The organism is Marinactinospora rubrisoli, from assembly GCF_042664915.1.
Lineage (GTDB): Bacteria > Actinomycetota > Actinomycetes > Streptosporangiales > Streptosporangiaceae > Marinitenerispora > Marinitenerispora rubrisoli.
The window spans coordinates 1-57,671 of the sequence record NZ_JBHTBH010000009.1; the positions used below are offsets into that span (position 1 = coordinate 1).

At 72.8% G+C, this 57,671-nt stretch carries 42 protein-coding genes and 1 tRNA gene (1 of these 43 running past the window's edge); 18 read left to right on the top strand and 25 right to left on the bottom strand.

All coding sequences use genetic code 11. The features are described 5' to 3' along the window. Positions 1-89: 89 nt before the first annotated feature. The 12 genes from ACFQRF_RS18575 to ACFQRF_RS18630 all read right to left on the bottom strand — a co-directional run bounded on the left by ACFQRF_RS18575 (position 90) and on the right by ACFQRF_RS18630 (position 14,826). Positions 90-1,388: a condensation domain-containing protein gene (locus ACFQRF_RS18575; RefSeq protein ID WP_379872395.1), complete on the bottom strand. Its 1,299-nt coding sequence runs from the start codon at positions 1,386-1,388 to the stop codon at positions 90-92. Between the two features lie 21 nt (positions 1,389-1,409). Beyond that, positions 1,410-2,468 (bottom strand): glycosyltransferase family protein, encoded by a 1,059-nt coding sequence (locus ACFQRF_RS18580; protein WP_379872396.1) that lies wholly within the window; start codon positions 2,466-2,468, stop codon positions 1,410-1,412. Beyond that, positions 2,465-3,478 carry a phosphotransferase family protein gene (locus tag ACFQRF_RS18585; protein ID WP_379872397.1) on the bottom strand — a complete coding sequence of 338 codons (1,014 nt, stop codon included), beginning with the start codon at positions 3,476-3,478 and terminating at the stop codon, positions 2,465-2,467. The genes ACFQRF_RS18580 and ACFQRF_RS18585 overlap by 4 nt, the downstream gene beginning before the upstream one ends. Then, complete coding sequence (locus tag ACFQRF_RS18590) at positions 3,475-4,491, bottom strand: Gfo/Idh/MocA family protein (RefSeq protein ID WP_379872398.1); 1,017 nt, start codon at positions 4,489-4,491, stop codon at positions 3,475-3,477. Before ACFQRF_RS18590 ends, ACFQRF_RS18585 begins: the two co-directional genes overlap by 4 nt. After that, complete coding sequence (locus tag ACFQRF_RS18595; protein ID WP_379872399.1) at positions 4,481-5,773, bottom strand: ATP-grasp domain-containing protein; 1,293 nt, start codon at positions 5,771-5,773, stop codon at positions 4,481-4,483. Before ACFQRF_RS18595 ends, ACFQRF_RS18590 begins: the two co-directional genes overlap by 11 nt. Then, positions 5,773-6,033, bottom strand: coding sequence for an acyl carrier protein (locus ACFQRF_RS18600; protein WP_379872400.1), 261 nt, complete (start codon positions 6,031-6,033; stop codon positions 5,773-5,775). Before ACFQRF_RS18600 ends, ACFQRF_RS18595 begins: the two co-directional genes overlap by 1 nt. A gap of 3 nt (positions 6,034-6,036) precedes the next feature. Next, positions 6,037-7,212 carry a radical SAM protein gene (locus ACFQRF_RS18605; RefSeq protein ID WP_379872401.1) on the bottom strand — a complete coding sequence of 392 codons (1,176 nt, stop codon included), beginning with the start codon at positions 7,210-7,212 and terminating at the stop codon, positions 6,037-6,039. A 38-nt stretch (positions 7,213-7,250) separates the two neighbouring features. Continuing rightward, positions 7,251-8,555, bottom strand: a complete 1,305-nt coding sequence (locus ACFQRF_RS18610; protein WP_379872402.1) for an MFS transporter — start codon at positions 8,553-8,555, stop codon at positions 7,251-7,253. Between the two features lie 631 nt (positions 8,556-9,186). Then, positions 9,187-10,491: a threonine--tRNA ligase gene (thrS, locus tag ACFQRF_RS18615; protein WP_379872403.1), complete on the bottom strand. Its 1,305-nt coding sequence runs from the start codon at positions 10,489-10,491 to the stop codon at positions 9,187-9,189. Positions 10,492-10,603: 112 nt separating this feature from the next. Beyond that, the gene (locus ACFQRF_RS18620; protein WP_379872404.1) at positions 10,604-11,257 is read right to left on the bottom strand and encodes a response regulator; all 654 of its coding nucleotides are present in this window, start codon (positions 11,255-11,257) and stop codon (positions 10,604-10,606) included. Beyond that, positions 11,254-12,678: a sensor histidine kinase gene (locus ACFQRF_RS18625; RefSeq protein WP_379872405.1), complete on the bottom strand. Its 1,425-nt coding sequence runs from the start codon at positions 12,676-12,678 to the stop codon at positions 11,254-11,256. Before ACFQRF_RS18625 ends, ACFQRF_RS18620 begins: the two co-directional genes overlap by 4 nt. A 201-nt stretch (positions 12,679-12,879) precedes the next feature. After that, entirely contained in the window at positions 12,880-14,826 is a 1,947-nt protein-coding gene (locus tag ACFQRF_RS18630) for a serine hydrolase domain-containing protein (RefSeq protein ID WP_379872406.1), read from the bottom strand. A 573-nt stretch (positions 14,827-15,399) separates the two neighbouring features. Here ACFQRF_RS18630 and ACFQRF_RS18635 point away from each other — a divergent pair. Then, entirely contained in the window at positions 15,400-15,735 is a 336-nt protein-coding gene (locus ACFQRF_RS18635) for an ArsR/SmtB family transcription factor (protein ID WP_379872407.1), read from the top strand. Positions 15,736-15,852: 117 nt separating this feature from the next. Here the strand turns inward: ACFQRF_RS18635 and ACFQRF_RS18640 are convergent, their stop codons facing one another. Then, positions 15,853-16,284 carry a VOC family protein gene (locus ACFQRF_RS18640; protein ID WP_379872408.1) on the bottom strand — a complete coding sequence of 144 codons (432 nt, stop codon included), beginning with the start codon at positions 16,282-16,284 and terminating at the stop codon, positions 15,853-15,855. 96 nt (positions 16,285-16,380) lie between these two features. On the opposite strand from ACFQRF_RS18640, the gene ACFQRF_RS18645 reads away from it, so the two are divergent. The 4 genes from ACFQRF_RS18645 (at position 16,381) to ACFQRF_RS18660 (ending at position 20,448) form a co-directional block, all read left to right on the top strand. Next, complete coding sequence (locus ACFQRF_RS18645; RefSeq protein ID WP_379872409.1) at positions 16,381-17,103, top strand: GntR family transcriptional regulator; 723 nt, start codon at positions 16,381-16,383, stop codon at positions 17,101-17,103. 536 nt (positions 17,104-17,639) lie between these two features. After that, positions 17,640-17,712, top strand: a tRNA-His gene (locus ACFQRF_RS18650). Positions 17,713-18,407: 695 nt separating this feature from the next. Next, positions 18,408-19,754 (top strand): GPP34 family phosphoprotein, encoded by a 1,347-nt coding sequence (locus tag ACFQRF_RS18655; RefSeq protein WP_379872410.1) that lies wholly within the window; start codon positions 18,408-18,410, stop codon positions 19,752-19,754. A 322-nt stretch (positions 19,755-20,076) separates the two neighbouring features. Continuing rightward, positions 20,077-20,448 carry a hypothetical protein gene (locus ACFQRF_RS18660; RefSeq protein ID WP_379872411.1) on the top strand — a complete coding sequence of 124 codons (372 nt, stop codon included), beginning with the start codon at positions 20,077-20,079 and terminating at the stop codon, positions 20,446-20,448. Between the two features lie 454 nt (positions 20,449-20,902). On the opposite strand, the gene ACFQRF_RS18665 is transcribed toward ACFQRF_RS18660, so the two are convergent. After that, positions 20,903-21,313, bottom strand: coding sequence for a hypothetical protein (locus tag ACFQRF_RS18665; protein ID WP_379872412.1), 411 nt, complete (start codon positions 21,311-21,313; stop codon positions 20,903-20,905). 241 nt (positions 21,314-21,554) lie between these two features. Here ACFQRF_RS18665 and ACFQRF_RS18670 point away from each other — a divergent pair, with 241 nt between their 5' ends. After that, positions 21,555-22,793 carry a hypothetical protein gene (locus tag ACFQRF_RS18670; RefSeq protein WP_379872413.1) on the top strand — a complete coding sequence of 413 codons (1,239 nt, stop codon included), beginning with the start codon at positions 21,555-21,557 and terminating at the stop codon, positions 22,791-22,793. Positions 22,794-23,147: 354 nt separating this feature from the next. After that, a complete protein-coding gene (locus tag ACFQRF_RS18675; RefSeq protein WP_379872414.1) occupies positions 23,148-25,076 on the top strand; it encodes a S9 family peptidase in 1,929 nt (642 codons plus the stop codon). Positions 25,077-25,134: 58 nt separating this feature from the next. On the opposite strand, the gene ACFQRF_RS18680 is transcribed toward ACFQRF_RS18675, so the two are convergent. Further along, the gene (locus ACFQRF_RS18680; protein ID WP_379872415.1) at positions 25,135-26,166 is read right to left on the bottom strand and encodes a DUF2332 domain-containing protein; all 1,032 of its coding nucleotides are present in this window, start codon (positions 26,164-26,166) and stop codon (positions 25,135-25,137) included. 181 nt (positions 26,167-26,347) lie between these two features. Between ACFQRF_RS18680 and ACFQRF_RS18685 the strand changes: the two genes are divergently transcribed. Then, positions 26,348-27,610, top strand: coding sequence for a MalY/PatB family protein (locus tag ACFQRF_RS18685; RefSeq protein ID WP_379872416.1), 1,263 nt, complete (start codon positions 26,348-26,350; stop codon positions 27,608-27,610). A gap of 57 nt (positions 27,611-27,667) precedes the next feature. Here ACFQRF_RS18685 and ACFQRF_RS18690 read toward each other — a convergent pair whose 3' ends face one another. Next, positions 27,668-28,336, bottom strand: a complete 669-nt coding sequence (locus ACFQRF_RS18690; protein ID WP_379872417.1) for an IclR family transcriptional regulator — start codon at positions 28,334-28,336, stop codon at positions 27,668-27,670. Between the two features lie 308 nt (positions 28,337-28,644). Here ACFQRF_RS18690 and ACFQRF_RS18695 point away from each other — a divergent pair, with 308 nt between their 5' ends. The 5 genes from ACFQRF_RS18695 to ACFQRF_RS18715 all read left to right on the top strand — a co-directional run bounded on the left by ACFQRF_RS18695 (position 28,645) and on the right by ACFQRF_RS18715 (position 33,711). Then, the gene (locus ACFQRF_RS18695; RefSeq protein WP_379872418.1) at positions 28,645-29,997 is read left to right on the top strand and encodes an RraA family protein; all 1,353 of its coding nucleotides are present in this window, start codon (positions 28,645-28,647) and stop codon (positions 29,995-29,997) included. A gap of 109 nt (positions 29,998-30,106) precedes the next feature. Then, the gene (locus ACFQRF_RS18700) at positions 30,107-31,453 is read left to right on the top strand and encodes a TRAP transporter large permease subunit (RefSeq protein ID WP_379872419.1); all 1,347 of its coding nucleotides are present in this window, start codon (positions 30,107-30,109) and stop codon (positions 31,451-31,453) included. Between the two features lie 2 nt (positions 31,454-31,455). After that, positions 31,456-31,707 carry a hypothetical protein gene (locus tag ACFQRF_RS18705; protein ID WP_379872420.1) on the top strand — a complete coding sequence of 84 codons (252 nt, stop codon included), beginning with the start codon at positions 31,456-31,458 and terminating at the stop codon, positions 31,705-31,707. Between the two features lie 191 nt (positions 31,708-31,898). Further along, on the top strand, positions 31,899-32,684 hold the full coding sequence (locus ACFQRF_RS18710; protein WP_379872421.1) for a sugar phosphate isomerase/epimerase family protein: 786 nt from the start codon (positions 31,899-31,901) through the stop codon (positions 32,682-32,684). A gap of 130 nt (positions 32,685-32,814) precedes the next feature. After that, positions 32,815-33,711 (top strand): aldo/keto reductase, encoded by an 897-nt coding sequence (locus tag ACFQRF_RS18715; protein ID WP_379872422.1) that lies wholly within the window; start codon positions 32,815-32,817, stop codon positions 33,709-33,711. 195 nt (positions 33,712-33,906) lie between these two features. On the opposite strand, the gene alr is transcribed toward ACFQRF_RS18715, so the two are convergent. Together alr and ACFQRF_RS18725 are read right to left on the bottom strand one after the other, a co-directional pair. Then, entirely contained in the window at positions 33,907-36,126 is a 2,220-nt protein-coding gene (gene alr, locus ACFQRF_RS18720; protein WP_379872423.1) for an alanine racemase, read from the bottom strand. Further along, positions 36,123-36,773, bottom strand: coding sequence for a M15 family metallopeptidase (locus ACFQRF_RS18725; protein ID WP_379872424.1), 651 nt, complete (start codon positions 36,771-36,773; stop codon positions 36,123-36,125). The genes alr and ACFQRF_RS18725 overlap by 4 nt, the downstream gene beginning before the upstream one ends. A 700-nt stretch (positions 36,774-37,473) precedes the next feature. Between ACFQRF_RS18725 and ACFQRF_RS18730 the strand changes: the two genes are divergently transcribed. Continuing rightward, a complete protein-coding gene (locus ACFQRF_RS18730) occupies positions 37,474-38,184 on the top strand; it encodes a response regulator (protein WP_379872425.1) in 711 nt (236 codons plus the stop codon). Positions 38,185-38,272: 88 nt separating this feature from the next. On the opposite strand, the gene ACFQRF_RS18735 is transcribed toward ACFQRF_RS18730, so the two are convergent. Both ACFQRF_RS18735 and ACFQRF_RS18740 read right to left on the bottom strand, forming a co-directional pair. Beyond that, a complete protein-coding gene (locus tag ACFQRF_RS18735; RefSeq protein ID WP_379872426.1) occupies positions 38,273-39,709 on the bottom strand; it encodes a pyridoxal phosphate-dependent aminotransferase in 1,437 nt (478 codons plus the stop codon). Between the two features lie 347 nt (positions 39,710-40,056). Further along, complete coding sequence (locus ACFQRF_RS18740; protein WP_379872427.1) at positions 40,057-41,100, bottom strand: NAD(P)-dependent alcohol dehydrogenase; 1,044 nt, start codon at positions 41,098-41,100, stop codon at positions 40,057-40,059. 198 nt (positions 41,101-41,298) lie between these two features. Here ACFQRF_RS18740 and ACFQRF_RS18745 point away from each other — a divergent pair, with 198 nt between their 5' ends. Continuing rightward, positions 41,299-42,180: an MmyB family transcriptional regulator gene (locus ACFQRF_RS18745; RefSeq protein ID WP_379872428.1), complete on the top strand. Its 882-nt coding sequence runs from the start codon at positions 41,299-41,301 to the stop codon at positions 42,178-42,180. A 10-nt stretch (positions 42,181-42,190) separates the two neighbouring features. Here the strand turns inward: ACFQRF_RS18745 and ACFQRF_RS18750 are convergent, their stop codons facing one another. Both ACFQRF_RS18750 and ACFQRF_RS18755 read right to left on the bottom strand, forming a co-directional pair. After that, positions 42,191-43,081, bottom strand: a complete 891-nt coding sequence (locus ACFQRF_RS18750; protein ID WP_379872429.1) for a helix-turn-helix transcriptional regulator — start codon at positions 43,079-43,081, stop codon at positions 42,191-42,193. Between the two features lie 155 nt (positions 43,082-43,236). Next, positions 43,237-43,974: a class I SAM-dependent methyltransferase gene (locus tag ACFQRF_RS18755; RefSeq protein WP_379872430.1), complete on the bottom strand. Its 738-nt coding sequence runs from the start codon at positions 43,972-43,974 to the stop codon at positions 43,237-43,239. 199 nt (positions 43,975-44,173) lie between these two features. On the opposite strand from ACFQRF_RS18755, the gene ACFQRF_RS18760 reads away from it, so the two are divergent. From ACFQRF_RS18760 to ACFQRF_RS18770, 3 genes are all read left to right on the top strand, one after another. Continuing rightward, positions 44,174-46,162: a phosphopantetheine-binding protein gene (locus tag ACFQRF_RS18760; protein WP_379872431.1), complete on the top strand. Its 1,989-nt coding sequence runs from the start codon at positions 44,174-44,176 to the stop codon at positions 46,160-46,162. Continuing rightward, positions 46,159-47,244 carry a saccharopine dehydrogenase NADP-binding domain-containing protein gene (locus ACFQRF_RS18765; protein ID WP_379872432.1) on the top strand — a complete coding sequence of 362 codons (1,086 nt, stop codon included), beginning with the start codon at positions 46,159-46,161 and terminating at the stop codon, positions 47,242-47,244. The genes ACFQRF_RS18760 and ACFQRF_RS18765 overlap by 4 nt, the downstream gene beginning before the upstream one ends. A 69-nt stretch (positions 47,245-47,313) precedes the next feature. Further along, positions 47,314-48,246: an NAD(P)/FAD-dependent oxidoreductase gene (locus ACFQRF_RS18770; RefSeq protein WP_379872648.1), complete on the top strand. Its 933-nt coding sequence runs from the start codon at positions 47,314-47,316 to the stop codon at positions 48,244-48,246. A gap of 109 nt (positions 48,247-48,355) precedes the next feature. On the opposite strand, the gene ACFQRF_RS18775 is transcribed toward ACFQRF_RS18770, so the two are convergent. The 3 genes from ACFQRF_RS18775 to ACFQRF_RS18785 all read right to left on the bottom strand — a co-directional run. Further along, entirely contained in the window at positions 48,356-49,522 is a 1,167-nt protein-coding gene (locus ACFQRF_RS18775) for a class I SAM-dependent methyltransferase (protein WP_379872433.1), read from the bottom strand. Further along, positions 49,519-50,913, bottom strand: coding sequence for a class I SAM-dependent methyltransferase (locus tag ACFQRF_RS18780; RefSeq protein WP_379872434.1), 1,395 nt, complete (start codon positions 50,911-50,913; stop codon positions 49,519-49,521). Before ACFQRF_RS18780 ends, ACFQRF_RS18775 begins: the two co-directional genes overlap by 4 nt. A gap of 130 nt (positions 50,914-51,043) precedes the next feature. Beyond that, positions 51,044-57,671 carry the 3' portion of a beta-ketoacyl synthase N-terminal-like domain-containing protein gene (locus ACFQRF_RS18785; protein WP_379872435.1) on the bottom strand. Its footprint extends 773 nt past the window's final position, so the window shows 6,628 of its 7,401 coding nt (coding positions 774-7,401); its start codon lies off the right edge, out of view — the gene reads right to left on this strand; it ends in the stop codon at positions 51,044-51,046.

Genomic DNA, 57,671 nt, shown 5'->3' on the forward strand with positions numbered 1-57,671 from the left:
GCGGCCGGGCCGGCCGCCGGGCCGCGCGGCACGGCCGGTCCCCGCGCCCGGCGCGCGCCGACGCATCCGGGGCCGTCCCCGGCCCCGGCCTAGCGTCCATCGGCGGCCGCCAGAGGCCGCCCGGCACGCGTGGCGGAGCCGATCCGCTCGCCCATCGCCCGGCACACCTCGCGAGTGAGCGGCGCGGTCCAGCCCCGGCCGTCGGCGCAGAGGTGCGCCGCGAGCGCCCCGGTGGAGGTGGCGCGCGCCCGGATGCTCAGGAAGCTGGCGAGCCCGGTGTCGCGGTGGCCGGAGGCGTCGGTGACCCGGCCGGTCACGGGGCCGAACGCGAGCGCGGCCGGCCGCTGCACCGGGATGTACTCGAAGAACGGGATGATGCTGTCCGGGTGGTGGAAGAACGGGTTCATCAGCCGCACCTCCTTGGTGGTGACCAGGCAGTGCCGCCGGGCGGCGAGCACGTTGTCGCGGACCGCGCGCACGTAGTCCGCCGACAGGCCCGCGGCCGGGCGCGGCACCGGGATGTAGACGGGCACCATGCAGGGCCCGAGCATGCCCCGCCACTCGGGCCGGTCGCGCCTCTCGAACAGGGTGAGGAAGACGAGATCGTCACCGCCGGCCACGTACGGGTCCATGGCGCAGGCGAGCGCGGCCAGCAGCACGACGAACAGGGTCCCGCGGTCGGTCCGCGCGAGCCGCCCGGCCCGGGCCACCAGGTCCGGGGAGAGGAGTTCGTCCCGGAAGGCGAACGGCTCTCCCGGCGGTCCGAGCCGGACCGAGGCGAACCGGGCGGCGCCGACCGAGGACGCCCACCAGTCCCGGGCTGCGTCCCGGCCGGCCGCCGACTGCCGCGCCTCGTCCGCCGCGTACTCCCGGTATTGGGCCCGAGGCGGCGGGACGTCGGTGCCGTCGAGTTCGGCCCGGTACAGGGCGGCGAGTTCGCCCAGCACGCCCCACAGCGTCGTCGGGTCGCCGATGAGGTGGTGGAGGTGCAGCGAGAGCACGTGCTCCTCCGGCCCCCTGCGCGCCAGCCGGACCCGGACGGGCGACGTCTCCTGCCGGACCGGCGCATATAGCCACCCCTCGGCCGCCAGGACGTCGGCCTCGTCGACGACCTCCACCTCGGCCGGGCCCTCGCCGGCGGCCCGGACGGCCTGGAAGGGCTCGGGCCCCTCGTCCATCACCACCCGGGTGCGCAGCAGGTCGTGGCGCCGGAGGAGTTCGCGGAACGCCCGCTGCAGGACCGGAACGCGCAGCGGCCCCGAGAGTTCGACCACCGCGCTGACCGTGTAGTACTCCCCCAGCCCGGTGCCCGGCCGGCGCCGCTCGGACTTCACCGAGTAGAGCTGCCAGAACGAAACGGGCGAGACCGTTTCCGTCTCCGTCGGCATTGCGTGTTCTCCTCGTTCTCCTCAGCACGTCTCTGTCAGGATCGTGGAGTAGTCGGGGACGTCCGCCGTGGCGCGCAGGAGCCGGCGGTGTGCCTCGTGGAGCACCTCGACGGCGAAGCCGGTCTCCCGCCAGCGCGCGAGCGTGACGCCGAACCCCAGCCGCTCCCACAGCTCGGCGTTGCGGCGCTCGTGGTCGCCGAAGGGCTCCAGGAACACCATCGGCGTCGCCGACCACAGTGAGTCGAGCAGCGTGCCGCCACCGGGCTTGCTCACCATGGCGATCGCGGACCGGGCCAGGTCGAACGACCCGTGGTGCCCGGCGCCGCGCGTGTAGTGGGTGGGCTCGCCGGGCCGGACGCGGCCGAACGGCGGATAGCCGTCGTCCAGCCACGGATGCCAGGCGGGGTCGACCATGTGGTAGCGGACTCCGGCCTCGTCGGTCACGTCCCGGGCCTCGTAGGCGACGACGTCCAGCGCGAATCCGCGGGCGCTCAGCTCGCGGGCCCGTTCCCGGTAGGTGCCCATGCCCCAGCCGCCGCCGTGCACGAGCAGCCGCTGCCCACGCCCGGCCCAGGGGACGGCGGGCTCGCGGCCGACCGGGATGCTGCACGGGATGGTGCCCCGCTCGGCGTCGGCGAGGCGGACCGTGGTCACGTCGAGGCCGGTGACCTCCGTCCGGAGGAAGGACGGCGAGGTCACGGAGTCCACGTGGCAGAGGTGCACCCGGGGCGGCGGCCCGCTCTCGGCCACGTACCTGGCCACGAGCGGGAGCCAGAAGCCGGAGAAGACGACCAGGGTGCCGACGCGCCGTTCCCGCCACGAGGCGAACAGCTTCTCGACCGCCTCCTCCGCCGCGACCTCGGCCGGGTTCGTCGCGATCCGCTGACCGGTGAGCGCGACGCGGAAGTCCCGGTGGAAGGCCCACTTCATCTTCTCGGTGGTGACCCGCTTGTGGTCCGGGAGCAGCCGCTCCAGGACGGTGACGCCGGCCTCGCCGCCGCGCTCGCGGATCCGGTCGGCGAGCAGCAGGCCCGGCACGTGCACTCCCAGCGCGACGCCGGAGGTGAGGATCTCGATCACCGGCCGTCCTCCGTTCCGATTCCGGCGAGCGCGTCCAGGCTCGCGGTCAGTTCCCGCCGGACGAGGCGCGCCACGTGCTCGTGCTCCGGGCCGCCGGCGCGGCGGGGCACGGCCTCGACCAGCATGATCAGGTACAGGTAGCACCGGTACAGCGCCAGGCGGCGTCGGGTCCGCGCGTCCAGGACGACGGTGCCGCCCGCGCCGCGGTAGCCGCGGAGGAAGGCGGGATCGTCCTCGACGTCGCCGAACAGGGCCACGGAGACCATCTCGGCGAGGGGGTCGCCCCAGAAGCAGCGCTCGCCGTCGACCAGCCCGCTGATCACCGGTCCCCGGTCCGTGGTGTCGACGAGGATGTTGCCGGGCCACAGGTCGAAGTGGACGAGCACGGGGGTGCCGACCTCGTCGAGCAGGTCGGCCTGGCCGTGCACGAGTTCGGCGACGCGGTCCGCGGGCACCGGCAGGGCCGCGGCGAACGCCCGCGCGTCGGCGAGCACCGCGTCGATCATGGCGAGGAAGGCGGTCCGCCAGTCGGCCGCCAGTCCCAGGTGCGGATAGCCGAAGCCGGGACCGGTGATCCGGTGGAGGGCCGCGGCCAGCCGGCCCAGCTCCGCGCGCAGCCGGATCCGTTCGCCGGGGCCGATGCCGGGGTGGCGGGCGTGCCAGCTCTCCCCCGGGCATCGCGTCATCAGCAGGAAGTCGCGGTCGATCACGCCGCGCCCGAAGTCGGCGTGCAGCACGTCGGGGACGGGGACCCGGCCGGCGGCGGTCCGGTAGAACAGCTCCTCGGTGCGGGTCAGCCCGTGCTCGTAGCTCATCATCGGCGCCTGTGGGTCCGGCGCCACCTTGAGGACGAGGTCGGGGCCCTCGGTGAGGCGCAGGATGTGGACGCTGTTGAAGGTCCCCTCGGCGGCCTGGGCGTAGGAGGACAGCCGCGCGGGGTCGACGCCGGAGGCGTCGAGGACGCGTTCCAGTACCGCTCGGTCCAGGGCGGTGCCGTCGCCCGGCCTCACCGCACCGCCGCCTCTCGGCCGTCCCGCGCGGCGCCGCGGTGGATCGCCGCCATGACCGCGATCCGCGGCGCCGCGGCGGCGAGTTCGCGGCCCTCGCCGCCGTCGCCCGTGGTGAGGAGGTCGCGGATGCTCGCGAACTGGCGGTCGTAGTAGGCCGCCGGTGCGAACGAGCGGATCCGCGTGCCCGCACCGGGACGCCGGATCGCCAGGTTCACCGGCAGTGGCCCGGCGATGGGCCGCAGGAAGCCGCGCACCCGCACGGTGGCGGTGGCGAAGACGAACTCGTGGTCGGCCACGTGCCGGTCGCCGAACCGGCAGTCCAGGTCGGCATGGCGGCCGTCCGCCCACCGCAGGCCGGCGTGGAGGGCGAGGTCCACGCCGATGCCGTCGCCGGTGGCCGCCGCCTCGCGCACGGTGCGCCCTTCGCCCGAGACTCCGTCCAGGCCCGCCGTCGCCTGGACGGCCTGCAGCCAGTAGCCCGCGCAGTCGTAGAAGATGCCGCCGCCGAGTTCCGGCCGGGTTCGGTAGGTGCCCGGTGCCGGCGTCGTGAAGGCGATCTCGGTGCGGATCGACCGCAGCGGCCCGTACCGGCGATCGGCGATCATCTCGCGGACGGCGGCCTGCCAGGGGTGTCCCGCCGAGGGCAGCGCTTCGGCGACGCGGACGCCGTGCTCGGCGGCGGCCTCGCGGATCCGCCCGAGTTCGCCGGGGGTGAGGCAGAGCGGCTTCTCCACCACGACGTGCTTGCCCGCCCGCGCGGCCCGCTCCGCCCATCCGGCGTGTGCACTGTTGTGCAGGGAGATGTACACGGTGTTGATCCGCGGGTCGGCGATCAGGTCCGCGTAGTGGTCGTGCACCACGGGGATGCCGTTGCGGGCCGCGAAGGCGAGCGCGCGGTCGTGGTCGCTCGCCGCCACCGCGCGCACGGTCACGTCGTCGTGCCGGGCGGCGGGGTGCAGCACCACGCGTTCGGCGATCCGGGTGGCGCCGACGAGCCCGATGTCAAGCCGCATCGGCGCCTCCGCCCCGCGGCGTCATCCCCGCCGCCTCGGCCGCCGCGAGCACCCGTCCGTGGGTCGCGGCGACCTCGTCCGGCGGGCAGAACAGGGCGCAGTGCACCCGGCCGCCCGGGGAGGCGAGCGCGCTGCCGCCCAGGATGAGGGCGCCCGGGCGCCGGCCGCACTCGTACAGTGCGCCCGCGCGGCGCAGGCCGTCGACGATGTCGGCGACGCCGCGTCCCGGCGGCACTTTGAGGTCGGCCTGCGACAGGTGGCAGCGCAGGCCGTGCTCGGCGGCCCGCGCGTCGAGGGTGAGCGCCACCAGGCCGAGGGAGCGGCGCGCGTTGATCTCCAGGATCGGGATCACCGTGCCGTCCGTCAGCAGCATCGAGTCCACCCCGGCGGGCCCCCAGTAGCCGGCGCGGGTCAGCGCCCCGGCCACGGCGGCCAGCGCGTCGGGGTAGCCGCCGCGCCGCAGGAAGGCGGTGAAGTCGTCCGGGGCCGGGCCCACCACGTGGTTGCGGTACCCGCGGTTGGTCATCACCTGGACCCCGGTCCACTCCCATGTGCCGTCGCGGGCGACGTGCAGGTTGGCGGAGAAGTCCCGCCGCCCGTCGAACCGGCGCTGCACGAGGAGTTCGACGCGCCGGCCGCGGTCGGCCTGGCGGTCGAGGGTGCGGATCACCGCGGCGAGGACGCGGGGGGAGGTCACCTCGAGCGTGCCCTTCCCCGACACCCCGAAGGGGTCCTTCACCACCACTTCGTGGTCGAGTTCGGCCACCGCCGAGGCGAGTTCCTCGGTGGAGCGCACGATCCGGCCCGCGCCCGGCAGGCCGAGTTCGCGCACGAGCGCGTTCGACCAGGTCTTGGAGTTCACCTCGGCGACGGCGGCCGTCCGGGGCAGCTCGCCGCCGCGGCCCAGCCGGTCGGTGAGCAGTTCGGTGTCGTGCCGCACCGCCCAGGGTTCGAGGGTGTCGTACCCCGCGAACAGTCGCGGGGTATCGGGGGCCGCCGCCAGTCGCCGCTCCACGGTTTCGCCGTCGGCGTCTCCGGTTCGGTGGTGCTCGAACCCGATGCCGAGGGCGGCCAGCCCGTCGCGGATCCCGTCCGCGATCGGATGGCGGGTGACCAGGAGGTCGCCCGGGGAACAGAACGCCGCGAGCAGCTCGTCCATGGTGTCCACGGACCGCGCGGCGCCGGGGTCGCGCAGGGCGGCCCCGGGCAGTTCCGCGAGGTCCGGCGGGCGCCACGAACGTTCGGCGTCGAACGTCCCGAAGTGGACGCGCCCGCCCGCCATCAGCCGGCCGCCGCCGTCCGGAGTCCGGCCACGAAGCCGGTGAACTGGCGGACCGAACGCAGGTCGTCGAGCTCCAGGTTCTCGTAGTCGAGTTCCACGTCGAAGGCGTCCTCGATCCCGAGGAGGAACGAGATCATCTGCAGCGAATCCAGACCGTACTCGTCCACGAGGTCGCTGTCGGTGCCGATGTCGTCCGCGGTGAGGCCGTTCGCCAGCACTTTCGCGAGCACGGTGCGGATGCGGTACTCGATGTCGTCCATGTCTCACACTCCGTTGAGGTAGAGGAGGATGCACTTGGAACAGACCGGCATCATGCCGGTGTCGGCGAGAAGCGATCTGACCTTGCGGAACGAGGGGCTGTGCCACAGCTCGGCCACGCCGGTCTCGTAGAGGTTGCCCACCACGAACTCCGGGAAGAACTTGCACGAGCTGACGTTGCCGTCGGCGTGCACCTCCAGCCGGTTCGACACCGCCAGGCAGGTGCTGCGCCGCTGCGCCGGGCGGGACGTGCCGAGGATGAAGTCCTCGACCTCCTCCGCCTCAAGCTGGGGCTGGTAGCGGACGCGGACGTTCCAGCGCCGTTCCGCCAGCCGGCGCATGGACTCGCGCAGCTGGGGGAGCTGCTCGGGGGGCAGCCGGTAGGTGTAGGAATGCCAGGTCGGCTTCCGGGTGCCGGTGTCGGGCTGCAGCCAGGAGAAGGACTCCTCGTAGACGCGGTCCATGGACGCGGCCACCTCGGGGCTGATGTACCACGGGAACTGGAAGTAGACCGAGTTGACGCCCAGTTCCTCGGCCCACTCCATGAAGTCGTACATCGTGCCGACCGTGGCGTGGGAGACCATGCAGGAGAGCGAGACCTCGCCGAGGAATTTGCCCTCCCGTTTGAGGTCGAGCATCAGCTTGATGTTCTCCATGGTCCGCCGGAAGGTGCCCTTGCCGCGCAGCGCCTCGTGCTCCGCTTCGAGGCCGTCGAGGCTGACCAGGAGGTTGAGGTTCTCCCCGATGCGCAGCAGGTGGTCGAGGTTCCGCTTGAACAGCAACCCGTTGGTGCACATGTTGACGGTGCGCGGGTACTGCTCCAGCAGGTCGACGACCTCGCCGAACCGGCGGTACATGAGCGGCTCCCCGCCCCACATGAAGAGCTTGGACCGCCGCCCGGCGGTGGAGCGCAGCACCTCCTCGACGATCCCGATGTCGAGTTCGGTCCGGGCCTGCTCCGGGCTGAAGTCGCGGAAGAAGCCCTGGTCGTTCCACTGGAAGCAGTGGGTGCAGCGGAGGTTGCACTTGTAGGTGAGCTGGAGGCTGACCTCCTGGGGCAGCGGTGCCGCGTAGCCGGGGTCGGACTGCCGTTTGGCACGGGCCTTCGACCGGATGGACACCGTGTGCTTGATGTCGGCGAACTCTTTGGCGTTGAGTTTCCTCGTGGTGGTCGGATGCATGACGTCCTTTCCGGGTGGTGGTCGGGTCACCGTCGTTCTCACGCGCCCGCGGCCGGAGCCGTGGGCGTTGCGGCCGGGGGCGGTCCGGGTTCCGTGGCGGCCGGCAGGCCGTCGTCGATGCCGTCGCCGATCGCGCGCAGCAGCAGGACGCCGGTGCTCGCGCAGATCCCGCCGGCCATGAGCACGGCCACGAGCCCCACGGCCGTTCCCAGCCAGTCGCTCGCCAGGCCGGCCGCGACCCCGCCGGTCAGCGCCCCCAGGGGGATGGCCGTCGAGGGGACGGTCCGGGCGGTGGCGTGCACGGTGCTCTGCCACTCGGGCGGGGTCAGGACCTGCCGCAGGCTGGTGCTCAGCACGCCCCAGACCGGCAGCCAGATCGCGGAGCAGATCCGGATCACCGCGAAGACGGCGACCGGCGCACCGGCCAGGCACAGCGGTACGGCGATCCAGGCGGCCCCCTCCAGCCCGGACAGCAGCAGGGTGCGGCGGACGCCGAGCCTGCGGGCGATGCGGTGCGCGTACATCGCCCCGGCCAGGCCGCCGAGGGCACCGGCCGCCAGCAGCAGGCCGACCGCCGTGCTGGACATCCCGAGCACCCGGTAGGCGAACAGCAGGAGCACCGCGTCGACGGCCCCCATCCCGAAACCGCGCAGCGCGGAGGCGGAGACGATCCGGCGCAGCGCGTCGTGGCGCCACACGAAGCCGAGCCCCCGCCGGACCCGCGCGATGGCGGGTTCGGGGTGCCGCTCGGGCGACGGCTCGACCGCCCGCACTCGGGTGCGCCCGGCGGCCGACAGCAGGAAGGGTGCGGCGGTGCAGGCGGCCGACGCGGCCGGGCCGACGAGGTCGACGACGGCTCCGGCGACGGCCGGACCGGCCAGCTTGGACAGGCTGTCGGAACTCTGCAACCGGGAGTTCGCCGGGAACAGGCGGTCCGCGGGGACCAGCGACGGCAGGTAGGACTGGGCGCCGATGTCCACGAACACCATCGCCGCCCCGGCGAGCGCCGTCGCGACGAGGAGCTGGGGGAAGGACGGTTCGCCGAGGACGACCGCCGCCGTCACGCCCGCGAACGCGCAGAAGCGCACCAGCTCTCCGGCGATCATGACCCGGCGGACCCGCATCCGCGCCAGGACCGCGCCGGCGAACATGCCGAATACGGGGAAGGCGAGCCAGCCCGTGGCGGTCAGCAGCCCGACCTGGGCGCTGGACGCGTCGAGCAGGAGGATCGCGATGGTGGGGATGGCGAAACCGGTGAGCCGGTCGCCCGTGAAACTCATCGTCTGGCTGAACCAAAACCACTGGAAATCGCGTGTCAGCCGCGCCGTTCCACGCGAGGCCATCCGCCGAATGGTGGTTACCTTCCTTTCCCGAAAGCACCTCGGGAAGCTCCCGGGAAATTAGAACAGGCACCCACAAGAAATCGCAAGAGTGAGGAACCGAACATTCGGCTTGAAATTTCCCGAGAAGATCAAAAGACCGTCTGATCTCGTGGTTAATGCGGGCGTAACACGGATGCGCCATCATGAAACACAACGTTACACATACGAAACATGCCGTTAACATAGCAGCGGAATCCCGTGTCCTCTCCCGGCGGGACGGACCCGGCGGCGATCACGCTCGTGAAATGCGGAATCGCTTTACCGCCCGAGGTCCGGAAGCCGGGCACCCCGCGGTATTACGCCGCCGGCCTTTCGGCACGCGAATACGCGAGCCGGGTAAATGATCAGGTTGTTCACCGGCACGATTTCCGCGCGATGCCGATCACCGAAAACAGTGGGAAACCTGCCGGTGCGCTCCTGGAATACCCGCACGGCACCGCCCGCCGCACCAGCCGCGGGAAGGCCCGCCGGTACGGGCACCGGCGGTGTCCTCCCGCGGCGGTGCCACGCTGCCGGCCCCATGGCCGCCGCGACCGCCCGCGCCGCCACGCCCCGGCTCGTCCCGCGCTGATTCACCGCTTCGCCGCGCGGGTCACCCGGCGTCGGCGGGCCACAGGGCGGGGCTGTGCGCGGCGACGAGGGAGCGGATCCGCAAGAGGAGGGCGTCGGCCGGCCGCGGGTCGAGGCGGCGTCCATCCCGGAGCCGCAGGGCGGCGCGGCCGTCGGCGGCCTCCCTGGCACCGACCACCGCCTGGTAGGGGACGAGGCGGGCCTCCCGGACGCGGGCGGCCAGGCCGCCGCGCTCGGGGCCCGCGACCTCGGCGCGCAGCCCGAGGCCGCGGGCACGTTCCGCGATCGCCTCGGCGTCGCCCGCCTGCTCCCCGGACACCGGGAGGACCACCACCTGGACCGGGGCCAGCCAGGCGGGGAAGGCCCCGCCGTGCCGTTCGATCAGGTGGGCGACGGCCCGCTCCACGCTGCCGATGACGCTGCGGTGCACCATGACCGGCCGGTGCCGGCCGCCGTCCGCCCCGACGTAGTGCAGGCCGAACCGCTCGGGCTGGTGGAAGTCGACCTGGACGGTGGACAGGGTGGACTCCCGCCCGGCGCCGTCGGCGATCTGCACGTCGATCTTGGGGCCGTAGAAGGCGGCCTCCCCCTCGGCCGCCTCGTACTGCAGGCCGGAGCCGTCCAGGACCTCGGTCAGCAGGTCGGTGGCGCGCCGCCACAGCTCCGGGGCGGCGACGTACTTGCCGCCGGGGCCGGGCAGGGAGAGCCGGTAGCGGGCCGGGACGATGCCCATGGCGTGGTGGGCGCGGCGGATCATGTCCAGGGCTCCCCTCGCCTCGTCGGCGACCTGGTCGACGGTGCAGAAGATGTGCGCGTCGTTCAGCTGGATGGCGCGCACCCGGGTCAGCCCGCCCAGCACTCCCGACAGCTCAGAGCGGTACATGCCGCCCAGTTCCGCCATGCGCAGCGGCAGTTCCCGGTAGCTGTGAGAGCGGGACCGGTAGATGATCGCGTGGTGCGGGCACAGGCTCGGCCGCAGCACCAGCTGCTCGGCACCGACGTCCATCGGAGGGAACATGTCGTCGCGGTAGTGCGACCAGTGCCCGGAGATCTGGTACAGGTCGCGTTTGCCGAGCACCGGCGAGTAGACGTGCCGGTACCCCGCCCGCCGCTCCTGGTCGCGGACGTACTCCTCCAGGGCGTGCCGCACGGTCGCCCCGTCGGGCAGCCAGTACGGCAGGCCGGCGCCGATGAGCGGGTCGGTGTCGAACAGTTCCAGCTCGCGGCCGAGCCGGCGGTGGTCGTGCATGGTGGTCTCCTCACGGACGCCGGGAGGGCGACCGCAGGACGAAGCCCCGGGGCACCCGCCCCGGGGCTTCGAACTCACGACATGGGTCAGCGCGCCGGGACACTCTCCGGCGTCGTCGTCATGGCAGCGCGCTTCACGCCGCTCACGGTAGCAGACGCGGGCGGGCGGCTCCGGCCCGCCGCCCGCCGCCTCAGTAGGACGCCACCCCGTTCTGGTACGCCCACACCACCGTCTGCAGCCGGTCGCGGGTCCCGATCTTGCTCATGGCGCGCCCGAGGTGCGACTTGACCGTGCTCGTCTCGATGAAGAGCCGCTGCGCGATCTCGGCGTTGGACAGTCCCTCGGCGAGCAGCCGCACGATGTCGACCTCCCGTGCCGTCAGGCGGTCCAGCGTCTCGTCGCCGGCGCGGCGCGGTGACCGGCGGCGGGCGAACTCGGTGATGACCCGCCGGGTGACGGTGTGGTCGACGAGGCCGTGCCCGGCGGCGAGCCGGCGGACGGCGTCGATGAGGTCGTCGGGCTCGCTGTCCTTGAGGATGAACCCGCTCGCGCCCGCCTCCAGCGCGCCGAACACGTACTCGTCGAGGTCGAAGGTCGTCACCACGAGGACGGACGGCGGCGACTCCGCGCCGGCGACGATCTCGCGGGTCGCCGCGAGCCCGTCGCCGCCCGGCATGCGCACGTCCATGCAGATGACGTCGGGGGTGAGACGGCGGGCGAGGTCGACCGCGGCGGGGCCGTTGGCGGCTTCACCGACCACTTCGATGTCGCCCGCGAGCTGCAGGATGACGCGGAACCCCGTCCGGACCACGGACTGGTCGTCCACGAGAAGCACTCTGATCACGCCGATCCACCCGTCTCCGTGGTTTCGGTACCGGCCGCCGACGTTTCCGGGTCGACCGGAAGTACCAGGGACACCCGCCAGCCGCCGGACGCCGTCGGGCCGGCGTCGAACGTCGCCCCGATGAGCTGGGCCCGCTCCCGCATGCCGATCAGGCCGTGGCCCCGGGGAGCGGGTGCCGGCCGGGCGCCGCCGGGCCCGGAGGCGGGGGCGCCGCCGGGGCGGGCGTCGTTCGTCACCTCCAGAGCGGCCTCGGACCCGCTATAGCCGAGCCGGATCCGCACTCGGGCGCCGGGGGCGTGGTCCCGCGCGTTGGCGAGCGCCTCCTGAGTGACCCGGTAGAAGGTGACGTCGGCGACCGGCGGCAGATCATACCGCTCGCCGTGGTACTCCACGTCGACGGCCGTCCCCAGCTCCCGTTCCGTCTGCACGAGCCGGTCCAGGACCGCCAGCCCCGGCACCGGCGCCCCGTCCGAGCCCAGGCCGGCGGCGCCGTCCCGGTGCGTGCCGTCCGCCGGGTCCCGGAGCGCCCCGACGACGAGGCGCAGGTTGTCGAGGGTCTCCTTGCCCTGTCCGCGGATCCAGGCGGTGGCCTCCTTGGCCGCCTGCGGGTCGCGGTCGATCAGCCGCTCGACCATCGCCGCCTGCACGACCATGCCGGAGAGGTGGTGTGCCGCGATGTCGTGCAGTTCGCGGGCCATGCGGGCGCGCTCGGCGCGGATGGCGGCGTCGGCCCGGTCCCGCTGCGCCCTGACCCGTTCGGCCGCGGTGACCTTCACCAACCGGACGTAGCGCCGGCGGGTCGCCATGTATCCGCCGATCAGCGCCGCCGGCACGTACAGGACCACGCCGCCGACGAAGTGGCTGAGCCACAGCGTGAAGGGGGCGAGCGTCCCCGCGCCCTCGCTCGGAGCCGCCAGCCGCAGCGTGTCGGCCATCTCCCCGGCGGCCACCGCGGCAACGCCTCCGATCACGCCGTCCAGGAGCGCGACTGCGGCGATGACGCGCGTCGCCTGCCGGGGTGCCAGGTATGCCCCGCAGGTGTAGGCGGCGATGATCGGCGCCAGACCGCGGTAGGTGAGCCCGGTCGGCACGGCGGTGGCGAGGGCGACCTGGGTCAGTGCCACGATCCCCAGGCACAGCACGGGGCTGGTCCGGCGGATGGCGAGGAACAGCGACTGTGCGACGGCCAGGACAAGGACCGCCGTCGCGGAGAGCGGCGTGAGCACCAGCCCCTCCCGCTCGGCGACCCAGCCGAGCGGGAGGCAGCTGATGACCGCGAACACGGACACGAGGGCCGCCAGCACGCAATCCCGCCGGAAGTCGCCGGCGATCCCGGCCCTGGTGAGCCCGCCGTCGATCCGCGCCGTGAACCGGGAGAACCAGGAGTCGGCCAGGCCCTCGGGCCCGGTCCGGACGTCCACGCCATCCGCTCCGTCCCCCCGTCCCGGGGGACCGCCATCCTCGCGCTCGGGCATGCGTGCCACTCTCGTTTCCGCGTCGTTCGGGCTGTGTGGTTGTACCAGTAAGTCGGGATCGGGGGAAGCCGGGAGACGGCCGTGCGGCGGGGATGGTGCCACCACCCCCGCCGCACCCCTGCCGCCGCGGGTCGCGGCGGCGGGTGCTCAGTAGGACACGTCCGGGACGAGCAGGTTGAAGACGACCGAGAGCCACGCGATCCCGACCAGGGCCACCAGGACGAGCACGGCCCCGAGGACCCGCGCCCAGCCGGCGCGCCGGTGGATGTCGGTGATGAGGCCGATCGCGGCCGGGATCACGCCGACGACCCCGAGCCACTGCGCCGCCTGGATGACGTGGATCAACTCCGCGGGCACGTCGTGGAGTTGCATCGCCGTGCTGATGGTCACCGCCCAGCCCACGATGGCGAGCGTGGCGCCGGCCATGCAGATACGGGTCAGGACACGGACCACCCGGCCGGCCCGGGGACGCGGCGGCAGGGAGAGCCGGCGCCGGACGATCGCGCGGATCGGCATCGAGACGAGCGCGACGAGCAGAACGGCCACCGAGAAGACCAGGATGGACATGACCACCGTCGATTCGTGTACCGGATCGACCCGCTCCAGCGTGAAGGCGGACGCGTAGCCGATCTCCTCGACCTCGTCGCCGGACCCGCGCATGGTGAGGATCCGCTGGCCGCCGACCTCCTGCCAGACCCAGGGCGCGATCTCCTGGTAGACGGTCGGATACACGGTCTCCGGTCCCGGGCTGACGAGGATGGTGCCGTCGTCCTGAGCGGTCACCGTCGTCCGGCTCACGGCCCGGACCACGGAGAGGAAGGTGCTCTGCGCCGAACGCGCGGACTCGTACGTCCCCTCGGCCATCGAGGCGTGCTCCGCCGCCGTCGGCTCGACCTGGACGTCTGGGTCCTGGGAAGGGAAGTAGCGGTCGGCGAACCCGGCGGTGAGAGAGTTGCGCAGGGTCAGCGAGTCGTAGCCCTGGTGGCCGCCGCCGTTCATCGTGACGAAGATCCCGGTCCGCTCCTCGGGGAAGAGCTGCAGGTGGGAGTGGAAGGCGGTGGTGTCGCCGCCGTGGCCGATGATGCGCCGGCCGTTGCGGCTCTCGTCGAAGAACCCCAGGGTCATGCGGGGGCCCTCGGCGATGGTGCCGAGCGTGTCGGAGGTGAGGGCGGGCTCGTGCATCAGCGCGAGTGTCTCCTCCTCGAGCAGCGACTGCTCGGGCCCCAGTTCGCCCAGCTGCGCCAGCATGAAGCGCGCCATGTCGGTGGCGGACGCCGTCAGCGCGCCGGCGGGCGGGGCCCCGATGATCTCGAACGGGGCGGCGGGGCCGGAGTCGGTCGGGTAGCCGCCCGCCATCCGGTCCCGGATGTCCTCCGGCAGCGGCTGCTGGAAGGTGGACGACGTCATGCCGATCCGGTCGAGGATGTTCTGCTGCACGTACTCCTCGAACGGCTCACCGCTGACGCGTTCGACGATGTAGCCGGCGAGGCCGTTGCCGTAGTTGGAGTAGGCGGGGACGGTGCCGGGCGCATAGACCTGCACCGGCGGGTCGGTGGCGAGCGCCTCCCCCAAGTCCACGCTTTCCCCCTCAAGCCCGATGAGACCGCGGATCTGCTCCTCGAAGCCGGCCGTGTGCGTCAGCAGATGGCGCAGGGTGATGTCGCCCTCGAAGTTCCGGGGGATCTCGAAGTCGAGGTACTCGCTGACGTCGGTGTCGAGGTCGAGGTCTCCGCTCTCGACCAGCTGCATGACCGCGGTGGCGGTGAACAGCTTGGAGACCGACCCCGGGCGGAAGAGCGTCTCCTCGGGGTCGACCGGCCGCGGCTCGCCGCCTTCGGATCCGTTGTCGGCGTAGCCGTAGCCTCGGGCGGTGAGCACCTCGCCGTCGTGGACCACCGAGACCGCGGCGCCCGGGATGCCGGCGTCCTCCAGGGCCGCCGGCAGGAAGCCGTCCAGCCACGCGTTGACGTCGGCCTCGGTGAGTTCGCCGGCCGCCGCGGGGGCCGGGATCGGCGGGGTGGGCGCCGCGGCGGCGGCTGGGGCGGCGGCACCGGTGATCGTCGCGGCCATGAGACCGGTGACCCCGATCGCCATCAGCCGCGCTCCGATCCCGCGCCGGCCGCGCGCTCCTCGCGGGGAGGCTGCTTCGACTCTGCTGTCCACGAACCTGCTCCTGCTCTGAGGGGGAGATGGCACCGGGCGTTCGCGGGGCTCTGTGGGAGGCCCGTCCCGATGTCGCTCCACGAGCATGCCGAGGACCGGGCGGCCGGGTCATCGGGCACAGGTCGGCAACCGGATTGCGACCAAAGGGGGAGGTGGCCGCCACCTCGCGCGGGAGGCGGCCGGCCGGACCTGCGCGGACGGCGGCCGGAGAGGGGGCGGAAGCGGCGGCGCGCACGGTCACGTTCGGCCGCTGCCACCCGGTCGGCGGCCCGCAATGCGCCCTGCCGCCACCAAGGACGCTCCCGCCCCGATCAGGGCGGCGCCTGAGCCGCGCGCGCACGAGCGGGCGCCCGGGATCGATCGGGGCGCCGGTGCCACGCGCCTCCTGGAGACCACGCCCGGCGGTTCCGGGTTGCGCGAGCCACGTCGTTGAGAATGATCGAACGGGGAAGGGAACGTACGGCGCCGTCGATGCGGCGTCCGAAACTACGGGAGAATCGACCCATGCGCATCCTCGAACATCCCGATCCGGACGACATCGGGATCGACGCGGTGCTCGCCGCACTGGCCGATCCCATGCGCCGGCAGATCGTCTGCCGGCTCGCCGAGGGCCACACCGACATGGCGTGCATCGCTTTCGAACTGCCGGTGAGCAAGTCCACCTCGACCCACCACTTCCGCGTCCTGCGCGAGGCGGGCGTGATCCGGCAGCGCTACCAGGGCACCGCGATCCTCAACAGCCTCCGCGCCGACGACCTCAACGCCCGGTTCCCCGGTCTGCTCGACGCGATCATCACCGCCCAGCGCACCACCGGGGCCACCGCCGGCACGGGGGCGTGACCGGCGGGGCCACGGGACGGCGAGGTCCGGTGGCCGAGCCCGCCCGGACCGCCACGCCCGCGCCCGGGGCGCGCAGGGCCACCGGAGACGGGGCCGTTCCCCGCTACCGGCCGGGTGTCAGACCGCGAAGACCTGGGAGTCGTCGGCGAACGCCTTGAACTCCAGCGCGTTGCCCGCCGGGTCGAGCAGGAACATCGTCCACTGTTCGCCGGGCCGTCCCTCGAAGCGCACGTAGGGTTCGATGACGAATTCCGTGCCGGCCGCGCGCAGCCGGCCGGCGAGCTTGTGGAACTCCGGGATCGTGAGGATCAGCCCGAAGTGCGGCACCGGCACGTCGTGGCCGTCGACCGGGTTGTGGATCCGCTGGGACCGCCCGGGGGCGAGGTGCGTGACGAACTGGTGTCCGTGCAGGTTCCAGTCCACCCAGGTGTCGGAGCTGCGGCCCTGGTCCAGGCCGAGCACCTCGCCGTAGAACCGGCGCGCGGCGGCGAGGTCGTCGACCGGCATGGCCAGGTGGAACCGCGGGATCGGGGAGTCGAGTGTGGTCATGGGGCATCGGCACCTTCCTGAGAGGCACGCTCGGCGGCCCGCCGAGAACCAGATGTCCGGATGTTAACATTACGACAATCGAGAGAGGCAAGGGGCATGGGTGAACAGGGCAGGGTGGCCCCCGCCCGCCGGAGAGGGCTGGCCGACGAGGTCGCGGACCGGGTGCGCGAGGCCATCTACAGCGGGGCGTACCCGCCCGGGGCGCAGTTGCGGGAGGTGGAACTGTCCTCCGCGCTGGAGGTGAGCCGCGGGCCGGTGCGCGAGGCGCTGCTCCGCCTGGAACGCGAGGGCCTGGTCCGCAGCGCCTGGCACCGCGGGGCGACGGTGACGACGCTGTCCCGGCAGGACGTCGCCGAACTCGACAGCCTGCGCGGCGCGCTGGAACGCCTCGCCGTGCAGCAGGTGTGCGCACAGGCCTCGGACGAGGACATCGCCGCCATCGAGCAGGCGGCCGAGCGCATGGCGGACGCGCCCGACGAACACGCGATGGTGCGCCGCGACATCGCCTTCCATGACGCCGTCTACGCGGCCGCAGCGCACGGCCGCCTTCAGGAGGCGTGGCAGGCGATCCGCTCCCAGGTCCACCTGTTCCTGCTCACCCGGATCAGGGTCAGCGCCGAGGGCTACCTTGCCCACATGCCCGGCGAACATCGAGAACTCGCCACCGCCCTGCGCGCCCGCGACGCCGAGAGGGCCATGGCGCTGTTCGCGACGCACCGCCGGCACGCCTTCGAGATCCTGGCCGAGGCCGCCGACGCGGCACCGGAGCCGGACACCACCGCGGACCGGACGGACGCGGCCCACGCCGATACGGCCTGACGCCGTCGGCCGTTCGCCCGCCTCCCACCCACGGAACCGAACGGCACCGCAGCACGAACCCGACGCTCCCCAACACCGGACGCCCCCTGGACGAGGCCATCACCCGGTGGAACCGCGGGGCCCGCCGCAGCCCACGGGGCCATGCACGAGCACCCCGAGAACGCGGACCGCCGAGCCGATCCCTCACCACCGTCACGACCGGAGCCGGGAGCCCACCGCCCCACCGGCGATCGAAGTGCCCCGGCCCGCTCGACGCGTCCTTCCCCGTCAGACGCGGAGCCGGGCCGGGGCTGGGCCGCTCAGGAGACCATCAAGCCCGAGCGCCGCCACGTTCATTCCTGCCCTTGGGCAACCCGCGACAACCCCAAGCGCTGCCCCGGTCCCACCCAAGTTCCGGGCACCGTTTCACCTGCCCGCCCGCGTTCCCGGTCACTCCCGAACGCGCCGCCGCACGCCGTCGCCGAGGCGCTGCTCCACCCCGAACATCCCGCGCCGGACACGCGCGCCTCCCGGCGAAGGCGCTAGGATCCGTGGCGGTGGGTGTAGCTCAGCTGGTAGAGCACTTGGTTGTGGTCCAAGACGTCGCGGGTTCAAGTCCCGTCACTCACCCTGGTAGAAGGACAGGCCCTGACCTGCGGAAAGGTTTTGCGCAGGCGGGGCCTGTTTCCGTTCGCGGGTGCACCAGCGGGTGCACCACCTCGTTCTGATCCCGTCACTCACCTTGGCGGGAGCGGAAAGAACCTTGAGGTTCTCCGCCGGACTCCTTCGGTGACCAGCCGAAACGTCGAGCTCGTCCTCTGAAGGTTCACGTCGATGTGCACGGCGAGAGGAACCACCGTCTCGCCACTATCGCCCGACCTGAGCGGTGTCCTGATCTAGTGCCCGAAGGCCAGTGCGACAGGCCGTTCGACCTGTCGGGGCGAACCCCACGCGACTGCCCCACCCGTGAGTTCACAGCCGACCGGGGCAGCGGGTTCGGTCGGATATGCGGCCGTGCGGGCCGCTGAGCGACACAAAACGCGATGGAGGGCTGCGAGACAGCGGGTGACGCTCACACTATGGCCGAGGCCCAAAACCTCTCTGGATCTGGTGCGTCGGCAGACCCAGTAACGGCTCTGGCGGCTTGACCGCCGGCAACTCTTGCGGTTCCTTATAGCTACAGGTGGGCTGCTCCCATAACCACAGGCGCTGATCTTCTTCCTCCGCGAATTCTTATTCAATGAGAGGTGCATGTGTGGAAATTCCGGATCTCTCTCTGCCTTGTCCTCCTCGGAATGGCCGGGGTACTTATCGTAGTTTCCAGGGTGCCTGGCGACCTGCTCCTGCAGCTCGCGCTGTGGGTCGGCGCGGCGTTCCTCGTCTGGAACAGCATCCGAGCCCTCCGGGGCAAGATCGATCCGCCGCAGACGCAGACCGCTCCACAGTCAGCCGTGCCCACAGCGCCTGGCGTGCCCCAGACACCGGCAGACCTGTCACAGGAGCCACCCGACATCCATTCGTCTTCTGCTGTCTCCTCGAAGAACGGAATCGACAGGCCCCCACCCCCTGCGCCGAGTTCTCCGGAAGTCGTGCTGGCGGCGGCAAAGACCGTCAAGGGCACCGCGCTGGTCATGATTCGGGGCGTGCTCGTTCTTGCCGTTCTCGTCCTGGGGCCAGCATCGTTGGGCCTGTTCATCTGGGGAATCGTCATGCTCGGCGGGGGCAACCTGCTTGACGCTGGATTCGCGTTCCTGGCGGGCGGCTTCCTGGCGTACTTTGCGGTCGGATACCTTTCGATTCTGCGCCAGCTCCGGAACGCCACTGGGAACCCGCGGAGCAGCGGGAACGAGAAAGGGACAGGCGTGGAGGCCAGAAGGGGCCATACGGATATGGCCGGCGCGGCGCCGACCATCAGGCATCCCGTTTCTGCTCACCCACCGCCGGTCCTCTCTCTGCCCGAAGCATTCCTTCTCCTTTCCCACCCCCCGACCGGGGTGGCCCGCAACTCCGTTTTCGGCGCTGCCGCTTGCGCAGCTGCTGAACTCGGCGAACTCGCGATTCGCCGAAGACTGCGGGTCATCCCCGCCATGAAACGCAAGGTTTTCGGCTTTGACGTGTACTTCGGGACAGGAAAGATCCACCTGCTCAACACCAGCCCGACCGGCCTTGCCTGGGCTGATGCTCTTCTGGCAGAGCTGGAGCGCCATGTAATGTCCAACGGCAGGCCGATAGGCGTTCAAAAGTGGTACCGGCTGCGCGGTAATGAAGCGCTCTTCCTTCATAGAGCGGCGCTGATCGAACGCTTCGTGCTGGTGCACGATTTCAGCGGAGAACTCCTCTATCCGGATCCCACCCTGCGCAACGGCCTGATCAGCCGGCTCCAGGCCGTCGGCAGCGCACTCGTCCCCATGGACGAGCACATGCTCCTCCTGTCGGATCTTGTCAGCAGCGCAGGACTCGACGACGACCTGGGGCTGCGCTGGAGCCGGCACCAACGACTCGACCGTGCCCAGGGAGTCGGGGCGGTGGCGGCCCTCCCCGAAGATCTCAGGGACACCAGCATGGTGCTCTCCTCGTTCGTGTCCTCCATGGGCCAAGGCGGGGTTGGTGGGGGCGGTAGCGACGGCGGGGGCGGCGGGGACGGCGGGGGCGGCGGCGACGGCGGGGAATAGCAACCCCGGGTTTATCGTCGATACGGCCACGAAATCCTGGCCTGTGCCTCAGTTGCCCGCAGTTCGCGAATTTTGTGACGAGAACATGGTGCGCCCATGGCAACCATCAACAAGCGGCCCCTGCAGGACGGGTCCGTCCGGTATTGGGGGAAATGGCGGCTTAGCGGGCATCGCGGCGGCGCGCCGCACTCCGAACCCTTCGACTCCCGTGTCGGCGCCCACACCATCCGCCTGCACGTAGAAGAAACGGACCATCAGTGGCCGGAGAACCGGATCCAACGCCAAGGATGGGGCACCCGGCCGGGTGCCGGGTGCGGAGTGGGTGAAAGTCGACACCGGAGACGGCCCTGAACCGGTCTACTTCCGCGAAGATGCGAACGCCCCAGGCCACGTCTTCAACGATCAAAACATGACCATGGTCTCTTCTTTCACCCGAACACCAAGAGGCCATTGGTGGGCAGATCGGATGTTAGCTTGTCGAAGCAATCGATTGCAGAAAGTGATCCCTATCGTGCAACCCAAGGTGCATGCCATCTTCGGCGCGGCTTCTGCGGGGTTGGCCGCCTCCATCCTCGCCGTGGACCTGCCCTACTACGCCATCGGGGCTACCGCGGTTCTGCTCGGCCTGCTGATCGTCTGGCTGACGCTGGCGATCCGGCAGCGCAAGACCAGGAAGCAGACTCCACAGACATAACGACATCAGTGAGATTCCGCCCTGGCGACGGACGGCCCTAGCGCTCTGACCATCTCCTACGACGCCGACACCCCGTGGACTCCCGCACCAGCTAGGTGCCCGCGCCACGATCAAGCCGTCAGCGAGCCGGATCGGCGCAGGTCAGGAGCTCTTTCGTCATTCAGGCGCCACCACCGGCCGCAGCTCGATGAAAGCCCGGGTTCCGTCGTGCCGGAAACGAGGGTGGCTGCGGCCGCGTGGGCGTGGCCGCGCAATGGTCCTCACCGGTTGCCTCCCACTCCAGCCAGCGCCTGCGCCGGGGGCTGCCGGGTGTGGGCTGGGTGAACGTCGATACCAATGAGGGACCGGACTTCGTCTACCTGCGCGAGTGTGCGCTTGAGTTGATCGCCTCGATGACGGGCGCCGAGGCGCGCACGAAGTCCGCCCCTTCACTGTCCAGTCCTCCCAGGAATCATTAGCGCTGCCTGAAACTATAAGAGACCTTGTGAATCGTTCCGCTCTTACTCGATGGCCACTTATTATTGTTCCGGACGTAAGTATCAGCAACATATTGGGCCGCCTCTTCATACCAGCGCGTCACGTTGCTGTGATACCACTTCTCGTCTGCCGTTATGGGGCTCGGCGTGGCACGATATTCTACTTCTTCAGCTCCTTCGACCCCATTCTCCTGCAAAGTAAAACCGCGATTTTCTCCTGATTTCTGCTCAACCCATCGAAACGTCCGCTTGTCCACCTTCACCGTTCCACTTGCATTCTTCCTGACAGCACCTTCTTCGTGGAATACATAACTTTTCCTCATATCACCGATCGTGAGAGTCAATTCCGCGGTCACGGGAACGTCTTCGTGGTTCTCCTTGTACTGCATCTGCGAGTCCGCCTTTCATCGAGTTCGGGACTGATAGCAGCTGCTACGACTACCCTGTAACCGGGAAAAGATTTCTCAGCTGCGTCATGTGACCTAAAAGAAACGACAGCAGAGAACACCGGAAGACCGCTGCAAGCAGAAGGAAAAACTTCCCCTAGTTTTCTCCGTCGTCGCGTTCAAAGGCGGCGGTGCGGTTAGAGTCCGCCGGGGAGAGCTACGTCATGAAACCAGGGGGAATGTCATGTCAGACGACACGATAACTTCATCGACCGACGCTACGATCCCTGCCCAGGCCGACCAAAAGACTGACATTGCGGACAGTCTCCAGCAGAAGGCCGACGCTCTGAAGAGGATGCGGGCAGCGGACGAGAAGCCGGATTACAGCCGGATATTGGCCTTCAAGAACAAGCTCCATGGCCTCTACATGCGCCCCGACAAAGGGAGCACGGGAGAAAACTGGTACGTCAACGTGGGCAGTTGGTCTGTCGACGCGGACTGGATCCTTTTTCCGTTGGACGACAGTAAGAAGAACTGGTGGATCGCAAATCCTTACCTTGCTAGGTACCTGGTCAACTACCTGTCGCTCGGAACGACCAAAGTCGTCGTCAAGTCTTACTACCGGGATGAAACACCGGCCAAATGGAGATTCGAGTCCGACGGTAACGGAAATTTCCGCATCCAAGACGAATACACGTCCGAGTACATCCTCCTGTACAAGGACGACGGGAAATATTACGTACTCGGCGATCATCGCAAGCAAAGCGATGGCAGCGACCTGTGGACCATCCACGGATATTCGAACAACTATCACTCTCCCGCACTCAAGAATCTTCGCAAGGCCCCTTCGAATCCAGAATACGGATCGCCGCCACAATTGAATTCTTTCAATGAGCCGGTCGAGCGCACCTCGCTGAAATTCATCGGCGAGGTGGCTCTGCCCGCTCACGTGGTCAAAGACGGGGACCGCGAACTGGGATGGCAGCTTCAGCAAAGCCCGTTCTACATCCTACGCCGGTACTCGCAGTGGAATCGCGCCAACTGGAAAGTGTACGACGGAATATCTTCCCAAAAGCACTCGACTACGATCGAGTTCGGCGTAACAAAAACGACCTCCACAGAGATTGAAAGGTCGCTCAATATAGCCATCACCGCGGACGCCGGCTTCGCTTTCAAGGGCGTCTCGGCGAATATGAGTGTAGGAGTCCAGAGCGGGCTCGCCATCCGGACGACAACTCAATGGGTTGAATCATATTTCAAGTCGGAAACTTTCGAGCGGGACTTCCCTGACAATGATGGGAATCGCTATGCCATCGTGGATTGGGACCGCAAGGATGTGTATGAGCTCCTGCGTGCGGAGAACGGTGAATCGGAACCCGACGAGGTCGTCCTGTCCTGGGAGGTGACCGTTCCCAATGTGCACGTTGCAGATTCCTACATGGCGCCGCCCGAAAGCAGATCTCGAAACGAGAGACGAGCATGAGGCTCATGAGATCGAGGAAGACCGATTATTCCTGCAAGTGAGAAAGCCGGTCGCGCATGCCCCTGCCGGCTCTGTTGAGACCGGCAGGGGATTCCAAGCCGATGAGGAGCCATGAGGCCCGCCGCCGCTTTCCCTCCCGGTAGGGGCGCCGCGATCGTGCCGCCGCACCGGCCGTGTGTCCCGGCGGCCGGTCCCGGCCCCGGCCGATCGGACGTGGCGGGAGTTGACCATGCCGCGACGGCATGCTGTTGCATGGGCTTCGCACGGCAGGCCGCCCGTTCGGCGCGGCTCGCCGCGCCCGACGCCGAGCGCGCCGTCACCCACCGACGTCGCCCGTCCCTGATTGGAGCCTGAATGTCCGCGGTACCAAGTCGAGGATCGCTGCCCCCGTTGGTCGACGTCGAGGAGTTCTTCGCCGATCCGGTGTTCTCCGGGGCGACGATCTCACCGGACGGTACCCGAATCGCCTATCTGGCGCCGAAGTACGGGCGGACGAACGTGTGGGTGCGCGGGATCGACGAGGGGCACGAGGACGCGGTGTGCGTCACGCACGACGCCCGGCGTGGCATCAAGACCTACCACTGGACCGACGACCCGCGCTGGCTGCTGTATCTGCAGGACACCGACGGCAACGAGGACTGGCACCTCTACCGGGTCGACCTCGACGCGCCGGAGGAGCCGGCGGTCGATCTGACGCCGATGGAACCGGGTTCGCGGGTGTTCGGTGCCGAGCCGATGAAGTCGGTGCCCGGCAGCGTGCTCGTCTGGATGAACCGCCGGCCGATGGCCATCGACGTGTTCCGGATCGACGTCGCCACCGGCGAGACGGTCCTGCACCTGGAGCAGCCCGAGCCGAACGGCGGCTTTCTGGTCGGTCGTGACGGCGAGGCGGCGTTCTACTCGCTGCTGGCCGATGACGGCTCCCACGAGTTCTACGCGATCGACCCCGCGACCGGGGAGAGGCGCCTCCTGCGCCGGCTGGGCGGCCCGGAGCACCCGCTGGGCGTGCCCCTGCAGATGGTGACGTCCGACGGGAAGGGGCTGCTGGTCGCCGACTACCAGGAGTCCGACGATCTCCGGCTGGTCCGCATCGACCGGGAGACCGGTGAGGAGACGGTGGTCGCCGCCGTGGAGGGGCACAGCCTGTGCACCATGGGCCTGATGGCGCCCACTCTGCCGCCCTCCGTGTTCATCAGCCAGCGAACCGGGGACGTCATGGCGGCCCGGTTCGTCGGCGACCGGCCCAGGATCGAGGTCGTGGATCCGCACTTCGCCGAGGTGTACGCCGCGCTGTCGCGGCTCTCCGATGGTGTGCTGTCCTCGGTGTCGTCGGACGAGAGCGAGCGGCGGTGGGTGGTGTCCTTCGATCACGATCGCGAACCGGGGCTGACGTTCTTCTACGACCACGGCACGGGCGAGAGCCGGCTGCTGTTCCGCCCGTACCCGCGGCTGGACCCGGCCGATCTGGCCCCCATGACGGCCGTCCGCTTCCCGGCCCGCGACGGCCTGCCGCTGCACGGGTTCCTGACGCTGCCGGTCGGCGTCGAGCCCGCGAAGCCGCCGTTGGTGCTGCTGGTGCACGGCGGGCCGTGGGCCCATGACACGTGGTCCTACAGCCCGACGGTGCAGTTCCTGGCCAACCGCGGCTACGCGGTGCTGCAGGTGAACTTCCGCGGCTCGTCGGGCTACGGGAAGCGGCACGTGACGAGCGCGATCGGCGAGTTCGCCGGGAAGATGCACGACGACCTCATCGACGCCGCCGACTGGGCGGTGGCGCAGGGCCATGCCGACCCCGGCCGCATCGGCATCGCGGGCGGCTCCTACGGCGGCTACGCGGCCCTCGTCGGCGTCACGGTCACCCCGGACTACTTCGCCGCCGCGGTGGATTACGTGGGCATCTCGAACCTGGCGAACTTCATGCGCACGCTGCCGCCGTTCGCCCGGCCCCATCAGGTCAACAACTGGTACCGCTATGTCGGTGATCCCGAGAACCCCGCGCAGGAGGCCGACATGCTGGCCCGATCGCCCATCACCATGGTCGAGCGCATCCGCACCCCGCTGCTGGTCGCTCAGGGCGCCAACGACGTCCGGGTGGTCCGGGAAGAGTCCGACAACATCGTCGAATCGCTGCGGGCTCGCGGCGTCCCGGTCGAGTACCTCGTCGCCGACGACGAGGGCCACGGCTTCGATAACCCCGAGAACCGGATCCGGCTGCACCGCGCGATCGAGCGGCACTTCGCCGATCACCTCGGTGGCCGCCGCGCCACCTCGTCCCCGGCCTAGCCGGCACGGGTCCGCCGCCCGTGTGCCGCTGTGCCGCCGTGCCGCTAACGGCGCAGGATCACGTCACCGGCATCGGGTGGGACGGCCCCGGCGCGGCGGTGCTCCCCGGCCCGGGCTCCCGCGCGAACCAGTCCAGGCGCTGCCCATGCGGGCTCGTGAAAGCGACCGGGCGGCCATCGAGAGCGAGCAGGAAAACGCCGCGGCCGGCCGGGACGGGTACGGGCAGCCGCTCCTTCAGGCCCGGCAGGACTCCCGGTGCCTCGTTGGAGATCCAGTGGCAGGGCAGCTCGCGCACGGTCCGGACGAACTCCTGGCGGGCCGCACCGGGCAGGTAGGCGAGGACCGCGCTGTGGAAGACCACGGGCGTGGCGCCGGCCGGCGCCTGCGCGACGAGCCGGCGCACCGTGGCGTTGAGGTCGCCGCGGAGCAGCAGCGCGGGTTCGCCGCGGGCGACGGACAGGGCGCCGCGCAGGCGGGTCAGGCGTTCCCGCTGTTCGGGCCAGACCAGGCTCTCCAGCCACCGGACGTCCTCGGGATCGGAGGCGGAGAGCGGGTTCAGGTCGATGCCGGCCCGCCACGTCACCGTGGGGAGCGGGCATGGCGGTGGCACCGGTCCGCTGGTGCGGCAGGGCAGGGTGATCGGGCTGTCCGGATGCCCGAACGCCTCGGCTCCGTCGTAGGCGTAGCGGTAACGATCCGGGTAGAGGCACAGGCCCGCGGAGGCGCCCACCTCGATCAGCGCCAGCGGTTGCGGCAGGGCGGCCAGCAGCGGCAGGAGGACGGCGCACCGCGCGCTCTCGTTGGTCTGGGTCAGGCGGGCGAGCATCACGGCCCGCACCCGTTCCCAGTGCGCCAGGACCCAGGCCCGGAACTCCCGGTAGGAGGCTGTGGGGCCGCCGAGGTGGCGAACCGCGGCGAGCAGCAGGTTGGGCTGCCGCTTGCCGGGTGGAAGCAGGTCGAGGAGTTCGAGCAGCTCGGGGTCGGCGGCGACACCGTTGCTCAGCGCCTCGTAGGTGGGAGAGTTCCCGTGGGCTTCGAGTTCGGCGAAGCGCCGGTAGGCGTCCGCTGTGCCGCTCGGCCGGCTGCGCACTCGTGTCCTCCCTGCTCGGCGGGCGCCCCGCGTCCCCGGTTCGCCGACGGGGCCCGGCGCCGGGAACGCCGCGGGGTGCGTAGGCGATGATGAGCTGGTATCAGTGCGCGGACACGACCGTCAAGCAGTGCCATCGGATCCACCACCTCCGGCCGGCCCTTCGGGGCCAAGGGAGCACCGCATGAGCGAAGCCACGAACCAGGCGCCCGCCGAGTCCGCGGACGACGGCCGCACGGATCCGTTCGTCCGGTTGTCGCTGGAGCAGTTGCGGCGGCGCACCAGCATGAAGTGGCGCACCTATCCCGAGGACGTCCTCCCGCTCTGGGTGGCGGAGATGGACGTCCCGCTCGCGCCGGCCGTCGCCGACGCCGTGCACCGGGCCGTGGATCTGGGCGACACCGGGTACCCGTACGGCACCGCCTACGCCGAGGCCGTCGCCGCGTTCGCCGCCGCCCGGTGGGGCTGGGACGGCCTGCCCGTCGCGCACACGGCGGTCGTCCCCGACGTCATGATGGGCATCGTGGAGGTCCTCCGCCTCGTCACCGGCCCCGGCGACGCGGTGGTCGTCTGCTCGCCGGTCTATCCCCCGTTCTACGCGTTCGTCGCCCACGACGGCCGGGAGGTGATCGAGGCGCGCCTGGGCCCGGACCTGCGGATGGATCCCGGGGCGATCGAGGACGCGTTCGTCCGCGCGCGGCGTCATGGCCGCCGCGCGGCGTTCCTGATGAGCAACCCGCACAACCCGACCGGTGCCGTCCACACCCGCGCGGAGCTGGAGACGGTCGCCGCGCTCGCCCGCGCGCACGGAGTCCGGGTGGTCTCCGACGAGATCCACGCCCCGCTGGTGCTGCCCGGTGCCGTCTTCACCCCGTTTCTGAGCGTTGCCGGCTCGGAGAACGGTTTCGCCCTGATCTCGGCGTCGAAGGCGTGGAATCTCGCCGGTCTCAAGGCCGCGCTGGCGGTCGCCGGAGCCGAGGCCGCGGAGGACCTTCGGCGCATGCCGGAGGAGGTCGGCCACGGTCCCAGCCATCTGGGCGTCATCGCCCACACGGCGGCGTTCCGCGACGGAGTCGACTGGCTCGGCGAGCTCCTGCTCGGGCTCGACGCCAACCGGAACCTGCTGGGCCGTCTGGTCCGGGAACACCTTCCGGGCGTGCGGTACACCCCGCCCGAGGCCACCTACCTCGCCTGGCTGGACTGCACCCGGATGGGCCTGCACGACGACGGCCCGTCCGGCGGACCCGGTGCCGTGAGCGACCTCGCGGGACCGGCGCGGATGTTCCTTGACGAGGCGCGCGTGGCGTTGAGCTCCGGGCACGTGTTCGGCTCCGGCGGCGCCGGGTGGGTCCGCCTCAACTTCGCGACGTCACCGGCGATCCTGCGTGCGGCGCTCGGGCGAATGGGGGGCGCGCTGGCCCGGCTCGGCCGATCGCCGCGCCGGTGACGCGTCCGTTCGGGCCCGGGCTCTCCTGGCCGGCCGGAACGTGACCGCCGGCCGCCGTCAGATCCGGACGCCGATGGCGTTGGCGCCCCTGGACAGTTCGGGGAGCAGTGGCAGGAGTTCGTCGACGCGCGTCCGCTCGCCGGTGGTGACCAGGTTGATGGCCCCCACGAGGGTGCCGTCGGAGTCGTGGATGGCGTGCGTGAGGCTGAGCGCGCCGAGTTCGCGCTCGGATTCGGCCAGGTGGTAGCCGACCTCCCTGATCCGCCGCACCTGGGCCCGGATGTCGTCGGGCTCGTGGATCTGGCCGGTGGCCAGCCGGACCCGGCCGTGCCTGGTGAGATAGTCGTCGAGTTCGGCGTCGCCGAAGCCGCTGAGCAGCACCTTGCCGCCGCCGACGTTGAGGGGGACGCGGCGGCCGATGGGGAACTGGTAACGGAGCGGATCGGTGCCGTCCGCCCGGGCGATGAGGATGCGCTCGTCCCCTGAGCGGACGAACACCGAGGAGGTCAGCCCGGTGGTCGCCGACAGCTCGGTGAGGATCGGTGTCGCCACGGTGCTGAGCCGGTCGTTGACCACGAACGCGTGGGCCAGCGACAGGATGACCGGCCCCAGTGAGTACCCCAGGCGGTGCTGCTGGATGTAGCCGCGCCGCACCAGCTGGTTGATGGTGCGCTGCGCCGTGGCCACGTGCAGGCCGCTCTCACGGGCGATGTCGCTGAGGCGCATGGGGCCGCGCGCCCGCTCCAGGCATTCCAGAACGTCCAGAGCCCGGTCGAGTGTGCGCCCCTGGTTGCCGTTGGTAGCCGTGGCTTCCCGTCTCCTTCCCCACGCGTTCCCCGCGATGGCCCGCGGCCGTTCGCACGCCGCCTCCGGATGGGCGCGGCCCCTGCCGTTGCGGCGATTCGGGGCTCCCCGCCGGTCCCTCCAACGTATCGGACCTGCCACCGGAAGGTTGACACCCGGGAGCGTCGCAGGTCACACTGCCTACCACTCAGCAATAAATTTTATCATCAGATGATAGAAGGTGGTGCGGTATGAAGGTAGGCGTACTCGGGCTCGGTGAGGCCGGTGCCGTCTACGCCGGCGCGTTCGCCGAGGCCGGCTGGACCACCGTGGGGTTCGACCCGTCGGCCGCGACCAAGACCCCGGCCGGCGTGACACGCGCCGCCTCCGCGGAGGAGGCCGTCACCGGCGCCGGGCTCGTGCTCAGCCTCACCACGGGCGCGCACGCGGTCACCGCCGCCGAATCCGCGCTGCCGGCGCTGCGAGCCGGCACCGTCTACGTGGACATGAACGCCGCCGCACCGGAGACCAAGGCCGAGGTCGCGCGGATCATCGGCGCGTCCGCGCAGGTCGTGGACGGTGCGATCATCGGATCGGTACGCAAGTTCGGGGCCCGGGCCAACGTGCTGCTGTCCGGTCCGGCCTCCGGGGAAGCCGCCCGCCTCCTCGGCGAGGTCGGCGCGGAAACGGAGGCGATCGGCGGGGAGGTCGGCGCGGCGTCGCGGCGCAAACTGCTGCGCAGCGTCTTCATGAAGGGCCTCGGCGCGCTGATCACCGAGACGATGGACGCCGGAACGGCGGCCGGAGAGGAGGCCTGGATCCGCCGCCAGATCGCCGGCGCCCTCGCCGACGGCGCCGACGCGCTCGACCGCCTGGACAGTGGCACCCGGCGGCACGCCCTGCGGCGCGCGCAGGAACTCCAGGCCAGCATCGATCTCCTGGAGGGCCTGGGGGTCGGCACACCGGTGAGCCGGGGGGCCGCCGACCGGCATCTCGCCCTGGCCCGCGCGGACCACGAGGAGACCCGGCGGCTCGTCGACGCCTTCACCGGCATCCCCACCGCCGCCATCGGCGACGGACGCGACCGCCTGGGGTTCGTCTCCGCCCGGATCCGCCCGGTCTGGCCCGGCGCGCGGGTGACCGGGCGGGCGCTGACGGTCCGCACCCGGCCGGGCGACAACCTGGCCGTGCACCGGGCGCTCGCCGCCGCCGGCCCGGACGACGTCCTGGTCGTGGACGGGGGCGGCGACACCTCACGGGCGCTGATCGGCGAACTCATTGCGGAACGCGCGATCAACCGGGGTATCCGCGGCATGGTGATCGACGGGGCGGTACGCGACGCCGAGGAGATCCGGGAACTCGGCTTCCCCGTCTGGGCGGCGGGGGTCTCCCCGGCCGGGCCCTACAAGCACGGCCCCGGCCACGTCGGGCCGCCCATCGCGGTGGGCGGCGCGGTCTGCGCGACCGGGGACATCGTCGTCGCCGACAACGACGGGGTGTTCATCGTCCCCCGTCTGGAGGCGGAACAGACCCTCCGGGCGGCCCGCGACGTCGTCGCCGACGAGGAGCGCCGTCGCGCCGCCATCAGACGGGAACGCCGATGAGCCCCCTCCGCCGCACGCCACCGCACGTCTCCCCCCGCCGTTCCCCCACCGGCGCCCGCCCCGCCACCGGGCACCTCCGCACCCCCGCCCACTCACCCGAGGTCGGCCCATGCCCATCGCGCTGCTAGCCCTCGCGGCCTTCATCACCGTGATCATCGTCTGGAACGTCGTGTTCAAGCGGAACATGGGCGAGGCGATGCTGCTCGGGCTGGTCGTCACCGCCCTCTTCGCCGGAGCGCAGGCGCCCGCCTACCTCCTGGAGGGGATGGCCGGCGCCCTCACGCACGACGTCCTCTACGCCGCGCTGGCCTTCGTGTTCATGGCCTACCTGATCGACGCGACCGGGCTGATCCAGCGGATCCTGGCCATCCTCAACTCCGTCTTCGGGCGGATCCGCGGCGGTCCCGCCTTCGTCGACACGGCCGGTTCGGCGGTCTTCGGTGCCCTCTCCGGCTCCAACTCCGCCAACACCGCCTCCAGCGGCTCGTTCACCGGCCCGTGGATGGTGCGCACCGGGTGGACTCCGACCCGTGCCGCCACGGTGCTCGCGGGCAACGGCGGCATGGGCGCCGCCCTGCCGCCCAGTGCCTCCATGGTGATCATGATCGGCTTCGCCGGCGGGCTGGTCACCACGGGACAGGTCTACATGGCGCTGCTCGTGGCGGGCGCCTATCAGATCCTGCTGCGCATCGGGCTGGTCATGTACTTCGTGCGCAGGGACGGCATCCCCAAGGTCGAGGAGCACGACCTGGTGCCGCTTCGCACGTCGCTGAAACAGGGTGCGGGCGCGCTGTCGATCTTCCTGGGGGCGCTCATCCCCATCGTGGTCACCGTGGGTCCGCTGGCCGATCATCTGACCGAGGCGACCCCGCTGGGCGACACCATCGGCGAGATCTCGCTGCTGACCTGGATCCCGGTGCTGATCATCGCCTTCGCGCTCGTCGCGGGACGCGATCGGCTGCCCAGGACGGTCCGGGGCTGGTCGCGCCTGCTGGACGGCGCGCTGCCCAAGTTCGCCGACATCGGCGCCCTGCTGTTCTTCGCGATCGCGGCCAGTGAGGTGCTCGGGCGCCTCGGGCTGGCCGAGGACGTCAACGGGGTCCTCCAGGCCCTTCCGGTCAACGGCGTGCTGATGGTGGTCGTCGTCGGTCTGGTGATCACCCTGGTCGCCGGCCCCCTCTCCTCCACGGCGACCCTCACCGCGGTGGGCCAGATCTCCTTCCTGACGCTGGTGGGCGTGGGAGTGGATCCGCTGACGGCGATCATCGCGATCCTGGTGTTCGCCTCCACCGAAGGCGCCTCCCCGCCGGCCTCGGGATCGATCTTCGTCGCGGCCGGACTGACCGGGGCGCGGCCCGAGAGCACCTTCGTCCCGCTGATCGTCTACTACATGGTCCCGATCCTTCTCATTGGCTGCCTCATCGGGTGGGGCGTCCTGCCGATTCCGGGGAGCTGAGCATGATCAAGATGAGAACGCGAGCCTTCGCCGCCGTCCGGGCGCTGTTCAAACTGGGGCTGCTCGTCTGCTTCGCCCTGGGCGCCCTCCTCGTCGCCGGGCAGCTCGCCGGCGTGATCCTCCAGCGTCCCGAATGGGTGACCGGTACCTCCGGCCTGCTCTTCGTTCCGGCGGTGACGGCCGCCGCGGCCTTCGGGCTCCTGGGCTTCATCGCGGCATACCTGGCTCCCCGCAAGCCCGAGGACGAGGACTGACGGGAGAACGAGTCCGCACGGACCGGCCCTGCCCCGCGAAGCGGCTTCGCGGGGCAGGGCCTTCGCGCTTCCGGGCCTGCGGGGGGGGAGGGTGGAGAGCGTGGTGGCCCGGGGCCGCCACGAGCGCGGGTGCACCGGGTGGCGGTGACCGGTGCGGTGCCGGCGAGCGCGGAACGGCGAGGAGGATCGGGATGGGCTGGAAGCTGGCGGTGAGCACGCTCGGGATGCCCGGCGCGGCGGTGCGTGACGCCGTCCGGGTCGCGGCCGGGCACGGCTGCCACGGGATCGAGCTGCGGGTGCACCCGGACGAGGAGGTGCGGCTGGACCTGCCGGCGCCACGGGCGCGGGACGCCCGGGCCGTGGTGGAGGACGCCGGGCTTCAGGTGGCCTGTCTCGCCGGCTATGCCAGGGTGTGCGCGCCGGGCCCGAACGCCCCGGTGATCGCGGAACTGCGCGCGCTGATCGAGCTGGCGGCGCGGATGGGCGCTCCCTCGGTCCGGGTGTTCCCCGGCGGGGAGGACGGCCGGGACGGGGCGGCGCTGGAGCGGATCGGCGCGGTCCTGCCCGATCTGCGCGCGCACGGCGTGCGGCTGCTCGTCGAGACGCACGACTCCCACCCCACCGGGGAGCGCGCACTGCGCCTGGCGGAGCCGTTCGCCGCGCCCGGTCTGGTCGCCGTGCTGTGGGACGCGCTGCACCCGTGGCGCAACGGCGAGCCGCCGTCGCGCACCCGCCGCGTCCTGGGCGAGTACCTCGGCTACTTCCAGGTGAAGGACGCGGTCCGTGGCGACCGGTGGACGCCGGTGCCTCCCGGCGACGGCGAGGTCCCGCTCGACGAGTGCGGGTCGCTGCTGGGGCCGTGGTCGGGATGGGTATCCCTGGAGTGGGAGCGGGCCTGGCATCCGCAGATCGAGCCGCTCGCCGTACCGCTGCGCGCGACCGCCGCCTGGTTCCGGCGGTGGCGCCCGCCCAAGTGACGCCGGCACGGCACCGTCGCGCCGCGTGACCTCGGTGGACGTCGTTTTCCGGTGGCGACGACCCGGCGGTCTGTGGGTAGTCGACCGGGCGACCGACACACGCCTCCATCCGCGACGGGAGTGAGCAGCGATGGCCGGCAGGGGACCACTCATCACACTCAACAACGGCGTCGAGATGCCGGCCTTCGGGCTCGGCGTGTACCAGAGTCCGCCCGAGGAGACCGCGCGGGCGGTGCAGACGGCGATCGAGAGCGGCTACCGGCTGGTCGACACCGCCGCCGCCTACGGCAATGAGGTGGAGGTGGGCGAGGGCATCCGCCGCTCCGGCATCGACCGCGCCCGGATGTTCGTCACGACCAAGCTGTGGATCAGCGACTACGGGTACGAGACGGCGCTGCGCGCCTTCGACGCGAGCCTGCGCCGGCTGGGGCTGGACTACGTGGACCTGTACCTGCTGCACTGGCCGGTGCCGTCCGACTTCGACGCGACGGTGGCGTCCTACCAGGCCGCCGAGATGCTGGTGGCTGAGGGCCGGGCGCGTGCGATCGGGGTGTGCAACCACAACCCCGATCACCTGGAGGCGCTGGTGAGCCGCACCGATGTGGTGCCGGCGGTGAACCAGGTCGAGCTGCACCCGTTCTTCATCCAGCGCGAGGTGCGCGCCGCGGACGCCCGTCACGGCGTCGTCACCCAGTCATGGTCGCCCATCGGCGGGGTGAACGTGTACCGCACCGACGACTCCGGTGCGGCGCGGAACCCGCTGACGGACCCGCTGGTCGGGGAGCTGGCCGCCAAGTACGGCAGGACCCCCGCGCAGATCGTGCTGCGCTGGCACCTCGATCACGGGTTGTCGGCCATCCCCAAGTCCGTGCACGAGCACCGGATCAGGGAGAACATCGGTGTCTTCGACTTCGCGCTCACCCACGAGGACATCGCCGCCATCGACGCCCTCGACACCGGCGTGCGCGGTGGTCCGGACCCGGAGCAGGTCAGCACCAAGATGTTCCCGCTCGTCGTGGAGCACTGACGCGGGGGCTTCGGCGGTGTTCCGCACGGCGGGCACCGGCCGCCGTCGCCCCGTGCGCGCCGCCGCGGGACGGCGCAGGGACGCCGGGCGCGGGGCCGTGGACGGCGCGACCGGCGATGCCCGCCTCGCGGGTGGGGGCGGGCATCGCCGTGGGCCCGGTCCGGCCGTGGCGCCGGGTGCGGCGGTCCGGGGGGCTCAGCGCGCTCGGGCCACCGGAACGTGTTCCGCGCGGGTCATCGCCGTCCTGATCAGGATGTCGAGCAGCTCGGAGTAGCTGGTGCCCAGGGCCTGGAACATCCGTGGCACCTGGGACCGCGCCGTCAGGCCGGGGACCGTGTTGATCTCGTTGAGGACCGGTTCGCCCTGGTCGTCCACGAAGTAGTCGAAGCGGGCGGTGCCCGTGCAGCCGAGCAGGCGGTAGAGCCGCAGGCTCGCCTGGCGGAGCCGGCCGGTCCACTCCTCGGGGATCGGGGCCGGGACGAGGAATTCGGCGTTGCCGGCCACGTACTTGCTCTCGGTGTCGAAGAACTCCGCGGCCGACCCGACCCGGATCTCCAGGGGGGCGCTCACGGTCAGGCTCCCGTCCGGGTTGTCGAGCACGGCGATGTCGATCTCCCGCCCCTGGACCTCCTGCTCGACCAGGACGTGGCGGTCGAACTCGGCGGCGTGCGCGACGGCCTTGTCCAGCTCGGCCAGGTCGGTGACGCGGGAGACGCCGAAGCTGGACCCCTCCTGGTTGGGCTTCACGAACACGGGGGCTCGCAGGTCTCCGGGGAGCGTGTCGAGGACGTCGGGGTCCTCGGTGTCCAGCAGGATGCCCGGCGCCACGCGGACGCCCAGGTCCCGCGCCAGGAGCTTGGTGAGGTGCTTGTCCATGCTGACGGCTCCCGCGCGCACGTTCGGCCCGACGTAGGGGGCCGAGCACAGGTCCAGGAGCGCGGACAGGGTCCCGTCCTCGCCGAGGGTGCCGTGGATGATCGGGAAGACGACGTCGGCGCTGTCGAGGACGGCGACCGCCTCGGCCAGCCCCGGAAGCACCTCACCGTCGCCGTCGAGCCACCGGCCGTCGCGGCCGATGATCAGCCGGGTGGCCCGGTACACGGCCGAGTCCAGGTGCTCCAGGATCGACTCCGCCGACGAGAGGGACACGTCGTGCTCGGCGCCCGTCCCTCCGCAGACGACGATGACATGGACGCGTTCGTCAGTACCGGGCATGGGGTCTCCGGTCTCCTTCTGGTCGGGTGACGTTCTGACGGGCGGGGTGCGCACCCCCGGGTCGCGGGCGGCGTCCCGGGGATCCGTCGGAGGGGCGGCCTGGGGCTCCCGGATGATGCGTTCCACCCGTGGTCCCACACCGGTCATCAGCTCGTGTTCGTTGGTGCCGCACCATCGGGCCCAGTCGCCGGTGGTGGGTTCGCCCGCGTCTCCCGGACCGAACACGGTCACCGGGTCTCCCGCGGCGACCGGCAGGTCGCCGACGTCGACCACGATCTGGTCCATGGAGACGGCCCCGACCACGGGACGCCGGCGGCCGTGCACCATGACCTCGGCCCGGTCCGCCGCGGTCCGGGGGATGCCGTCGGCGTAGCCGAGGGGCACCAGGGCCAGCCGGGTGCGGGTGCGGGTGAGGTGGGTGTGGCCGTAGCCGACCGGGGTGCCCGGGGCGACGTCGCGCACCATCACCACCGGGGCGGCGAGCGTCATGGCCCGGCGCAGCCCGTGCCCGCCGGCGGGGTCGATGCCGTACAGACCGGCGCCGATGCGGGTCATGTCGAACCTGGTGCGGGGGATGTCGAGGGTGGCCGCACTGGCGGCCAGGTGCCGGACGACCGAGGTCGCGCCGGCGGCGTGCACCACGGACACGGCCCGCTCGAACAGCCGGACGGCCGCCTCGTTGGCCGGGTGGGCCGGCTCCTCCGCGCAGGCCAGGTGACTCATGACCCCGATGATCCGGACCGCGCCCCGCCGCTCCCAGGAACGTGCCCGTGCGACGAGGCCGGCCCACTGGTCGATGGGCGCTCCGTCGCGGGACATCCCGGTGTCGACGAACAGGTGGACGCCGGCGGCGCGTCCGGCGCGGCGTGCGGCGTCCGCGACCGCGTCGAGCTGATCCAGGTCGCCCACGGCCAGCTCGACGTCCCGCCCGATCGCCTCGGTGTAGTCCGTTCCCGGGGGGTTGAGCCAGCTCAGCATGGGGGCGGTGGCTCCCTGCCCGCGCAGGTCCACGGCTTCGCGCACGCTGGTGACCCCGAGGCGGCCGGCCCCGTTGGCCAGGGCCGTGCGGGCGACGTGCGGCGCTCCGTGGTTGAAGGCGTCGGCCTTGACCACGGCCATGAATCCCGGGGACAGGGCGGCGAACAGCCGGGCGTTGTGCGCCACCGCCGCGAGGTCGACGGTGAGGGTGGGGGTGCTCACGCTGTCGCCCCGGAGGCCGGCCATGGGCCGTAGATCGCGTGCGGGGAGCTGGTGACGTAGGCCCAGTAGCGGTCCCCGTAGCTCCAGTGCCACCACTCGGTGGGGTAGTTCACCAGGCCGTGGCCGCCGAGCGCGTCGGCCATGATCTCGCGGTTGCGCCGGGCGACGGAGTCGATGCCGGGGGCGTCGAAGTAGCACGCGCCGTCGCTCTGCTCGGGGGTGGCGTCGATCGGCGTGCCCATCCACAAGGGCTGGCCCCGGCCGTCGACCAGGGTGAGGTCGACCGCGGCGCCGGCGACGTGCGGGGCCACCGCGATGGGCGCCACGAAGCGGCTGGAGAGCCGGGCGATCTCCGTCTCGTCCTTGTCCGGGTGCAGGAGTCGCAGCGAGTCGCTGTAGGTGGCGATGATCTCGTTCTGGGCCTCGGGGGAACGGTGGCCCTGAGCGACTCCGAAGCGGATGCCGTCCGGGAGCGCGCCCTGTGCCTTGCCCAGCCGCTCTCCCAGGGAGGACCGCACCCGCATGCCGCCGACGTCGCCGGGGTTCATGCAGAGGATGCCGAAGTCGCGCAGGTCGACCAGGGGTTCCCCGCACTCCCGCACCGGGAGGTCGGACACGACGGGGTCGGCGAGGAGGGGGTGGGACACGGGGGCTCTCCTGACGCGCGCACGTGTGCGGTTGGGCGGCGGATCGATCGTGAGATGAGTCACGGGCCGACGCACGGGTCAAATGCCAGGCTAGGGAACAGTACCGGTGTGGACATATCGGTTACAGGTGCCGATCTGTTGGCCCCAGGTGCCGTTCCGGGGCGGCGTTTCGGAGGATCCCGACTTACAACCTGCGACGGAGCCTCCGCCCGGGTCCGGGTACGGCCCGTGGCGGAAATCCGTCCGCACCACCGCACGCCTCCGCCCGGCCCCGGCGTGCCCGTGGAGGCCCGCCGCACGCGGACGCGCGCCGACCGGTCCGATCGGCGTCGAGGGCGGCCGGTCATCGGCCCAGGTGACAGGAGGAGTGCCGTGCCACGGCCCGTATTCTCACGTCGGCCCACACGGGGTCGGCCCGCGGGCTCGGGACGGTCACACCCCGGCGATTCGCCAGAGAAACCCGTTCTGTGCCGACTTGAGAACGGCGGGCGCCCGAGCCTAGCATCACGACACGAATCAGAGCCGATCGCCGACCGATCAGACATGAAGACACGCGCGATCGCACAGGAGGACACGCCTCGGTCGGCGCCCCGCCGGATGCTCCCCGGCGGCCCGGCCGCCCCCCTCTCCAGCACCCCGCAGCACACCCCATACCGCGACAGGGGCCGCCCCCACCCCTCCCCATTGAGATGAGCTCCAGGTGAGTGACGCACGTATCCGAGTCGTACTCGCGGACGGCCAGCGACTCTTCCGGTCGGGCCTGAACCTGATCGTCGATTCCCAGGAGGACATGACCGTGGTCGGGCAGGCGCGCGACGGCGAGGAGGCCCTCTCCGTCATCGACGCCACCCGGCCGGACATCGTCCTGATGGACATGTGGATGGCCCCGACGAACGGGCTCGAAGCCGTGCGGCGGCTGTCCGTCTCCCGGGCCGAGGCGGACGGTGACGGGGCCGCGTCGCCCCGGCCCCGGGTCATCATGCTCACGGACCTGGAACTCGACCGCCACTCGCTGGAGGCGATCAGGTACGGGGCCAGCGGCTTCCTGCTGAAGGACAGCAGCCCGGAGTTCGTGTGCGAGGCCGTGCGGAGCGTGTACGCGGGCAACACCGTGCTGGCCTCGCACGACCTGAACGCGCTCTTCGACGCCGCGACCGAGGTGGTGCGGCCGGAGCCACCGGAGTACGCGACCCTCACCGAACGGGAGCGCAACGTCTTCGCCGCGGTGGTCCGGGGCGCCTCCAACGCGGAGATCGCCGAGGAACTGTGCCTGAGCGAGTCCACGATCAAGACCCACATCGGGGCGATACTCCGCAAACTCGGCCTGCGTGACCGGCTGCAGGTCGTCACGTACTCCTACGAGAACGGTCTGGGCCGGCGACTGCGGGCGGCGCCGCGCGCCGTGGCCTGACCGGTGAGCCGGGGCCGGCGCCGGTGCCGTCGTCGGCCCACGGGGGCGGCCGGCCCCACCGATGCGCGCACCGGCCACCCCTGGCCCGTCACCTGCCGGCGGGCAGGATCTCGCACATGCGGCGGACCGCGTCGACGACGCGGTCCTTGTGGTAGGCCGTGTAGCAGAGCCGGAAGTACCCCTGCCACTTGCACGACAGCACCTGGCCGGGCAGCAGCAGCACGTTGGCCTGGTCGGCGATCCGCTGGGCGAGCTGCTGCTCCGGTGTCGCGGAACCGCCCGGGGCGCCCAGATAGAGCGCGAAGCCGTCTTCCCCGCCACGGACCTGCGCCGGGATCGGTCCCGTGGGCAGGTAGCTCCGCAGATCGAGCCAGAAGAACTGTGCCGGATTGAAACGGTCCCCGCCGGAGCGCACGTAGGGGACGCCGAAGTCGTCGAGCACCCGGGCGACGGCCTCGAACGACTCCGTCAGCCGCGGACGGTAGGTCTCCATGGCCGTGTCCCAGAACGGCCGCCCGCCGGGGGCCGAGGCGTCGAGGAGTCTCTCGACCAGGAACTGCCGGAGCGAGTCGAACGGGCTGAACCAGGCCAGTGAACGCAGTTTGTGGCCGGGCTCGTCGACGCCGGTCATGACCTTGCGGACGTAGGGCGACCTCGACACGATGAAGCCGGTGCGGAATCCGGACAGCCCGAAGTCCTTGGCCAGGCCCCACACGACGTGGACGCGCTCCGGGTGCGCCCGCGTCGCCTCCAGTCGCAACGCGCTGACGAACTCCGGCCGGGTACCGGTGATCTGGGAATGGCGGTACATCTCGTCCGAGATCACGTGCATCCCCTTGTCCAGCGCCCACTGGACGACCGATTCCAGCAGGTCCTCGGGGTAGTTCACCCCGAGCGGGTTGTGCGGGTTGGTCAGCACCAGCATCTTGGGCCGGGGCGAGGTGTTGCGGTAGGTGGTCTCCAGGTCGTCCACGGTCAGCCGGAAGTTCTCGGGCCCGGCCGCTTCCAGGTGCGACGGCACGCAGCGCAGGTCCGGCCGCTGCTCGAACGACCACCGGAAGCCCTGCCAGAACGGGGCGGGCAGCATGACCGTGTCGTTGGGCGCCAGCACCCCGTACTCGCGCAGCGCGGCGGCGATGCATTCCAGCGCCGAGGAGACGCCCGCCGTGCCGAACACGTGCCGGCCCTCGATCTCGGCGCCGAAGGACACGCTCAGCCGCGCGGCGAGCCGGTCCATGAGCTCCGGCCGGCCGGCGGGCGTGGCGTAGCGGATGTCCGGCTCCGTCAGTTCGGCGAGCCGGGGAAAGATATCGGACTTGAACAGGTCGTAGAGCAGGACGTTCTCAGCCACGTCGAGACCGATCTTGGGCTGGACGCCCTGTGAGACGAGATAGTCGCGGTAGACGACGGACCGCTCCTCGCTGTCAGGGACGCCACGGATGGCGGCCTCCTGTCCCTCGGGGACGCGGACGGGCGGCTGCTGGGTCTGCGGCGCCACCGGCGCCGATATGGACGTGCTTGCCATGCGGGTGCCTCCGACGTTCGGGTGGACGGGTCGCGCCCGGAATCGCGCGGTGGCCGACGGCTGCCGCCGCGTCCCCGCACGAGACCGCTGTGGGGCGACTGCCCCCGACCTGCGGTCTCATGCTCTCCGCGGCCACGCGGAGGCCAAAGTCCGTCGCAAGAGTTGGTGTGCGCGACGTTTCCGCCGGCGGCCGGGCGCGGTGCCGGTCCCCGCGGCGCCCCCGTGAACGCCGACGTCCCCGGCCCGGGGATCCGGGCCGGGGACGGGCTCGCCGTGCCCGCCGCCGGTGTCCCCGCCCGCCGGGGCACCGGCGAGCGGGGACGGACCGGTGGCGGGCCGGTGCCGGGTCAGTTCAGCGTCGCGATGTCGATCACGAAGCGGTACCGCACGTCGGACGCCAGCACCCGCTCGTACGCCTCGTTGATCTGGTCGGCGGTGATGACCTCGATCTCGGGGGCGATGCCGTGCTCGCCGCAGAAGTCCAGCATCTCCTGGGTCTCGGCGATGCCGCCGATCGCCGAACCCGCGAACGTGCGCCGCTTCAGGAGCAGGGAGAACACGTTGACGGGCAGCGGCTCCGCGGGCGCGCCCACGTTGACGAGCGCACCGTCCACCTTCAGCAGCCCGAGGTAGGCGCTGATGTCGATGCCCGCGCTCACGGTGTTGATGATGAGGTCGAAGGAGTCGGCCAGCCGCTCGAAGGTCTCCGGGTCGCTGGTGGCGCGGTAGTCGTCCGCGCCCAGGCGGAGCCCGTCCTCGCGCTTCTTCAGCGACTGGGACAGCACCGTGACCTCGGCGCCGAGGGCGTGCGCGAACTTGACGGCCATGTGGCCGAGTCCGCCCAGGCCGACGACGGCGACCTTCTTGCCGGGGCCGGCGTTCCAGTGCCGCAGCGGCGAGTAGGTGGTGATGCCGGCGCACAGCAGCGGCGCGGCGGCGTCGAGGGACAGCGCGTCGGGGATCCGCACGGCGAAGTCCTCGTTCACCACGACGTGGGTGGTGTACCCGCCCTGGGTGATGGTGCCGTCGCGGTCGACGGCGCCGTAGGTCTGCACGTTGCCCTCACGGCAGTACTGCTCCTCGCCGCGGCGGCAGTACTCGCACTCGCGGCAGGAGTTGACCATGCAGCCGACGCCGACCCGGTCCCCGACCCGGTGGCGGGTGACCTCGGAGCCGACCTCGGTGACGACGCCCGCGATCTCGTGGCCGGGGGCCAGCGGGTAGTGCTGTGGGCCCCAGTCGCCGCGGACGGTGTGGATGTCGGAATGGCAGATGCCGGCGTACCGGATCTCGATGAGGACGTCGTTGGGGCCGACGTCCCGGCGCTCGATGGTGGTCCGGACGAGCGGCTCGGTCGCGGACGTTGCCGCGTAAGCGTTGACGGTGAGCACGTTTCTCCGAAGATTGTCGAACTGCTCGGTGGAACCGAGGTGTCTGACGGACCGGGCGGACCGCGGCGCCTCTGGAGGGCGGCGGACCTGGCCGGCCGACTTCCAGGAAACCGGGTGCGGCGCCGACGTGGGAGTCCCCGGTGTTCCGGGTACTGGCAGGCCCTCCCTCGGCCGCGGAACCGGATCTAGCCTGAAGGGGTGGACAGCCGAAACGAGATCCGCGAGTTCCTGGTCTCCCGGAGGGCGAGGATCACGCCGCAGCGGGCCGGACTGCCCGCCTACGGGGGCAACCGCAGGGTCCCGGGCCTGCGCCGGGAGGAGGTCGCGCTCCTGGCCGGGGTCAGCGTCGACTACTACACCCGTCTGGAGCGCGGCAACGCCACGGGGGTCTCCGACTCCGTCCTCGAAGCTCTCGCCGCCGCGCTCCAGCTGGACGAGGCGGAGCGCGCCCATCTGTTCGACCTGGCGCGCGCGGCCGGCAGCCGCCCGCGCGCCCGCCGCCGCCCGGCGCGGCAGCAGGTCCGGCCCAGCGTGCGGCGCATCCTGGACGCGATCACCGACGTCCCGGCCATCGTGCAGAACCGGCGCCTGGACATCCTGGCGGCGAACCGGCTCGGCCGCGCGCTGTTCTCGGAGCTCTACCTGGATCCGGCCCGCCCGCCCAACTTCGCGCGGTTCGCCTTCCTGTCCCCGAACGCGACCAGGTTCTACGCCGACTGGGAGAAGGCCGCGCACGACACGGTGGCCCTGCTGCGCTCACAGGCCGGGCGCGACCCGGGCAACCGGGGCCTGCACGACCTCGTCGGCGAGCTGTCCACGCGCAGCGAAGCGTTCCGCACCCTGTGGGCGACGCACAACGTGCGGCTGCACCGTTCCGGGGTCAAGCGCTTCCACCATCCGGTGGTCGGCCTGCTGGAACTGGACTACGAGGCGCTGGACGTCGCGGCCGACGCGGGCCTGACCCTGTACGCCTACGGCCCGCACCCGGGTTCGGCGTCCGAGGACGCGCTCAACCTGCTCGCGAGCTGGTCGGCGACGCTGGACGAGACCGCCACCGCCGACGCGGCCAGGGAGGCGTGACCGGGCGCGTTCAGCGCGGCTGTTCCACCGGCGGAGCCGGCGCGTGCTCGGGCGCGGACATGTCGAGCAGGACCATGGCGTCGTGGTCGGGGGTCCCCGGCTCGGCGTGGTAGGCGAACAGGCGCTGGCCCGGGGTGCCGGCCAGCTCCATCGTCTGGTAGCCGAGGGTGAGGACCCCGACCTCGGGGTGGTGGAAGGTCTTGGTGCCCTGGACGCGCTCGTTCACGTCGTAGCGCTCCCACAGGCCCGCGAACTCCGGGCTCTTGAGCAGCAGCTCGCCGACGAGCCGGGCGAGATCCGGGGCGTCGGGCTCGGTGCCGGCCAGTGCCCGCAGGTGCGCGACGCAGCCCCGGATCTGCTGTTCCCAGTCGTCGAACAGTTCGCGGGCCGCCGGGTGCAGGAACAGGTAGCGCGCGGTGTTGCGCTGCCGCGGCGGCCAGTCCTCGATGCCGGCGAGCAGCCGCAGTCCGCCCGGGTTGGCGGCCAGCACGTCGTGGGTCCGGCTGAGCACGCGGGCGGGATTGGGGCGCAGGCTCTCCAGCAGCAGTTCGACGCCGCGCGCCACCGTCCGGCTGGGGGCGGCCCGCCGCTGCGGGGCGTAGCGGGCGGCCCGGGCGGCCAGGTCGCGCAGGTGCTCGTGCTCGGCCTCCTCCAGACGGAGCGCGCGGGCGAGCGCGTCCACCACGGAGGGACTGGGGCGGGTCTCCTTGCCACGCTCAAGGCGCACGTAGTAGTCGACGCTGATCCCGGCGAGCATGGCCAGCTCCTCACGGCGCAGCCCGGGCGTGCGGCGCAGGCCGGAGCCGACGGGCAGGCCGACGTCGGCGGGGCCCACCTCGGCGCGGCGGGCGCGCAGAAAGCGCCCCAGCTCGGTAGTGCCGTTCCGCTGTTCGCGCGTCATGCCTTCAGTGTGCCAGCCGTGGTGGCCGCCCGCCGGGCCGGTGAGGAGCCCTGTCACACCCAGGAACGCCGGTCCGCCCCCTCGAAGCGGTCCACGTCGTGGCGTCCGCGGACCGCCCCGCCGCGCCCGGCGGGCGCGGCACCGGCGGTGCACGGTCACCCGGTGGCGGCTGGACGGACGATGTAGCAGCCGGTCTCCCGAGGTCCGTGCGGTTCGGCGGCCAGGCCGTGCGCGGCCGTCTCGGCGCGCAGGCCGTCCTCGGTGAGGAGCCACCAGTCGTACTCGACCACCGCCTCGCTGACGGTACGGGCGCCGTCGAGCACGCGGTACGTCATGCGCCAGGTGAGACGGCCCTCCCCCGAGGGCTCGGCCTCGGCCCAGCCCTCGTAGGCGTGCCAGCCCAGCCGGACGTCCGCCATCCGGGCCGGTGGGATCCGCACCGGCTCATGCGGCGGGGACAGGTTGAGCACCACTCGGCCCTGCGGGGAGAGCCGCCGGGCGGCGGTCTCCCACAGCCGCTGCCGGTCGGCGGGCGGGAAGTGGCCGATGACGTTCAGGGCGACGACCGCACCGAGCCGGTCCGGCAGCCGGGCGTCGAGCAGGCCACAGGGCAGGACGGTGACGCGGGAGCGCAGCCGCTCGTCCGGCAGCAGCCGGGCGAAGAGGGCGGCGCGCATGCCCGGGGACGGTTCGACGGCGAGCAGGTCGGCTCCGGGGACGGCACGGTCGATCAGCGCCAGGCCGCGGCCGCTGCCGGCTCCGGCGTCGACGATCGGCCCGGCGGCGGGGTCGAGTCCGGCCAGCGCACCGGTGAGCACGCCGCCGGCCTGCTCCCACCACGGCGCGATCATCATGTCGATGAACTCCGCGGACGCCTCGTAGTGGTCGGCCATGGGTCTCCTTTCACGCCGGTCCCGCCACCGGCGGGCCACGGAAATGATTATCGGTGTCAACCGTAGGGGATACCGGGTCGCGATGCCCAGAATGGTAACGATTATCGTTTTCGAGTAGTCTTCGGCGGGCAGCGCCGTGCGGGGTACCGCCCGGCGCCCTGCCCGCCCTCCCACCGCCGCGACCGAATCGGAGCCGCCCATGACGTCCTCCGCCCCCTCCACCCAGGTGCCCGGCGCCGCCTCCGTCGAAGCGGTGCTGGCCGAGATCTGGGGCGAGCTGCTCGACATCCCGCCCGCCTCCGTCTCGCCGGACGCGTCCTTCCTGCGCCTCGGCGGCGACTCCGTGCTGTCGGTGCGCATGGCCGCGATGGTGCGCAACCGACTGTCGGTGGTCCTCGCGCTGTCCGACGTGACCGTGGAGATCACCCTCCGGGAGCTCGCGGAGCTGGTGCGGCGCCGGACATCCGGCACGGCCGACGCCGTCCGCGACCTGCCCGTCGCCATCGAGCGCCGCGCCGACACCTCCGCGCCGTTCCCGCTGATGCCGCTACAGCAGGGCTACTTCGTCGGCCAGCACGGCGGGTGGGAGCTGTCGTACGAGTCCGCGCACTTCTACGGCGACGTGGGGCTCACCGGTGTCGACGGGGAGGAGGCGGTCGACGCCCTCGTCGACGCCCTGCAGCGGCTCGCCGAGCACCAGCCCATGCTGCGGGCGCGGATCGCCCCCGACGGCCGCCAGTACGTGCTGCCGCTCGACGACCCCGGCGCGGTACCCGAGTTGCGGGTGTACGACCTGCGCACGGCGCCGCCGGAGGAGGTCGCCGCCACCCTGGAGCGGGTGCGTTCCGAGATGGCCACCACCGGCCCCAACCCCGTGCACGGCCCCGGTCTGGACATCCGCCTCACCCTGCTGCCCGGCGACCGCGCCCGGCTGCACACGGCGATGAGCCTCCTGGTGTTCGACGGGTGGTCCTCGACCGTGCTCACCCGTGAGCTGCTCACCCTCTCCTCCGACTGGAACGCCGTCCTGCGGCCGCTGGAGATCGACTTCGGCGACTATGTCCACGCCCTGGCCCGGCTGCCGCGCACCGAGGCGGGGACGGCCGACCGCGACTGGTGGTGGTCGCGCCTCGACGCGCTGCCCGCGCCGCCCGCGCTCCCGCTGCTGGCCGACCCCAAGGAGGTGCGGCCGACGCTCATGGGGCTGCGCGAGGAGCACCTGTCCGCCGCCCGGTGGACGGCCCTGCGCCGGCAGTGCGCCGAGCGCGATCTCACCCCGTCGGCCGCGATGCTCGCGGCGTTCGCCGTGGTGCTGGCGCAGTGGGCCGGCCATCGGGATCTGCTGCTCAACTCCCTGCAGCTCAACCGGCTGCCGCTGCACCCCGACGTCCACCGGGTGCTCGGCGCGTTCGCCTCCACGATGCTGCTCCCCATCGAGCTGCGGCCCGGGAGCACCTTCGCCGAGCTCGCCGCGGACGCCCAGCGCGTGCTGCGGGAGCACGCCGCCCACAACCTGGTCTCCGGAGTGGAGGTCTCCCGCGAGCTGGCGCGCCGCCGCGGCAGCACCCGGCCGGCCGGCCCGGTCGTGTTCCAGAGCACGCTCGGCATGGACGCCGCCGTCGGCGGCCATCCGGCGTCGGCCGGCCCGCTCGGAGCGGTCTCGTTCGACGACTTCTACCACCAGCTCCGTACCCCGCAGGTGGCGCTAGAGGCGCGGGTCTACGAGCTGAACGACGAAATGGCCATCGTGTTCTCGCTGGTCGACGAGTTGTTCGACCCGGCGGAGGTGGACGCCGCCTTCCACGGGCTGGTGCGGCTCGCGGAGGAACTGGCCGACGGCCCCGGCTGGGACCGGGTGCCCGAACTTCCGGAGCCCGCGAGCCCCGCGGACGACGGCGCCCGGCTGCGGCTGGGGCGGCTGGACGCCGCCCGCCCGGCGGCCGACGCCGGGCCGTTGCGTGGGGAGGCGGAGCGGCGGGTCGCCGCGATCTGGGAGGACGTGCTCGACGTGCCGGTCCTGGAGCGCGGCGCCGACTTCTTCGCACTCGGCGGCGACTCGCTGCTCGCCGTGCGCGTGCTGGCCCGGCTCGCCCGGGAGGCCGGAGTCTCACTGACGGTCCGGGACTTCCTCGACGCGCCCACCGTCGCGGCGGTGGCGGCGTCGATAGCGGACCGGGAGTCCAGGTGAGCGGGCGGCCCGTCGGTGTCCTCGGCGGCTCGGGGACGGTCGGGCGCGTCGTGCTCGACCGGCTGGCAGGCCACGGGATCGGGCCGCTGCGGGTCGGGGGGCGCGACCCGCGGCGTGCCACGGCCGCGGCGGCCTCCGTCAGCGGCGCCGAGGCCGTGGCCGCGGACGTCGCCGACCCCGAAGCCCTCGCGGCGTTCTGCGCGGGCTGCTCCGTGGTGGTCAACTGCGCCGGTCCCTCCTACCGCGTGCTGGACACCGTCGCGCGGGCGGCCCTGGCGGCCGGGGCGGACTACGTCGACGCCGCCGGCGACGCCGTCGCGATGCGGGCGCTCGAAGCGCGGCCGACGCCGGTGGCCTCGCGGGGCGGGCGGCGGGCCGCGGTGTTCTCCGCCGGCCTCATGCCGGGGCTGTCCGGGTTGCTGCCACGGTTGCTGACGGCGGCCGGGCCGCCGGACCGGCTGGAGGTGTACGTGGGCGGGGCCACCGCCATCAGCGAGCTCTCCGCCGTGGACGTGCTGCTCACCCGGGGCCCGGAGCACGGATCGCCGCTCGCCGCCTGGCGGGACGGCGGTGTGGCGGAGCGGGCCCTCACGCCGCTGCGCGGCGTAGTGCTGCCGGGGTTCCGCGGCCGGGTGCACGCCTGGCCGTTCCTCTCGGCCGAGGCCGCCGAGCTGGCGGCCCGCAGCGGGGCGCGGGAGCTGCGCGCCTACACCGTCTACGCCTCCGAGCGGCTCCCGGAGGCGCTGGCCGCCGCCTGGGCCGATGAGACGGCCGCGGTCGAGACGCATGTGCCCGCCGTGGTCGCCGCCGCGGCGGCCGACGTCGGCGTCGGCGGCCCCTGGTACGCGCTGCTGGCGCACGCCCGCCCCGGCCCAGGGAACCGTGAGGGGCCGACCCGGTTGCTGCTGCGCACCCCCGACTCCTACGCGCTCAGCGGTGTGGTCGCGGCGCTCGCCGTCCGCGCGGTGGCGGCCGGCGAGGTGCCGCCCGGCGTCCACACCGCCGCGAACGTGCTGGATCCGCGTCAGGTCCTCGACGCCCTGGCCGGCGACCCCCTGGTCGACGGGATCGAGCTCGGCTAGCGGGCGGCCCCGGCCGCCCGCCCGAACCATCCACTGCCACATCCGAAGGGAAGTGCCCGGTTGTACGACGTGATCGTGGTCGGCGGCGGCCCCGCGGGGCTCAGCGCGGCCCTGGTATTCGGCCGTCAGCGCCGCAACGTGCTGCTGGTGGACGGCGGGAAGGTCCGCAACGCCCCCGCCGAGGAGATGCACATGATGCTCAGCCGGGACGGTTTCCCGCCGTCGCGGCTGCTGGAGATCGGCCGCGAGGAGGTGGCGCGCTACCCGTCCGTGGAGGTGCGGGCGGGCACGGTGGTGTCCGCCGAGGGCGAGCTGGACGACTTCGAGGTCGTGCTCGGCGACGGCACCCGGGAGCGCGGCCGCCGGATCGTGCTGGCCACCGGCCAGGTCGACGAGCCGTACCCCATCGACGGCCTCGCCGAGCGGTTCGGGCGCGCCGTCTTCCACTGCCCGTTCTGCCACGGATGGGAGGCCCGGGACTCGACCCTGGCGGTGATCGGCTCCGAGGCGGCGTCGGCCATGCTCGCGGTCTACCTGGCCGACCGCTTCAGCGGGGACGTCGTGCTGTGCACGCACGGCGGCGACGCCCCGGAGGGCGAGCTCGCGGCGCGGCTCGCCCTGCGCGGCGTCCGGGTCGAGACCGCCGTCGTCTCGCAGGTGACCGGCGATCCCGGTGACGTCGTGGTCCACTTCTCCGACGGGAGGTCGCTGCGGCGCCAGGCGCTCTTCCACCGCGCCCCGACCCGCCAGCACGCCCTGCTCGCGGAGCAGCTCGGATGCGAGATCCTCCCCGACGGCACGGTGCGGGTGGACGAACTCCAGCGCACGACCGTCCCGGGCGTGGCCGCGGCCGGCGACACCGCGAAACTGCCCGCGGTCCCCGACGCCACCACGCTCGTCGTGCTGGGCGCCGGCGACGGCGTTCGCGCGGCGGTGTGGATGGACTCCGACCTGTTCCGCAGCGGCCTGGAGAAGCAGCCGGCGGCCGACCCGGCCACCTGACCGGCACGCCCCGCGGCCGGCCCCGCTCGGTGGGCGTTCCCCACTCACCCGGCGCGGGGCCGGCGGCGGCCTCACGCGCCGGCGGCGTGCCCGGTGTGCCGGACGGGGGTCACGCCGCGACAGGGCGGCGGGCCGCGAACAGGGTCACGCCGATGGCGTCCAGCGGGTGATCCGCAGCCGGGACGGTGAAGTCCGGTCGCAGTCCGGCCGCGCGCATTTCGGACTCCCACTCCGTCCGGGAGAGGAAGATCCGGTCGGTGCCGGCCCGCAGGTCGGCGGCGCCCGGTCGTGGGGTGCCCGGGCGGGCGGACATCAGGAACTGCATCGACGTCAGGATCTGGTACAGCTCGCGCACCGTGTCGATGCACAGCAGGTAACCGCCCGGGGCCAGCAGATCGTGCATCCCGCGCAGGCAGCCGCGCAGGTCGTGCGCGTTGTGCAGCACGTTCGCGGCGATCACGAGGTGCCGCGATCCCGGCTCGGCGGCGGTCTGGGTCATGGGGTCGGCGTTGATGTCGAAGAGGGCGAACCGCACGCCCGGCGTGGCCGCGAAGCGCTCGCGGCCCTCCGTGAGGAAGTAGCGGGACACGTCGGTGAAGACGTAGTCGAGCGGGGTGGCCCCGACCGCCGCCAGCACGCCGGTCGTGGTCCCGCCCACGCCGGCCCCGACCTCCAGGACCCGCAGCGGGCCGGGGGCGGCGAGTTCGCGGGACGCCCATCGGGCCACCTCCGCGGTCGCCGCGTTGACGTAGCGGTTCACCAGGTTGTCGCGGTAGGCGCCGTCGGCCGTGCCGGTCGCTCCGTCGGCGAACAGCAGTGCCTGGACCGGCACCTCGTCGCGCAGCAGTTCCGGGAGGTGGCCGATGGCGCGCTGGAAGAACACCGACAGCGGGCGGGGGTAGCCGAGTCCGCGGTGCGCCTCGGCCAGGTCGTGCACCGCCGCCCGCAGTTCGGCGCGCCCGACCCGGTACAGGCCGGTGTAGCGTCCGGCCTCCCGGGAGAGCATCCCCTCGGCGCAGAGCACGGCGAGCCAGCGGCGCAGGATCCATCGGTGCCGGTCCGCGGCGCGGGTCGCCACGGCGATCTCCGCCTCGTCGTGGGCGGCGCCGTCGCGGAACAGGCCCGCCTGGCGCAGCGTCCACGCCATGCCCAGCAGCGCGGCCCTGTCGGCGCGCCGCAGGCAGCACGGGGGATGTTCCGGATCGACGCCATCGATCGCCCGCGCCGCCGCGGCCCGGGCGAGTTCGGCCGGCCCGGCCGGCTCAACGGCGGTCACCCCGTCACCTCCGGGACGGCGTCCGGCAGCACCCGCACCGGGACGTCCGCCGCTGCGGGCCGATGGCGGCGCAGGTGGGCGCGGGCCGCCTCGGCCAGTCGGCGTTCGACGAAGGTGTGCAGCGGCTCGTGCGCCTGCCCCGGGCCTGGGAGCGCGTGCGCCGGCCGTGCCGCCGTGGCGGCCGGGTGGTGTACCTCCAAGGCGGTGGGGTCGGCCGGGTCGAGGGCGACCGCGGTGTCGGTTCCCGCCGCCGCGCGCAGCGCGGCGGCGGTCACGGCGTCGGCGCGGTCCAGCAGCGCGGCGTTGGGGATGCCGGTCACTCGGACCGGGCCCGCCGCGGTGCGGTCGGCGAGTGCCGCCAGCGGGTCCGGGTGCGCGGCCAGGTCGGTCCAGGGCACCGTGCCGGGCTCGGGTGGCGGAGCGGGCGGGTCCACGGTGAGGACCGCGTCGAAGCGGTAGCGGGTGAGCTCGGTGTTCTCGGTCAGGGTCTTGGCGCGGACGGCGAAGCGCACCTCGCGGGACGTGCCGGCGACCGCCGCGGCGAGCGCCGGCGGGTCGAAGAGCAGCTCGTCGTCGCGCTGCGCGCGGGCGGCGGCCCGGTCCGCGATGACGTCGGGGGCGGCATCGGGGTCGGCCGCGCGCTCCACCCAGCGGCAGTAGGCGTCGAGCAACCCGGCGTGCCGGACGTCGCCCACCACCACCGTTCCGCCGGGGGCCACCAGCTCGACCGCGGCCAGCAGCACCGCGCGCAGGTACCGGAGGTCGGGGAAGCACTGCGTCACCGAGTTCAGCAGGACGCAGTCCGGGCGGCCGTCCGCACCGGCGACCGTGTCGAGCGCGGCGCGCACGGCGTCCCCGCCGGCCTCGTGCGCGGCGGCGCGCACGAACGCCGCGCCGGGGATGCCGGCGGCGGCCAGCCGGCCGACCGCGGTCTCGGCCACGTCAGCGCCCACGTAGCCGAGCACCCGCCCACTCAGCCGGTGGGCCAGCAGGCCGGTGCCGCACCCCAGCTCCAGCACGGTCCGCGGCGAGGTCTCCAGGACGAGGTCGACGGTGCGCTCCACCCACTCGGTCATGTGGGCGGCGGGGAGCGGCCGTCCGGTGTCGGAGGCGGTCCAGCCGGACAGGTCGAGGTCGGCGGCGTGCCGAACGGCGGCGGTGCGGTAGGTCCAGTCGTAGATCTCGCCCCAGTGGTCGAGGTACTCCTCGATGAGCGGCCCGGGGACGGGGGTGACCGCCAGCGCCGCGGCGGCGGGGGCGACCTCCACCGTCCCTCCTGTGGCGACGCCGGCCGCGCCGATCCACGGGTGGTCCAGCAGGGTCCGCGCCGCCTGCTCCCGCAGGTGGGAGGGGTCGTTCGACATGTGCGTGCTCCAATGGGATTGCGTCATGGGTTCTCCGGTGCCCGCCGCGGGCCGGGCGCCGCGGCGGGGCGCAGGACGTCGCCGGGCGGGTGCTCCTCGGACGGGGTGCCGCAGGGGACCGGGCCTGCCGGCCCGGTCCCCTCGCCAGGGGCGGGGGTCACATGCGCACACCGCGCAGCGAACGGTTGACCAGCTCGGCGAGCCGGTCGACGGCCGGCGGGCGCAGCAGGGAGTAGTGGTCCGCGTCCACGGCGGCGACCTCCAGGGGGCCGGCTAGGTGCGCGCCCCAGCCGAGGTCGGCGTGACCGGGTGGTGTGTCGTCGACCCCCATGCCGATCCCGGAGTTGCGCGGCGCCGAGCGCTCGGCCCGCACGACGAGGGTCGTGGTGTCTTCAGCCGCCAGACGCCGGGGCACGTGGCCGGCGAGCGCGCGCATGTGCCGCTCGAACACCCGGACCCGGTCGCGCGCCTCCTCGCGGCGGCCCAGCAGGCGGTGCTCGCGCAGCCGCCGCTCCACCTCGGCCCACCGGCGCTCGGGGGCCATGGCGACCAGGGCGGCGCGCCGCCGCCCGTCGCCGACGCCCAGGTCCACGCCGAGGTAGGCCTCAAGCGCGCCGAGATGGCGGGCGATGGTCTCGCCGCGCGCGTCCTCGGGGTCGGGCAGGTCGACGGGCACGATGTGGGTCGGGTCGTTGGAGTCGAACATCAGCAGCAGCTCGACCGCCTCGCCCTGCTCGTGCAGCCGGCACGCCATCTCCTGGGCGAGGCTGCCGCCCATGGACCAGCCGCCGAGCAGGTACGGGCCGCTCGGCTGCCGGCCGCGGACCAGCTCGACGTAGGCGCCGGCGAGGTCGGCGAACCCCTCGGGGGCGTCGCCGCCGACGAGCGCCGGGTCGGTGACGGCGACGACCTCGAAGCGCGGGTCCAGCCCGCGAGCCAGGTCGGCGTAGCACAGGACGTCCCCGCCCGAGGGATGCACGAGGAACAGCGGGCGCTCCCCTGCGCCGGACCGCAGCGGCAGCAGCGCCTCCGCACGCGCGCGGACGGCCGTTGCCGGGGCCGGGGGGCTGGGCGGTGCGGCCGGCCGGCCGCCGTCCGCCGGCGCGTCCCACCCGGCCGGGTCCGCGGCGAGCCGCCGGATCCGCTCCACGTAAGCGGCGAACACCCGGTCGACCTCCTCCGGCGGCAGGGCGGGCACCAGGGCGTCCCACTGGAGCAGCAGTTCGCCGCGCTGGACCAGCGCCTGGTGGTCGAGCCAGGTCTGCGGTGTCTGGCTGAGGGCGTGCACCTGCCGTCCCACCCACTGCAGGTCGCGTTCGCCGCCGATCACGTCCTCCAGCCCGAGCGCGCTGGTGAACACCACGGGGACCGATGCGACCCGGCCGGTGCGCGACGCGCGCTCGGCGAGCACGTCCAGGGCGGAGAACTCGCGGTGGTCCAGGTCGGTGAACAGCCGCCGGTGGGTGCGGCGGACCCGCTCGGCGAAGGTCGCGCCGGGGTCGAGGTCGGCCTCGTGCAGCAGCAGCGAGGTGAAGTCGCCGACGACGTCGTTGACCCGCGGGTGGATGTCCGGGCGGTCGAACAGCGTGAGGGTGACCGCGAAGCGGGCGTCACCCGACCAGTCGGCGAGTGTCTCTGCGTAGGCGGTGAGCAGGACCGCGGTCGGGGTGACGCCGCGCCGGGCCGCCTCGGTCCGCAGCGCGTCCCAGGCCGCGGTGTCCAGCCGCGCGGCCCGCCGCACGAAGGCGTTCGGTCCGGCGTCGGGCCGCACCGGGAGCGCGGGGGCGTCCGGCAGGGTGTCCAGCCGGTCCCGCCAGTAGTCCGCCGCGCGCTCGCGCCGCCGGGGGTCGGCGCGGCCGTCCAGGGCGGCGACGCAGTCCGCGAACTCCACGCCGGGCTCGGGCAGCGGCTCGTCGGGGTGCTCGTAGTAGTGCTGCACTTCGCGGTCCACGATCCAGTAGCTGGCCGCGTCGCAGATGAGCACGTCCACGCCGATGAAGAGCCGGATGTGGCCGTCCGGCAGCCGCGCGGCCTGCACCTGGAACAGCGGCCAGCGGTCGGACGGGCCGGGCCGGCGGGAGATGCGGTCCCGCAGCCGGGCGAGCCGCTCCGCACGGCGCGGCGCGGGGTGCCCGGTGAGGTCGTGCACCCGGATCCGGTAGTGCGGCAGCCGGTCGAGCACCCGCATCCGGCCGTCGGGGGTGGTCACGGCGCGCAGCATCGGGTGCCGGCCGATCACCGCGTTCCACGCCCGCTCGTAGCGGTCGAGGTCGAGGTGCTCGCAGTCGTACTCCAGGTAGAAGTGGCAGGCGACGTCGCCGTAGGCGTAGCCGCCGTCCCGGCCGACCCAGTAGGCGTGCTGCACCCGGGTCATCGGGAAGGTGCCCGGGCCCCCGGACGCGGCCGGGGCGGCCGTGGGCGGCAGCGCGGCGGGGGTCGGCGCCTCCGTGGGGCGGTCGGCGACGAGCGCGGCGAGTCCGCCCAGTGTGGGCTCGGCGAGGACGTCGCGCAGGGTGAGCCGGGTGCCGAAGCGGCGGCGGAGCGCCGCCAGCATGCGGGTCGCCAGCAGGGAGTGGCCGCCAAGGGCGAAGAAGTCGGCGGCGGCGGAGCGGACCGGCGTCCCGAACAGTTCGGTCCACAGGTCCGCGATCGCGCGTTCGACCGGCCCCAGGTCGCCGTCGGCGGCCCCGGTGTCCTCGGCGACGGCGACCGGGCGGGCGGCCTCGGCCATCCGCACCCGCAGGTCGGTGCTGGACACGGCCACCACGGGTGGAGCGGTGCCGGCCCGGGCGGCGGCGAGCATCCGGTCCAGCGCCGCCATGCCGGTGGCGGCGTCCAGGGCGAAGTCGAGGTTGACCACGCGGTCCTCGCCGAGCGGCCCGACCCGCCACGCGTCCCACACCGCGCTCAGCCAGCGGGTACCGGGCTCTTCGGAGCCCGCCGGCGCCGCCTCCCGGGCGGCCAGCGCGTCGAGGAAGGCGTTGACCGCGCAGTACGGCCCCATGCCGATGCCGCCGACCAGCGTGCCCGCCGAGGACATCAGCAGCACGGTCTCGGGGCGGCGTTCCGGCGGCAGGGCCGCCACGGCGGCGCGCAGCGCCAGCGCGCCCGCCACCTTCGACCGGACGTGCCCGGTGACGTGGCCGGTCGTGACGGCGCGCATCGGGGCGAGGTCCGCCGTGGCCACCACACCGGCGGCGTGCACGACGAGCCGCAGACCCGGGCCGGACGAGCCGGCGAGTTCCGCCAGCAGGCCGGCGGTGGCGGCGGTGTCGGCCGCGTCGAGGACGCGCACCTCGACGGGCGTGCCCGCGTCGGCGAGCCGATGCAGGGCGAGCGCGCGCTCGGCGTCCCGGCCGCCGGGAGCGGGCTCAGCGGGCGGTGCCGACCTGGAGGTGAGCACCACCCGCATGCCCTGCGCGGCCAGGTGCGCGGCCATGGTCAGGCCGACGTCGCCCAGTCCGCCGATGATGAGGGCGGTGCCGTTGTCCTCGTCGGTGGCGGCGGCGACGGTCCCGCCCTGGTTCACCGCCACGGAGCCTTGCCCTCCGTTCACCGCCACGGAGCCCTGCCCTCCGTTCACCGCCACGGAGCCCTGCCCTCCGTTCACCGCCACGGAGCCCTGCCCTCCGTTCACCGCCACGGAGCCCTGCCCTCCGTTCACCGCCACGGAGGCATTGCCCTGCTCCGGTACCGCCGCGCTCGGTGCTCGGCCGCTGGCATGGTCGCGCGACTCGGCGGGCGCCACCCGTCCCAGCCGCGCGCCGGACACCGGCGCGACGCCGGTGTCCGGGAGACCCGCAATATCGGGCTCCGCTCCCTCCGCCGGCTCCGTGGCTCGGCTGCCACCCACGGCACCCGGTCCGCCATCGGTCAAGCCGGCGACGAAAGCCGCACCCGTGCTACCTCGCCGGACCGCCACGACGGCGTCCTCAACGTTCACCGCCATCTCCACACCCGACGCCTCGCCACCGGCGAGATCACCCGACGGCCCCGCCGACACCGGCCCATGTGGCATGTCGGACATGCGGACCACACCGGTGTCCGGGACGGCCCCCGTAGTGGACTCCGCTCCCTCCGCCGACGCCGTGGCTCGCCTTCCGTCCGCCGCCACGGCACCCCGTGTGCCATCGGTCGAGTCGGCGACGACAGCCGCACCCGTGTCACCTCGCCGCGCCACCACGGAGGCGCCGCCGTGCTCCGCTGCCCCCACGCTCGACGCCTCGCCGCCGGCGAGGTCACGCGACTCGGCGGACACAGGCTTCTTCGACGCCACGGCCCGGCTTCCGTCCACCGCCACAGCCGCGGCCCCCGGCCGCCACGGCACCACGCCGCGCGTCCACCGGACTCCGCCGCGCACGGCCGCCTCCACGCCCGGCTCGCCTCCGGCGGCGAGGTCGCGCAGTTCAGCGAGCACCGCCGGGGCCAGCGGCGTGTCCGGCCCGACGTCAAGGGTGCGCCACACCAGGCCGGTCTGCTCCTGGGCGAGCACGCGCGGGAGCACCTGGGCCACCGCGGCGGCGGGGTGCGCCCGATCGGCGCTCTCGACGCGTTCGACCGCCCGGCTCACCTGGAGCAGCAGCGGCGGGGCGGGCACGCACCCGGCCAGGATCCGCGCGAGGTCCGCGTGCGCGAGGATGCGGCGGGTCACGGACTCGGGGTCGTGCGCGTCGCCGTCGGCGTCGGCCACGACGACGGCGCCGGCCCACGGCCCGGAGGGCTCCTTCTCGGCGTCCGTGAGGTCCACGACGTCGGCGCCGGCCGCCGCGAGAGCGGTGCGCAGCGCGGCGGCGTCCGGGGTGGGCGGACCGGCCAGCAGCCACCGGCCGGCCAGTTCGGTGCCGGGCTCCAGCGGCGGGCACTGCGTCCACACCGGCACCTGGAGCGGATCGTCGACGTCGGGGGCGTCGCCGCCGGGCCGGCTCGTGGGCGGGTCGATCCACAGCCGCCGGTGCTGAAAAGCGTAGCCGGGAGCGGCCACCCGGCGGCGGCCCGGCCGGTGCATGGCCGCGAAGTCGACGGCGGCGCCGTGGGTCCACACCGCCGCGGCGGCGGCGCGCACCGCCACCGGGTCGGTCTCGGCCGCCTCGGTGGCCAGTGTGGTGGCCGTGGCGCGCAGCCGCGGCAGCGCGTTGCGGCGGGCCAGGGTGGCGAGCGCCGCTCCGGGGCCGACCTGGAGCAGCAGCGCGGGGCGTGACTCGTCCAGCTCGACCGCGGTCCGCAGCGCCCGGGCGAACCGCACCGGCTCCCGCAGCTGCCGGGCCCAGTGCTCGGGGGTCCCCAGCGTCCCGGACACCGGTTCGCCGGTCAGCGTCGAGACGACCGGAACGGCCGGACCGGCGGCGGTCAGGCCGGCGGCAGCCGCGCGCACCCGGTCCACGGCGGGGTCGACCAGCCGCGAGTGCGCCGCCGCGTCGACGCGCACACGGGTGGGCTCGACACCGTCGCGCCGCAGCTCCCGGTCCAGTTCGGCGAGATCGGCCCGTGGGCCGGAGACCACGCAGGCGTCGGGGGCGTTGACCGCGGCGAGGTCGATGCCCGGGTGCCGGGCCAGGAGGTCCACGACCGCGTCCTCTGGCAGCGGGAGCGCGAGCATCCCGCCGCGGCCGGCGCTGTCGGACATGGCGGTGGCCCGCACCGCGACCAGCCGGACGGCGTCGGCGAGCCGCAGCGCCCCGGCGGCCACGGCGGCGGTGTACTCGCCGAGGCTGTGCCCGAGGACGGCGTCGGGGCGGACGCCCCACGACTCCAGGAGCCGGGCCGTGGCGAGGGACACGGCGAACAGCGCCGGCAAGGCCCGCGGAGGGTCGTCGGCGCCGTCACCGCCGGTCCGGCCGGTGACGAAGGCGCGGATGTCGTGGCCCAGCAGCGGGTGCAGGAGTTCGGCGCACTCGTCGACGCACGCGGCGAACACGGGCTCGTCCCGGTACAGGTCGGCGCCCATGCCGGGGCGCTGACTGCCCCCGCCGGGGAAGGCGAACAGCAGCCGGGGCGGGGTGCCGTCGCAGGCGACCGGGGCCGCCGACCGCAGGGCCGCGGCGGCGGCGCCGCTGCCGGCCACGGCGGCAAGCCGGTGCGTTCCGGCGTGCGAGCGGCCGGACTGGAGGGTGTGCGCCAGGTCGGCGAGCTCGGTGCCGTCGCCGGGCACGGCGTCGGCCAGCCGGGCGGCGCTCGCCGTGAGCGCGTCCCGGCCGAACGCGGCGAGCGGCAGCACCTGCGGGCGGCCGTCGGGCGGGCCCGGCTGCTGCTGGGGCGCCGGCCCGAGGATGACGTGCGCGTTGGTGCCGCCGATGCCGAACGAGCTGACGCCCGCGAGCTCGGGGCCGTCCCACGCCCGGGTCCTGGTGACCACCTCGAACGGCGAGCCGGCCAGGCCCAGCAGTTCGTTGACGGGCTCGGCGTGCAGCGACGCCGGGATCACCGCGTTGCGCAGGGCGAGCACCGTCTTGATGAAGGAGGCGATGCCGGCGGCGGAGTTCGCGTGCCCGATGTTGCTCTTGACCGAGCCGAGCCCGCACCACGCCGGGCCGGTGTCACCGTAGACGCGCCGCAGTGCGGCGGTCTCGATGGGGTCGCCGAGCCGGGTGCCGGTGCCGTGCGCCTCCACGTAGCCGACGTGCCGCGGTTCGGCACCGGCCACGGCGAGCGCTTCGGCCAGCACCTGGGCCTGGCCGCGCACGGAGGGCGCGGTGAACCCGGCCTTGGCGGCGCCGTCATTGTTGACCGCGGAGCCGTGCACGACGGCCAGCACGGGGTCACCGTCGTCGAGCGCGTCGCGCAGCCGG

Bases quoted from the DNA above. Each gene is read 5' to 3' on its own strand.
- ACFQRF_RS18715 (WP_379872422.1), top strand. From the start codon at position 32,815: ATGGCCGGCAGGGGACCACTCATCACACTCAACAACGGCGTCGAGATG.
- ACFQRF_RS18685 (WP_379872416.1), top strand. From the start codon at position 26,348: ATGAGCGAAGCCACGAACCAGGCGCCCGCCGAGTCCGCGGACGACGGC.
- ACFQRF_RS18755 (WP_379872430.1), bottom strand. From the start codon at position 43,974: ATGGCCGACCACTACGAGGCGTCCGCGGAGTTCATCGACATGATGATC.
- ACFQRF_RS18635 (WP_379872407.1), top strand. From the start codon at position 15,400: ATGCGCATCCTCGAACATCCCGATCCGGACGACATCGGGATCGACGCG.
- ACFQRF_RS18750 (WP_379872429.1), bottom strand. From the start codon at position 43,081: ATGACGCGCGAACAGCGGAACGGCACTACCGAGCTGGGGCGCTTTCTG.
- ACFQRF_RS18605 (WP_379872401.1), bottom strand. From the start codon at position 7,212: ATGCATCCGACCACCACGAGGAAACTCAACGCCAAAGAGTTCGCCGAC.
- ACFQRF_RS18575 (WP_379872395.1), bottom strand. From the start codon at position 1,388: ATGCCGACGGAGACGGAAACGGTCTCGCCCGTTTCGTTCTGGCAGCTC.
- ACFQRF_RS18600 (WP_379872400.1), bottom strand. From the start codon at position 6,033: ATGGACGACATCGAGTACCGCATCCGCACCGTGCTCGCGAAAGTGCTG.
- ACFQRF_RS18630 (WP_379872406.1), bottom strand. From the start codon at position 14,826: ATGGCGATCGGGGTCACCGGTCTCATGGCCGCGACGATCACCGGTGCC.
- ACFQRF_RS18610 (WP_379872402.1), bottom strand. From the start codon at position 8,555: ATGGCCTCGCGTGGAACGGCGCGGCTGACACGCGATTTCCAGTGGTTT.
- ACFQRF_RS18670 (WP_379872413.1), top strand. From the start codon at position 21,555: ATGTCAGACGACACGATAACTTCATCGACCGACGCTACGATCCCTGCC.
- ACFQRF_RS18760 (WP_379872431.1), top strand. From the start codon at position 44,174: ATGACGTCCTCCGCCCCCTCCACCCAGGTGCCCGGCGCCGCCTCCGTC.
- ACFQRF_RS18735 (WP_379872426.1), bottom strand. From the start codon at position 39,709: ATGGCAAGCACGTCCATATCGGCGCCGGTGGCGCCGCAGACCCAGCAG.
- ACFQRF_RS18705 (WP_379872420.1), top strand. From the start codon at position 31,456: ATGATCAAGATGAGAACGCGAGCCTTCGCCGCCGTCCGGGCGCTGTTC.
- ACFQRF_RS18690 (WP_379872417.1), bottom strand. From the start codon at position 28,336: ATGCGCCTCAGCGACATCGCCCGTGAGAGCGGCCTGCACGTGGCCACG.
- ACFQRF_RS18590 (WP_379872398.1), bottom strand. From the start codon at position 4,491: ATGCGGCTTGACATCGGGCTCGTCGGCGCCACCCGGATCGCCGAACGC.
- ACFQRF_RS18700 (WP_379872419.1), top strand. From the start codon at position 30,107: ATGCCCATCGCGCTGCTAGCCCTCGCGGCCTTCATCACCGTGATCATC.
- ACFQRF_RS18665 (WP_379872412.1), bottom strand. From the start codon at position 21,313: ATGCAGTACAAGGAGAACCACGAAGACGTTCCCGTGACCGCGGAATTG.
- ACFQRF_RS18780 (WP_379872434.1), bottom strand. From the start codon at position 50,913: ATGACGCAATCCCATTGGAGCACGCACATGTCGAACGACCCCTCCCAC.
- ACFQRF_RS18675 (WP_379872414.1), top strand. From the start codon at position 23,148: ATGTCCGCGGTACCAAGTCGAGGATCGCTGCCCCCGTTGGTCGACGTC.
- ACFQRF_RS18710 (WP_379872421.1), top strand. From the start codon at position 31,899: ATGGGCTGGAAGCTGGCGGTGAGCACGCTCGGGATGCCCGGCGCGGCG.
- ACFQRF_RS18645 (WP_379872409.1), top strand. From the start codon at position 16,381: ATGGGTGAACAGGGCAGGGTGGCCCCCGCCCGCCGGAGAGGGCTGGCC.
- ACFQRF_RS18595 (WP_379872399.1), bottom strand. From the start codon at position 5,773: ATGGCGGGCGGGCGCGTCCACTTCGGGACGTTCGACGCCGAACGTTCG.
- ACFQRF_RS18640 (WP_379872408.1), bottom strand. From the start codon at position 16,284: ATGACCACACTCGACTCCCCGATCCCGCGGTTCCACCTGGCCATGCCG.
- ACFQRF_RS18695 (WP_379872418.1), top strand. From the start codon at position 28,645: ATGAAGGTAGGCGTACTCGGGCTCGGTGAGGCCGGTGCCGTCTACGCC.